Source organism: Petrotoga sp. 8T1HF07.NaAc.6.1, assembly GCF_016772115.1.
Classification (GTDB): domain Bacteria; phylum Thermotogota; class Thermotogae; order Petrotogales; family Petrotogaceae; genus Petrotoga; species Petrotoga mobilis.
Genome location: NZ_AUPG01000002.1, coordinates 173015 through 230685 on the forward strand (window position 1 = coordinate 173015; position 57671 = coordinate 230685).

Annotated in this window: 54 protein-coding genes, 3 tRNA genes and 1 pseudogene (2 of these 58 running past the window's edge); 35 read left to right on the forward strand and 23 right to left on the reverse strand. The window is 33.7% G+C overall.

What is annotated here, in order from left to right; genetic code table 11:
* The 7 genes from NAAC61_RS02340 to NAAC61_RS02370 all read left to right on the forward strand — a co-directional run.
* Positions 1-67, forward strand: the 3' portion of a protein-coding gene (locus NAAC61_RS02340) for a transcription termination/antitermination NusG family protein (RefSeq protein WP_012208209.1). It extends 998 nt beyond the left edge of the window; only the last 67 of its 1065 coding nucleotides appear in the window; its start codon lies off the left edge, out of view; the stop codon is at positions 65-67.
* Positions 68-118: 51 nt separating this feature from the next.
* Entirely contained in the window at positions 119-544 is a 426-nt protein-coding gene (gene rplK, locus NAAC61_RS02345) for a 50S ribosomal protein L11 (protein WP_012208208.1), read from the forward strand.
* Positions 545-561: 17 nt separating this feature from the next.
* Positions 562-1272: a 50S ribosomal protein L1 gene (rplA, locus tag NAAC61_RS02350; protein WP_012208207.1), complete on the forward strand. Its 711-nt coding sequence runs from the start codon at positions 562-564 to the stop codon at positions 1270-1272.
* 166 nt (positions 1273-1438) lie between these two features.
* Positions 1439-1975, forward strand: a complete 537-nt coding sequence (gene rplJ / locus NAAC61_RS02355) for a 50S ribosomal protein L10 (protein ID WP_012208206.1) — start codon at positions 1439-1441, stop codon at positions 1973-1975.
* Between the two features lie 18 nt (positions 1976-1993).
* Entirely contained in the window at positions 1994-2380 is a 387-nt protein-coding gene (gene rplL / locus NAAC61_RS02360) for a 50S ribosomal protein L7/L12 (protein WP_012208205.1), read from the forward strand.
* A gap of 149 nt (positions 2381-2529) precedes the next feature.
* Entirely contained in the window at positions 2530-6093 is a 3564-nt protein-coding gene (rpoB, locus tag NAAC61_RS02365) for a DNA-directed RNA polymerase subunit beta (protein WP_202695202.1), read from the forward strand.
* Between the two features lie 72 nt (positions 6094-6165).
* On the forward strand, positions 6166-11097 hold the full coding sequence (locus tag NAAC61_RS02370) for a DNA-directed RNA polymerase subunit beta' (protein WP_202695203.1): 4932 nt from the start codon (positions 6166-6168) through the stop codon (positions 11095-11097).
* A 66-nt stretch (positions 11098-11163) separates the two neighbouring features.
* Here NAAC61_RS02370 and fliD read toward each other — a convergent pair whose 3' ends face one another.
* Complete coding sequence (fliD, locus tag NAAC61_RS02375) at positions 11164-12672, reverse strand: flagellar filament capping protein FliD (RefSeq protein ID WP_202695204.1); 1509 nt, start codon at positions 12670-12672, stop codon at positions 11164-11166.
* Positions 12673-12924: 252 nt separating this feature from the next.
* Here fliD and trpS point away from each other — a divergent pair, with 252 nt between their 5' ends.
* The 11 genes from trpS (at position 12925) to NAAC61_RS02430 (ending at position 23229) form a co-directional block, all read left to right on the forward strand.
* Complete coding sequence (gene trpS / locus NAAC61_RS02380) at positions 12925-13902, forward strand: tryptophan--tRNA ligase (protein WP_103065996.1); 978 nt, start codon at positions 12925-12927, stop codon at positions 13900-13902.
* Between the two features lie 82 nt (positions 13903-13984).
* Complete coding sequence (locus NAAC61_RS02385) at positions 13985-14599, forward strand: hypothetical protein (protein WP_337919686.1); 615 nt, start codon at positions 13985-13987, stop codon at positions 14597-14599.
* Positions 14592-15128: an SMC-Scp complex subunit ScpB gene (locus NAAC61_RS02390; protein ID WP_103076273.1), complete on the forward strand. Its 537-nt coding sequence runs from the start codon at positions 14592-14594 to the stop codon at positions 15126-15128. Before NAAC61_RS02385 ends, NAAC61_RS02390 begins: the two co-directional genes overlap by 8 nt.
* Positions 15088-15828 (forward strand): pseudouridine synthase, encoded by a 741-nt coding sequence (locus NAAC61_RS02395; protein ID WP_237729710.1) that lies wholly within the window; start codon positions 15088-15090, stop codon positions 15826-15828. The genes NAAC61_RS02390 and NAAC61_RS02395 overlap by 41 nt, the downstream gene beginning before the upstream one ends.
* A 388-nt stretch (positions 15829-16216) precedes the next feature.
* Complete coding sequence (locus NAAC61_RS02400; protein WP_202695206.1) at positions 16217-17434, forward strand: hypothetical protein; 1218 nt, start codon at positions 16217-16219, stop codon at positions 17432-17434.
* 191 nt (positions 17435-17625) lie between these two features.
* Positions 17626-18264 (forward strand): sigma-70 family RNA polymerase sigma factor, encoded by a 639-nt coding sequence (locus tag NAAC61_RS02405; RefSeq protein WP_103898097.1) that lies wholly within the window; start codon positions 17626-17628, stop codon positions 18262-18264.
* Positions 18254-18865 carry a hypothetical protein gene (locus NAAC61_RS02410; protein ID WP_202695207.1) on the forward strand — a complete coding sequence of 204 codons (612 nt, stop codon included), beginning with the start codon at positions 18254-18256 and terminating at the stop codon, positions 18863-18865. Before NAAC61_RS02405 ends, NAAC61_RS02410 begins: the two co-directional genes overlap by 11 nt.
* A 56-nt stretch (positions 18866-18921) precedes the next feature.
* Positions 18922-21408 (forward strand): leucine--tRNA ligase, encoded by a 2487-nt coding sequence (gene leuS, locus NAAC61_RS02415; RefSeq protein ID WP_202695208.1) that lies wholly within the window; start codon positions 18922-18924, stop codon positions 21406-21408.
* A gap of 87 nt (positions 21409-21495) precedes the next feature.
* Positions 21496-22137 (forward strand): redox-sensing transcriptional repressor Rex, encoded by a 642-nt coding sequence (locus NAAC61_RS02420; RefSeq protein WP_103076267.1) that lies wholly within the window; start codon positions 21496-21498, stop codon positions 22135-22137.
* 71 nt (positions 22138-22208) lie between these two features.
* Positions 22209-22709: a hypothetical protein gene (locus NAAC61_RS02425; RefSeq protein ID WP_103076266.1), complete on the forward strand. Its 501-nt coding sequence runs from the start codon at positions 22209-22211 to the stop codon at positions 22707-22709.
* Positions 22702-23229, forward strand: a complete 528-nt coding sequence (locus tag NAAC61_RS02430) for a metal-dependent hydrolase (protein ID WP_202695209.1) — start codon at positions 22702-22704, stop codon at positions 23227-23229. Before NAAC61_RS02425 ends, NAAC61_RS02430 begins: the two co-directional genes overlap by 8 nt.
* A 12-nt stretch (positions 23230-23241) precedes the next feature.
* Here NAAC61_RS02430 and tsaB read toward each other — a convergent pair whose 3' ends face one another.
* Together tsaB and NAAC61_RS02440 are read right to left on the reverse strand one after the other, a co-directional pair.
* Positions 23242-23916 (reverse strand): tRNA (adenosine(37)-N6)-threonylcarbamoyltransferase complex dimerization subunit type 1 TsaB, encoded by a 675-nt coding sequence (gene tsaB, locus NAAC61_RS02435; protein WP_202695210.1) that lies wholly within the window; start codon positions 23914-23916, stop codon positions 23242-23244.
* A gap of 1 nt (position 23917) precedes the next feature.
* The gene (locus tag NAAC61_RS02440; RefSeq protein WP_202695211.1) at positions 23918-25291 is read right to left on the reverse strand and encodes a tetratricopeptide repeat protein; all 1374 of its coding nucleotides are present in this window, start codon (positions 25289-25291) and stop codon (positions 23918-23920) included.
* Positions 25292-25445: 154 nt separating this feature from the next.
* On the opposite strand from NAAC61_RS02440, the gene recJ reads away from it, so the two are divergent.
* From recJ to NAAC61_RS02495, 11 genes are all read left to right on the forward strand, one after another.
* Positions 25446-28553, forward strand: coding sequence for a single-stranded-DNA-specific exonuclease RecJ (gene recJ / locus NAAC61_RS02445; RefSeq protein WP_202695212.1), 3108 nt, complete (start codon positions 25446-25448; stop codon positions 28551-28553).
* Between the two features lies 1 nt (position 28554).
* Complete coding sequence (locus NAAC61_RS02450) at positions 28555-28827, forward strand: putative Se/S carrier-like protein (protein WP_012208186.1); 273 nt, start codon at positions 28555-28557, stop codon at positions 28825-28827.
* A complete protein-coding gene (locus tag NAAC61_RS02455) occupies positions 28806-29498 on the forward strand; it encodes a RuvX/YqgF family protein (RefSeq protein WP_202695213.1) in 693 nt (230 codons plus the stop codon). Before NAAC61_RS02450 ends, NAAC61_RS02455 begins: the two co-directional genes overlap by 22 nt.
* Positions 29489-29560 (forward strand) — tRNA-Arg (locus NAAC61_RS02460). Before NAAC61_RS02455 ends, NAAC61_RS02460 begins: the two co-directional genes overlap by 10 nt.
* A gap of 138 nt (positions 29561-29698) precedes the next feature.
* Complete coding sequence (locus NAAC61_RS02465) at positions 29699-30703, forward strand: rod shape-determining protein (RefSeq protein ID WP_103065983.1); 1005 nt, start codon at positions 29699-29701, stop codon at positions 30701-30703.
* A gap of 26 nt (positions 30704-30729) precedes the next feature.
* The gene (locus NAAC61_RS02470; RefSeq protein ID WP_103065982.1) at positions 30730-31452 is read left to right on the forward strand and encodes a flagellar hook-basal body protein; all 723 of its coding nucleotides are present in this window, start codon (positions 30730-30732) and stop codon (positions 31450-31452) included.
* Positions 31453-31496: 44 nt separating this feature from the next.
* Positions 31497-32282, forward strand: coding sequence for a flagellar basal-body rod protein FlgG (flgG, locus tag NAAC61_RS02475; RefSeq protein ID WP_202695214.1), 786 nt, complete (start codon positions 31497-31499; stop codon positions 32280-32282).
* A gap of 60 nt (positions 32283-32342) precedes the next feature.
* A complete protein-coding gene (gene flgA, locus NAAC61_RS02480) occupies positions 32343-33275 on the forward strand; it encodes a flagellar basal body P-ring formation chaperone FlgA (protein ID WP_202695215.1) in 933 nt (310 codons plus the stop codon).
* 2 nt (positions 33276-33277) lie between these two features.
* Entirely contained in the window at positions 33278-33916 is a 639-nt protein-coding gene (locus NAAC61_RS02485; RefSeq protein ID WP_202695216.1) for a flagellar basal body L-ring protein FlgH, read from the forward strand.
* Between the two features lie 12 nt (positions 33917-33928).
* Entirely contained in the window at positions 33929-34915 is a 987-nt protein-coding gene (locus NAAC61_RS02490) for a flagellar basal body P-ring protein FlgI (RefSeq protein ID WP_121514514.1), read from the forward strand.
* Entirely contained in the window at positions 34916-35197 is a 282-nt protein-coding gene (locus NAAC61_RS02495) for a hypothetical protein (protein ID WP_202695217.1), read from the forward strand.
* Here NAAC61_RS02495 and NAAC61_RS02500 read toward each other — a convergent pair.
* Complete coding sequence (locus tag NAAC61_RS02500) at positions 35172-35951, reverse strand: lipoate--protein ligase family protein (protein ID WP_202695218.1); 780 nt, start codon at positions 35949-35951, stop codon at positions 35172-35174. The genes NAAC61_RS02495 and NAAC61_RS02500 overlap by 26 nt on opposite strands.
* Positions 35948-36625 (reverse strand): 16S rRNA (guanine(527)-N(7))-methyltransferase RsmG, encoded by a 678-nt coding sequence (gene rsmG, locus NAAC61_RS02505; protein ID WP_202695219.1) that lies wholly within the window; start codon positions 36623-36625, stop codon positions 35948-35950. The genes NAAC61_RS02500 and rsmG overlap by 4 nt, the downstream gene beginning before the upstream one ends.
* Before the next feature lie 62 nt (positions 36626-36687).
* Here rsmG and NAAC61_RS02510 point away from each other — a divergent pair.
* Positions 36688-36775 (forward strand) — tRNA-Ser (locus NAAC61_RS02510).
* A gap of 47 nt (positions 36776-36822) precedes the next feature.
* Here the strand turns inward: NAAC61_RS02510 and lepB are convergent.
* The 8 genes and pseudogenes from lepB to ffh form a co-directional block, all read right to left on the reverse strand.
* On the reverse strand, positions 36823-37788 hold the full coding sequence (gene lepB / locus NAAC61_RS02515; protein WP_202695229.1) for a signal peptidase I: 966 nt from the start codon (positions 37786-37788) through the stop codon (positions 36823-36825).
* 5 nt (positions 37789-37793) lie between these two features.
* Positions 37794-38153 (reverse strand): 50S ribosomal protein L19, encoded by a 360-nt coding sequence (gene rplS, locus NAAC61_RS02520; protein WP_103065975.1) that lies wholly within the window; start codon positions 38151-38153, stop codon positions 37794-37796.
* A gap of 113 nt (positions 38154-38266) precedes the next feature.
* Entirely contained in the window at positions 38267-38833 is a 567-nt protein-coding gene (locus NAAC61_RS02525) for an RNA methyltransferase (RefSeq protein WP_202695220.1), read from the reverse strand.
* Positions 38826-39618, reverse strand: a pseudogene (gene trmD / locus NAAC61_RS02530) (tRNA (guanosine(37)-N1)-methyltransferase TrmD). Before trmD ends, NAAC61_RS02525 begins: the two are co-directional and overlap by 8 nt.
* Positions 39596-40153, reverse strand: a complete 558-nt coding sequence (gene rimM / locus NAAC61_RS02535; protein WP_158245387.1) for a ribosome maturation factor RimM — start codon at positions 40151-40153, stop codon at positions 39596-39598. The pseudogene trmD and the gene rimM overlap by 23 nt, the downstream one beginning before the upstream one ends.
* Positions 40154-40158: 5 nt before the next feature.
* Positions 40159-40389: a KH domain-containing protein gene (locus NAAC61_RS02540; protein ID WP_012208170.1), complete on the reverse strand. Its 231-nt coding sequence runs from the start codon at positions 40387-40389 to the stop codon at positions 40159-40161.
* Complete coding sequence (gene rpsP, locus NAAC61_RS02545; protein WP_012208169.1) at positions 40386-40721, reverse strand: 30S ribosomal protein S16; 336 nt, start codon at positions 40719-40721, stop codon at positions 40386-40388. Before rpsP ends, NAAC61_RS02540 begins: the two co-directional genes overlap by 4 nt.
* A gap of 38 nt (positions 40722-40759) precedes the next feature.
* Positions 40760-42079 carry a signal recognition particle protein gene (ffh, locus tag NAAC61_RS02550; RefSeq protein ID WP_121514509.1) on the reverse strand — a complete coding sequence of 440 codons (1320 nt, stop codon included), beginning with the start codon at positions 42077-42079 and terminating at the stop codon, positions 40760-40762.
* A gap of 282 nt (positions 42080-42361) precedes the next feature.
* Here ffh and NAAC61_RS02555 point away from each other — a divergent pair.
* Positions 42362-42437 (forward strand) — tRNA-Trp (locus NAAC61_RS02555).
* 36 nt (positions 42438-42473) lie between these two features.
* On the opposite strand, the gene NAAC61_RS02560 is transcribed toward NAAC61_RS02555, so the two are convergent.
* From NAAC61_RS02560 to NAAC61_RS02570, 3 genes are all read right to left on the reverse strand, one after another.
* Positions 42474-43421: a methylenetetrahydrofolate reductase gene (locus tag NAAC61_RS02560; RefSeq protein WP_103065968.1), complete on the reverse strand. Its 948-nt coding sequence runs from the start codon at positions 43419-43421 to the stop codon at positions 42474-42476.
* 183 nt (positions 43422-43604) lie between these two features.
* Complete coding sequence (ppdK, locus tag NAAC61_RS02565; RefSeq protein ID WP_202695221.1) at positions 43605-46265, reverse strand: pyruvate, phosphate dikinase; 2661 nt, start codon at positions 46263-46265, stop codon at positions 43605-43607.
* A gap of 148 nt (positions 46266-46413) precedes the next feature.
* A complete protein-coding gene (locus NAAC61_RS02570) occupies positions 46414-47583 on the reverse strand; it encodes a metallophosphoesterase (RefSeq protein ID WP_202695222.1) in 1170 nt (389 codons plus the stop codon).
* A gap of 187 nt (positions 47584-47770) precedes the next feature.
* On the opposite strand from NAAC61_RS02570, the gene NAAC61_RS02575 reads away from it, so the two are divergent.
* Positions 47771-48385 (forward strand): superoxide dismutase, encoded by a 615-nt coding sequence (locus NAAC61_RS02575; protein ID WP_012208164.1) that lies wholly within the window; start codon positions 47771-47773, stop codon positions 48383-48385.
* A gap of 52 nt (positions 48386-48437) precedes the next feature.
* On the opposite strand, the gene NAAC61_RS02580 is transcribed toward NAAC61_RS02575, so the two are convergent.
* Positions 48438-49220, reverse strand: coding sequence for an ECF transporter S component (locus NAAC61_RS02580; protein ID WP_012208163.1), 783 nt, complete (start codon positions 49218-49220; stop codon positions 48438-48440).
* 359 nt (positions 49221-49579) lie between these two features.
* Here NAAC61_RS02580 and NAAC61_RS02585 point away from each other — a divergent pair, with 359 nt between their 5' ends.
* The gene (locus NAAC61_RS02585) at positions 49580-50785 is read left to right on the forward strand and encodes a pyridoxal phosphate-dependent aminotransferase (protein WP_103065964.1); all 1206 of its coding nucleotides are present in this window, start codon (positions 49580-49582) and stop codon (positions 50783-50785) included.
* 38 nt (positions 50786-50823) lie between these two features.
* Here the strand turns inward: NAAC61_RS02585 and NAAC61_RS02590 are convergent, their stop codons facing one another.
* From NAAC61_RS02590 to NAAC61_RS02600, 3 genes are read right to left on the reverse strand one after another with little or no spacing between them, the layout of a single operon-like run.
* A complete protein-coding gene (locus NAAC61_RS02590; protein ID WP_012208161.1) occupies positions 50824-51261 on the reverse strand; it encodes a hypothetical protein in 438 nt (145 codons plus the stop codon).
* Positions 51258-52646 (reverse strand): DUF5693 family protein, encoded by a 1389-nt coding sequence (locus tag NAAC61_RS02595; RefSeq protein ID WP_121959067.1) that lies wholly within the window; start codon positions 52644-52646, stop codon positions 51258-51260. Before NAAC61_RS02595 ends, NAAC61_RS02590 begins: the two co-directional genes overlap by 4 nt.
* Positions 52647-52656: 10 nt before the next feature.
* The gene (locus tag NAAC61_RS02600) at positions 52657-53568 is read right to left on the reverse strand and encodes an RluA family pseudouridine synthase (RefSeq protein WP_121959066.1); all 912 of its coding nucleotides are present in this window, start codon (positions 53566-53568) and stop codon (positions 52657-52659) included.
* Between the two features lie 370 nt (positions 53569-53938).
* Between NAAC61_RS02600 and NAAC61_RS02605 the strand changes: the two genes are divergently transcribed.
* Positions 53939-55324, forward strand: coding sequence for a tryptophanase (locus NAAC61_RS02605; protein WP_012208158.1), 1386 nt, complete (start codon positions 53939-53941; stop codon positions 55322-55324).
* Between the two features lie 62 nt (positions 55325-55386).
* On the forward strand, positions 55387-55770 hold the full coding sequence (locus tag NAAC61_RS02610) for a RidA family protein (protein ID WP_121514494.1): 384 nt from the start codon (positions 55387-55389) through the stop codon (positions 55768-55770).
* 135 nt (positions 55771-55905) lie between these two features.
* Here NAAC61_RS02610 and NAAC61_RS02615 read toward each other — a convergent pair whose 3' ends face one another.
* The 3 genes in view from NAAC61_RS02615 to NAAC61_RS02625 are tightly spaced (at most 53 nt apart) and all read right to left on the reverse strand, a layout consistent with a single transcriptional unit that may run on beyond the window.
* Positions 55906-56730, reverse strand: coding sequence for a carbohydrate ABC transporter permease (locus NAAC61_RS02615; protein WP_012208156.1), 825 nt, complete (start codon positions 56728-56730; stop codon positions 55906-55908).
* Positions 56723-57607 (reverse strand): carbohydrate ABC transporter permease, encoded by an 885-nt coding sequence (locus NAAC61_RS02620; RefSeq protein WP_103065959.1) that lies wholly within the window; start codon positions 57605-57607, stop codon positions 56723-56725. Before NAAC61_RS02620 ends, NAAC61_RS02615 begins: the two co-directional genes overlap by 8 nt.
* A 53-nt stretch (positions 57608-57660) precedes the next feature.
* A protein-coding gene (locus NAAC61_RS02625) for an ABC transporter substrate-binding protein (RefSeq protein ID WP_199171462.1) crosses the window boundary here: on the reverse strand, positions 57661-57671 show its end. 1279 nt of this gene lie beyond the right edge of the window; the window shows 11 of its 1290 coding nt (coding positions 1280-1290); its start codon lies off the right edge, out of view — the gene reads right to left on this strand; its stop codon occupies positions 57661-57663.

Consider the following 57671-nt stretch of genomic DNA (forward strand, 5'->3'; position numbering starts at 1 on the left):
CACTATGTTTGGACGTGAAACTACAGTAACGTTATCTTTAGGAGAAATTGAAAAGATCATCGATTAAACAAAATGTGGGAGGGATTTTCCCATTTTACCACAAGGAGGTTAAGAATTTATGGCAAAAAAGCTTTTGAGGGTTGTAAAATTGCAATTGGAAGCCGGAAAAGCTACACCAGCTCCACCTGTAGGACCAGCACTGGGGCAATATGGTGTAAATTTGATGGAATTTTGTAAGAAGTTCAACGCTGCTACTGCAGATCAAGCAGGTACATTGTTACCAGTAGAAATATCTGTTTTTGAAGACCGATCTTTCACGTTTATAGTAAAAACTCCTCCCGCTTCTTTTTTGGTAAAAAAAGCCGCTGGTCTTAAATCTGGCGCTAAGGAGCCAAGCAAGGAGGTTGTCGGCAAGATTAAAAGGAAGCAGCTCCGAGAGATTGCTGAAACGAAGATGCAAGATCTTAACGCTAAGGATTTGGATGCTGCAATGAAGATTATTGCCGGCACCGCAAGAAGTATGGGTATAGAAATTGAAGACTAAGAAGGGAGGAGAGGATTATGCCAAAACATGGAAAAAAGTATAAAGAAGTTTTAAAACTTGTAGATAAACAAAAAAATTATGATATCGATGAAGCGTTAGATTTAGTAAAAAAGACTTCTTACACAAAATTTGATGGTACTGTGGAACTCCATGTGCTTTTAGGAATAGATCCAAAAAAAGGAGATCAAAACGTTAGAGGTACGGTTTCTCTGCCTAAAGGAACAGGTAAAAATGTGAGAGTTTTAGTTTTTGCAGAGGGAGAAAAAGCTGCTCAGGCTAAGCAAGCAGGCGCTGATTTTGTTGGCTCCGATGATTTAATTGAAAAAATAAACAACGAAGGCTGGACCGATTTTGATGTGGCAATTGCTACTCCCGATATCATGAGGAAAATAGGAAGACTTGGAAAAGTGCTAGGTCCACGAGGTCTTATGCCATCTCCAAAAGCAGGAACGGTAACCGACGACGTAGCGCAAGCGGTTAAAGAATTTAAAGCCGGTAAGGTTGAAGTTAGAAATGACAGAACAGGAAACATACACATTCCTATAGGTAAGGTTTCTTTCGATAAAGATGATTTAAAAGAAAACTTAATTTCCGCTTTTGACCAGTTAACGAAGATGAAGCCAGAAAATTCAAAGGGAAAATTTATTAGAAAAGCTGTTATAGCTTCTACAATGGGACCCGGTATTAATATCGATTTAAGCTCCTTATCTTTATCATCAGTTGCTTAAAAGAAAGTATTTAAAAGTAATAACAGATTGCGTGCCAATGAAAGTAGGTCTTTAATGGGTTAAAGAGGCGAAATCTCGCCTACCGAGGTACGCGGATAAAGGAATAATTTTTGTTTCTTTTAGCCGCTACCCATTGCGGCTTTTTTATTTAAGGAGGTGTTATTTTTTGTTAACTAAAGAACGCAAAAAGTCTTTAATAGACAGTTTTATTTATGCTTTGGAGTCTTCGCCTGTTATTTTGTTCGTTGATTTTTCTGGAATGTCTGTATTAGAGTCTAACGACTTCAGGTTAGAACTATATAAGAATTTTGGAAAGGATGTTGTTTTCACTGTCTATCGTACTTCTTTGTTAAAAACAGCTGTTAAATTAGCTAATAAAGAGTTGGAAGACTTTGAAAAATTTTTTGAAGGTAGTACTGGAGTTATATATGCTGAGGAGTCAGATCCAGTTGATGTTTTAAAAGCTGTAAAAAAATTTTCTGAATCTCATAATAACAAACCTTTTATAAAAGGTGGGGTTTTAGAAGGAAAGATTTTTGATGCAGCCAAAGCAGAAGAGTATGCTAAACTGCCTTCAAAACAAGAACTTTACGCTACTGTTGTAAGGTCTCTTAATAGTCCTATTTCAGGATTGGTAAATGCTTTATCAGGTAATTTAAGAAAAGTGGTGTACGTAATAAACGCAATTAAAGAAAAAAAATAAGTTTGGAGGTGTAGGAAAATGACAAAAGAGGAACTTATCAACGAAATTAAAAATATGACCGTAGGAGAATTGGCTGAACTAGTGAAAGCGCTCGAGGATGAATTTGGAGTTTCTGCAGCAGCTCCCGTAATGGCAGCTGTACCAGGTGTAGCAGGTGTTTCTCCGGCACAACAAGAAGAAGAAAAAACAGATTTTAAAGTGGTTTTGAAAGGTTTTGGAGACAAAAAAATCGGTGTAATAAAGGTTGTAAGAGAAATTACAAATTTAGGTTTAAAAGAAGCTAAAGATCTCGTTGAAAAAGCTGGAACCCCAGACGCAGTTATAAAAGAAGGTGTTCCAAAGGAAGAAGCCGAAGAAATTAAGAAAAAACTTGAAGAAGCGGGAGCCGAAGTAGAATTAAAATAAGTCGAATTCGAAATTAAGTTGAAGTCTTTTTTTAACCTCTTCTTCATGAAAAAAAGTTATAATTTAGTTCGCATTGGACATTTTGTCTAATGCGATTTTTCACTTATTTTTCATCAATTCTATTTTGACTAAATACCGAGGTGGTTCCTTTGAATACGGTCGTAAGAGAAGTAGGTAGGAGAGAAAGAAAGTTTTTTGGGAAAGTTCCAGAGAAAACTGAAATATACGAGGATTTAGTGAAAATTCAAAAAGATTCTTTTAGGGATTTTTTAGATAAAAAGATTATGGAAAGCATTAAAAGATATATGCCAATAAAGATACCCGTTAAAGCGAGTGGGAAGAAAAACAAAGAATTTTTGATTGATTTTGTGGATGTAAAGTTTGAAGACTCGTCTTTTAGTGAGAATGAATGTCGGGACAAGGGATTAACTTATGCTGGTAAAGCTTATTTAAAAGTTAGGATAACTGATTCAGCAACAGGTGAGATGATAGAAAAAGACGATATATTCTTGTGTAACATCCCTTATATGACTGAAAGAGGTATATTTATTGTCAATGGAGCAGAAAGGGTAATAGTTAACCAACTCGTCAGATCCCCTGGGGTGTATTTTATAAAAGAAGAAGAGACAGATACTTCTAAAGAAATGTTTATAGCTCACTTTTTACCCATTAAAGGGGCTTGGTTGGAGATACTTTACAACCCTAATCCAGGTAAAGAGGTTCTTCAGGTCAGAATAGACAGAAAAAGAAAATTCAATTTTTTCCTTTTTTTAAGGGCATTGGGATACGAGAATGATTTGGATATATTACGATTATTCCCCAAGGAAATTGATTTAGATGATGAAGTCGAACTGTCAAATTATAACAATTGTACTGTGTTGTCGGACTTATCGTTCCAGGAATTAGATGATATGGATCCCCCAAGAAAATCAACTTACGGTATGAAATTATACGAAGTCTTGGAACTGCTGAAAAAATATGAAATTAAGAGTGTAACAGTAGCTCATCTGGTCGCAGAAATAACGTTAGAAAAGATGAAAAAAAGATATGAAAAAGAAGAAAGATTGACTTCTCTAGAAGCTTACAAAGAAATTTTTTCGAAATTAAAACCTACTGAAATTCCAAGGGCGCAGAAGGCCAAAGAAGAAATAGAAGATATGTACTTCAATCCTGAAAAATTCGATTTTTCGCAGATTGGAAGACAGAAAATTCAGGTAAAATTGAGAAAAGCTTATATTGATTATTTACGAGAGGTTGAAAAAAAGGATATTTCTGAAGATATGGAAGACAAAATAAAATATCCTATTAAAACTTTTGCTGTTGACAAGTTAGACATCATCTTGTCCGCCAGATACTTGCTGCATGTTAAAGAAAATATTGAAGGACTTGACACAAGAGATCATTTGGGTAATAAAAGAGTGAGATCGGTTGGAGAACTCATGCAAATCGAATTTGAACGAGCTTTTTCTAAAATGATTCAGCATGCTCCTGAAAAACTTGCAGGTGTTCAATCAATTAATAAAATAAGTCCTCAATCCCTGATAAATTCCAGATCAATAATGACTGCCTTTCATCAATTCTTTGCATCTAGTCAATTATCGCAATTCTTAGATCAGGTGAATCCTTTAGCTGAGCTAACTCATAAGAGAAGGCTATCAGCAATAGGTCCTGGAGGTTTGAAAAGAGAACATGCTAAATTTGAAGTAAGGGATGTCCACCATTCTCATTATGGGAGGATGTGTCCTATCGAGACCCCTGAAGGTGCGAATATTGGGTTAATCACTTCTATGGCAATTTTAGCTAAAGTTGATGAGTTTGGATTTTTGAAAACTCCTTATTACAGAGTAAAGCATGCAAAAGTAGATTTAAACAATATAGTATATTTGAGTGCTGACGAAGAAGAACTGTATAGAATTGCCCCTGCTTCTGCGGAAATTGGTGAAGATGGTTCTTTAGTAGAAGAGTACATTGAAGCTAGATATTTAGGAAAAGTGAGTTTGTTCCATAAAGATGAGATTGAATATATATCAGTCACCCCAAAACAGATCGCCTCTGTATCAGCTGCTCTTATTCCATTTTTAGAGCACGATGATGCGAACAGAGCTTTAATGGGGTCAAACATGCAAAGGCAGGCCGTTCCTCTTCTTAGACCTCAAGCTCCTTTTGTTGGTACAGGAGTAGAATGGTTAGCAGCGAGAGACTCAGGCTATTTGATAATGGCAAAACATAAAGGTATTGTTGATTATGTGGATGGAAGAAAAATTGTAATCACTAGATTGGACGAAGAGAATAACATTCTAAAAGATTCCAATGACGAACCCTTAAAAGATGAATACACTTTATTAAAATATGTTAGATCGAACCAAGACATGTGTATAAACCAAGTTCCTATTGTTAACGTTGGAGATATCGTGGCAAAAGGGCAAGCCATAGCGGATGGCCCTTCCATGGATATGGGAGAGCTAGCTCTTGGAAGAAATATTTTCATTGGTTTTCTTCCGTGGGAAGGATACAACTTTGAAGACGCAATAGTAGTTAGTCAAGAATTACTAGAAAACGACGCCTTTACATCGATACACATAGAAGTTTTTGAAACGAAAGCTATGGATACTCAATTGGGACCAGAAGAAATAACTGCAGATATTCCAAATGTTAAAAAAGAACTTTTAAGGAATTTAGATGAAGAAGGTATAGTTAAAATTGGTTCATACGTATCTTCTGGGGATATCTTGGTGGGAAAAGTTACCCCAAGAGGAGAATCAGATACTACTCCAGAAGAAAAGCTCATTAAATCCGTGTTCGGTGATAAAGGTAGAGACATTAAAGATACATCTTTAACGGTTCCTCACGGAATAGAGGGAAGGGTTATAGACGTTCAGATCTTTGACCGGAAAGATATTCCTTCTTTGGAAATTGGTGTAAATAAATATGTTAAAGTTTTCATAGCAACGAAAAAGACACTACAAGTTGGAGATAAATTAGCGGGTAGGCATGGAAACAAAGGCGTTATTTCGACCATTTTGAACAAAGAAGATATGCCATTCCTACCGGATGGTACACCTTTGCAAATGTTGCTTTCACCTTTAGGAGTTCCCTCAAGGATGAATATAGGGCAAGTTTTGGAACTTCATTTAGGGTGGCTGTCGATGTTAACCAACGACTACTACGCCACACCTATTTTTGATGGTGCAACTGAATCTGAAATCATGGAAGAATTATCTAAAATAAGAAAAGAACACGAGTTATATTTAGGCGACGATCCTGATCAGCCCAACGGTAAAATTGTTCTTAGAGATGGTAGAACAGGCGAACCATTTGATTTTCCTGTAGCGGTAGGATCCATGTATATGTTGAAATTATCCCATATAGCAAAAGATAAAATTCATGCAAGGTCAACCGGTCCATACTCTTTAATTCACCAACAACCATTAGGTGGTAAAGCTCATTTTGGTGGACAAAGATTTGGAGAAATGGAGGTATGGGCTCTAGAAGCGCATGGAGCTGCTCATACCCTAAACGAAATGTTAACTTATAAATCTGATGATATTAAAGGTAGGAATGAAGTTTACAAAGCAATACTAAAAGGAGAAAATCTTCCCGAACCGGGAATTCCCGAAAGTTTTAAAGTTTTAACAAAAGAATTACAAGGACTAATGTTAGATATAAAACTTTACGATGAAGATGGAAATGAATTAGATGTCGATAGACTCTAATTAATAATTCAATTTAAGTTTCAACGTTGACGGAGAGTAAAATAAAAATGTACCCTCAAGGAGGGATTTCAATTGGCAAATGTTTCTTCCTTTCAAAGAAAGATTGCTAAAATAAAGATAGGCATAGCATCTCCTCAAAGTATATTGACAGCATCAAATGGTGAAGTTAAAAAACCTGAAACTTTAAATCACAGAACAGGAAAGCCTGAAAAAGATGGTTTATTCTGTGAAAAGATTTTTGGTCCTGTAAAAGATTATGAATGTGCCTGTGGCAAGTATAAGGGAAAAAAGTATGAAGGAACAGTATGTGAAAGATGTGGAGTGAAGGTTGAATCAAAAGAAGCTAGAAGAAGAAAGATAGGACATATAGAATTGGCAACACCTATTTCTCATATTTGGTATTTAAAGTCTTCTCCATCTATTCTTTCCATCATTCTAAACATAGGTGTGAAAGATTTAGAAAATATCATTTACTACGGTTCAAAAAGAGTTATTGAAAGAGCTTATTTAACGCTTCCTGGTCCTGAAAATGAAAATTTGGGATATTTACCTGGAGAAATATTATATCAAAGAGAGTATGAAATATACGATGAATTTTTAGATTTAAGGGTAGAGCCAGCTGTAAAAATAGTTTCAGTTAAAGGTATGCCCATAGCGGATATAAGTGGAAAGGTAGAAATAAAATCAGAACTAACACATACCGAAAGAGAATTGAATTGGATAATAATTAGAGATGATACCGGCGTCGAAAGAAAGTATCCAGTCTTTGAAGGTTCATCAATAATGGTGGAGAATGGACAAGAAGTTGAGAAAGGAACGCCTTTAGCAGATAGATTTTTGTTCGAAGAAGATTATCTTACTCAGCAGGAATATTCTTTATTCTTAGAATATTATCCTGGTTCCATAGAAGTCGAAAGAGATATTGAGCGGGATACACCAATTGTGGTTATCACAGACATAGATAAAAGATTTGCAAAGAGAATAGGGAAAAAAATAGGAGATATCTTACTGGAAGATGAAGCAAGAGCCTATGAAGAAGTAATGAAGATACTAAACTCAAAGATTAAAGAAGAAAGAGAAAGCGTAATTGACAAAGAATTGGTATCGGAAATTGAGTTTCCTGAAAAGAAATTTGAAAAAGGTACAAAGATTACCCAAGATGTATTAAACGAGCTTCAAGAATTTGGGGTAAAAGATTTAGTTGCAAAGGAAGAAGACGGGACAGAAAAGATATTTCAAATAAATAGATATGAAAAATTCGAAAATGGTTATGGTGCTGAAGCCATTCAAAAACTGTTGAAAAGGATTGATCTTGAAGTATTAAAAGCACGATTAGAATCCGAATTAGAAAAATTGGATAGAAAAAGTCAAAAGAGTGTAAAAATATTAAGAAGACTGAAACTAGTTAAGGATTTTATCAAATCTGGTAATCAACCTGAATGGCTAATTTCAAATATCATACCCGTTATACCACCCGATCTGAGACCTTTGATACAAATTGAGGGTGGAAGGTTTGCTGCAACAGATTTAAACGACTTATATAGAAAGGTAATAAATAGAAACAACCGTTTAAGAAAGTTGTTAGAAATGGAAGCACCGGAAATTATCGTAAGAAACGAAAAAAGGATACTTCAACAAGCTGTAGATTCACTTTTCTACAATGGTCGTGTTGGTAAACCAATGACCGATAGAAATAGAAGACCATTGAGATCACTCACAGATTTATTAAAAGGTAAAAAAGGTAGATTTAGAAGGAATCTTTTAGGTAAAAGGGTTGATTACTCTGGTAGAGCTGTAATCGCTGTTGGACCTGATCTTAAGATTCATGAATGTGGATTACCAAAAAAAATGGCCTTAGAACTATTTAAACCTTTCGTTCTTGCAGAGCTGTTAAGAGATTCAAACGTGGCAAGTAAAAGCGCCAGAAAATTCAAAAAAACTATAATAGAAAAGGAAATGCCTGAGGCTTGGGAAGTTTTGGAAGAGGTTATAAAAGGGCATCCTGTTCTCTTAAATAGGGCGCCTACCCTGCACAGGGTATCTATTCAAGCTTTCATTCCAAAACTAATAGAAGGAAACGCAATAAGGTTGCATCCGTTGGTTTGTCCGCCGTTTAATGCTGATTTTGACGGTGATCAAATGGCTATACATATTCCCCTTTCCAATATAGCCCAAGCAGAGTCAAAATTTCTAATGTTATCAAGATATAATATTATCTCGCCTGCGAACGGCAAACCATTGTCTATGCCAGGAAAAGATATAATTGCTGGTGCATATTATTTAACCATGCATGAAGATGAGAAGTTCGAAAATCTAAAGGTACCTACCAAAGTTTCTGAATTGGGAGAGAATGGATATGTAAGACACATATTCTCTGAAGATTTAGAAGCTACATACGCTTACGAATACTTAAAAATAGTGGATTCAGATATATATCTTCAAGATGGGGAATTGATATGGAAAAAGTCTAATTTACCCCTTCATGAACCAGTTGCATTTAGATATAAAGATGGTAGTATTCTTAAAACGACTATCGGAAAAATAATTTTTAACAAAGAAGTGCCTGAAGACCTAAGAAATTACGCACAAAAGATGGACAAAAAGAATCTAAAAGAGCTGATATTTAACACTTTTGAAAAACATGGAATAGATAGAACCGCGGATCTTTTAGATAGTATTAAAGATTTTGGTTTTCATTATTCAACATTATCCGGGTTAACTATTTCTATACGTGATGTATTAGTTTCCCCAAAGAGGGAAGAATTAATAGAAGAATCTAAGGAAGAAGTTCTCAAAATCGAATCACTCTATGAAGAAGGTTATTTGACGGATAATGAAAGATACAAAGAAATCATTAAGATTTGGGAAAACGCCACCGCCAAAGTTACAGTAGAAACAGCGAATACATATCGAAAACACACATTCAATCCAATTTGGATGATGATCGAATCTGGAGCTAGAGGTAATATAGATCAATTGAAACAATTAGCCGGTATGAGAGGATTAATGGCTGATCCATCGGGTAAAATAATCGAAGTTCCTATCACTTCAAACTTTAAGAATGGATTATCAGAATTAGAATTTTTCACCTCAACACATGGTTCGAGAAAAGGGTCAGCTGATACAGCTTTAAGAACATCGACAGCTGGATACTTAACCAGAAGGCTCGTAGATGTTGCACAAAGCATAACAATCACAGAAGATGATTGTGGAACAGACAAAGGTATTGAGGCAAGAGAACTTTGGGCTGACGATTCAAAAATTGAAAACCTATCAGACTTCTTATTTGGTAGAGTTTTAGCTAAAGATGTTTTGGATCCGGAAACAAAGGAAGTAATTTATAATCCCGAAGCAGATAAAAAATATGAAAAAGGAATAATCTTAAAAGAAAAAGATGCACAATTCTTGGCAAATTATGTAAAAGAGATTCCTGTATCGAAGGAAAAAACGATAAAAATTGAAGATATGCCAAAAGATTCATACTTAGAATCATTAGAAGACGTACAAGTAGAAGGTAAGGTATTAATCAAAAAAGGTGAAGAAATCACAGAAGAAGCCATAGAAGAAGCATTCTTACACGGGATACAAACTTTGAATGTTAAAGAATATAATGCAGTAGATTATGTTTACTCCGGAGAAGATCTTAAAGTTGAAATTGATGGAAAGACTGTGACTTTGCTTAAATATCAAGAAAGAATAGACTTAAAGGTTTCCAAAGTCCTCGAAAAACACGGAATAAAAACGGTTACTGTTAGACCATCTATTTTCATTAGATCACCTCTTACTTGTGAGTCTGAAAATGGTCTTTGTGCAAAATGTTATGGAATGGACCTTTCGAACTACAAATTAGTCAACATAGGGGAAGCTGTAGGGATAATTGCTGCACAATCTATAGGTGAACCAGGAACGCAATTAACCATGAGGACCTTCCATACGGGAGGTATAGCTACCACTTCGGATATAACCCAAGGTCTACCCAGAGCCGAAGAATTGTTTGAAGCAAGAAAAAAGACAAAAGGGCCTGAAGGGGAGTTCTCGAAGATAAAAGGTATAGTAAGAGCTATCGAGCGAGATACTGAAAACAAAAGAGGAAGAAGATTAAAGATAATAATAGAAAATTCAGATGGTGAATTGGAAAGTTATGAAGCTGACTATAGAACAAAAGCTGTTGTAGAAGAAGGAGATAAAGTATTACCGGGTCAAAGGTTAACAACGGGAAATATAAAACCTAGAAAAATACTCAAAGAATTAGGAGTAAGCGCTTTGGCAAATTATTTGCTGAGTGAAATAAAGAAAATATATGCTGAACAAGGTGTGGACATTCATGATAAACACTTTGAAATAATAATTAGACAGATGATCAACAAAGTAGAGATTATAGACGGTGGAGATACAGACTTCATGCCGGGAGATTTGGTAAGTTATGGTAAAGTGCAGAAAATTAACGAGGAAATATTGGAAGAAAACTCCTATATAACAGAAAACAGAGAATTAGTAGTTGGTAAAAAATTGGCAAAGAGGGTTATAATTCCTACCGAGGATGAAGAAGAGGAAGAAGATAAGATCTTTGAACAAGGAACAGAGATCACCCAAGAAATTTTAAATCAAATTATCGAAACAAACATTAAAGAGATTGAAGTCTACGAAGAATATAAAGAGATCACAACTGAAGATGGGAAAACTCATCTAGTAGGTACATCCAAAAAATATCTTATAAATCCTAAAGATACGATAAAATTCGAACGTAGGTTGTTAAGAATCACAAAGGCTTCTTTAGAAAGGGAAGGATGGCTTTCAGCTGCTTCATTCCAGCAAACTGTACAAATACTAACAGAGGCAGCTATAGAAGGTAAAGTAGATAGGTTGAAAGGATTAAAAGAAAACGTAATAGTAGGACAACCTATTCCAGCAGGAACAGGTTTGAAGTTGTACGCGGATCAAAATTACGAAGTTGTTCAACCTGAAAAAGAAGCTGAAGCTGCACAAGAAAAATCTGTTGGGTAAAAAAATAAAAATAGTCAAAATAAAATAACCGGTACTGTTTTAAAACAGTACCGGTTATTGATTTATCTATTGGTTAGAAAAAGCGTTTTGTATGTACAATCCTTGTGAGTTCAATTGTTGAATGGCTTGTTCCATAGCTGAGAACTGTGCATAATATTGTGCTTCTTTTCTTTGAAGCCTGTCTAATAGGTTGGTCATTTCATTTGCTAGTCGTCTCATCTCGTTACCTATGGTGCCGTTCGTTCCGGCAATTTGATCTATATAGCCATTGAACTTAGTTACTTCATACAAATAATTCTGAACAGATTGAGCGTAACCATATTCTTTATTAGTTGCATCGTTTGTTGCAAACAACTTCCAAACATCTTCGGCATTGGTATTCAAAGCCTCTCTAAGTTTATCTTCATCTACGTTCAATAGTCCTTTCATTGTATTCTCATAACCAGCCCCTAAATCTCCTGAGGTTATGCCAATATCAAAAAGCGCATTATATTGAGAACCAGACTGTTCTAAATCTACAGGTGAGTAAACCATATTTCTTAAATTATAAAATATTTTCTCTAAGTTATTATCCCCTTTTAGCATCCCTTTCATATAATCTTCTTCTGTCATCTCTTCAGTAGGCTTATCGGTAACTCGGTCTTCATGTAATAAATCGTAAACATAATTAATCGTTTCGTTGTACTTATCGACAAATTCTTTTATATTTTCAACACTCTTGTCTATATCTTGTTCAATAGAAACTTTCACATAACTACTAGAGGTTGACTTTAAATCGATTGTTGTACCGAAAACGTTCAAAGTGTTTTCTGTTAGGCCGTCATAAGTGGTGATAGTCATGATCCCATCAAAAGACAATTCAACCTGTCCCAAACTCCCTAAGGTCCTAACGGTATTATCATCGCCCGATTCGGGTGTTCCATTTAAATTAAGTTTTGTAATTAAATTTTCACCGTTAGAGCTCGAAGTGGCAGATAAGCTAATATCAACATTTCCATTTTCTTTGTTGAGTATAAAAAATTTACCGTTTGCATCATCAAATTTTGCTTCTACTCCCAAGGTTGAAGCGTTTATTTTGTCTATGAGGTTTTGAATTGTTTCACTGTCTGAAACGGTTATAGAGTCAGAATCACTTCCTTTTGTTATGGTAAAAGTTGAATCCCCTGTTGTACCTATAACTGTTCCTATCGTAGAACTTTTTTTAATCGTTGAGTCTATGTTCTCCCCTAAAAGAACGGTAGGTGAAGCCAATGAATTAACTTTCAGATAAAAAGTTGAATTATCAGCATCTGCAGGAGCAGTAGCGGTTAATACGCTCTCGTCAGAAGATATGGCGCTTTTTGGAATCAAAGTACTCTTCAATTTGAAAGTGATCAGATAATCATAAAAATCCTCCAGCTTGTTGTCAACTTGCATCCAAAGATTTTGTTTGTAGGTAAGGGTATTAAATTTTTCTTGAGCTCTATTTAAAGGTTGTTGTTCTACTTCCATTAATTTTTGGACCATTGCTTGTGTATCCATTCCTGAAACGGCACCAGTTAATTGAAAAGTACCAACATAAGGGTTACTATCCATGGTCTTCACTTCCTTTGTATTATTTCTCACCTATTCATTATCGACTTATCTTAAGAAAACTTTAACGATTAACCCAGTCATACTATTGATTCATTTTATTAATTCTTTATGGAAGTTTGTGTATCCTAAAGGAAATACCATAAAAATTATGAAAAGAATAACTTCTTTATATAATTTTAAAGCCCCTTAACAGCAAATCTATGCTATAATAATTAAGAACAGAAAAAAACATATAATAAACGGAGGTAAAAGATGACCGTTCTAAGTGGAATGAGAGCTACTGGTAAATTACACATAGGAAACTTTGTTACCTTAGAAAATTGGGTAGAGATTCAAAATAAATCAGACAAAAATTTTTTCTTCGTCGCTGATTGGCATGCCTTGACCTCTCATTATGATACACCCGAGATAATACAGCCTTCTACTTTTGACATAATAAGGCATTATGTGGCGGTAGGTTTGGATCCTAAAAAAAGTGTTTTATTTGTTCAATCCGCCATAAAAGAACACGCGGAACTTTATTTAATTTTTAGTATGATAGCATCTGTTTCACGATTAGAAAGAATACCAACCTATAAAGAACAAATAAGCAACATATCAACTAGAGATTTAACTAACTTAGGCTTTTTAGGATACCCTGTTTTACAAGCTGCTGATATTTTAATATATAAAGGAGATAGTGTGCCGGTTGGGGAAGATCAAATATACCATTTGGAATTCACTCGAGAAATCGCAAGAAAGTTTAATATGAAGTACAAAGAAATATTTCCTGAACCACAACCGATCATTTCCAAAGTGCCAAAACTACCAGGCACAGATGGAAGGAAAATGTCTAAAAGCTATGGTAACGTTATAAACATAGAAACTAATGAGAAAGAATTGAAAGAGAAAATTCTACCCATGATGACCGATCCGGCTAGGATAAGAAGAACAGATCCTGGAAATCCTGAAAAATGCCCAGTATGGGATTACCATAAGGCATTCACCAAATCCCAAGAAGAAAAAGATTGGGTATGGAATGGTTGCACCACAGCCGGGATCGGGTGTGTTGACTGTAAAAAGTTGTTGATCAAAAACATGAAAGAAAGACTTGAACCAGTTTGGGATAAATTATCTTCTACTTCTGAAGAAGATGCAATAGAAATAGCCCAAGATGGGAACGAAAAGGCAAGAAAGGTTGCCAAACAAACTATGCAAGAGGTTAGAGAGGCTTTACATTTAAGGTGGTAAGGAGGAACTCATAATTAACTTTAACTATGTTGATATAAAATTAGACATATTTTCTGGACCTTTTTTTAAACTCGTTGAATTAATTAAAGAAAAAAAGATTCCTGTTAGGAAAATCTCTGTGAGTTACATCTCAGATATATTCGTTGATTACGTCAACGATAACTTCAATGATTTAAACTCCATAGGAGAATTTTTAGAATTAGCGGCTTATTTGACATTTTTGAAATCCAAAGAGCTACTTCCTAATTCCAATAAAGATAAAGAATTTAGAAAACATAGAGAGGTCATATACGAAACCATTGAAAATTATGACGTTATCAAAAAAGCTCAAGAGGTTATAAAAAAGGATTTTGGTGAAGATAAGAAAAAGCCTGTTGGAATTAAGAATAAGCCGTCAATAGAAAAAGAGATCGTTGAAAATCAGCTGGTAAAGTTCTTCGATGATTACATCACCAAGCAAAAAAAGCTAGAGATTATCAGAGATAGTTATCGTATAGAAGATGCAATAGAAATGCTCGAAAAAAAAGATGAATTTAATATTCTAGATCTTTACGAATATGCCCAACATAAAAAGATGAATTTTTTAGTAATGTTTTTAGCTTCCCTAATTTTGGTAAACCGTGGTTTTTTCAAATATGAAAAAGGTCTCTTTATTAAACTTAGCTCACAAAATCTTGGAAGTGATTTGAATGGTTAAAGACAAAATAGATGTAGAAATTCGAATGATAGAGGCATTAATATTCTCAAAGCCCAACGGTATATCTTTCAAAGAGATCTCCAAACGTTTAAAGATAAAAGAAGAAGAATTGAGGCATTACATAGAAGAAATAGAATTACATTATATCGGTGACCAACACGGGGTCGAATTGATAAGAAACGGGAACAAATACAGATTTGAAATAAAGCCAGAAATAAAATCTATGATCTTTCCAAATCCTCGAAAATTTGAATTAACACAAACTCAATTCGAAGTATTAGCGATACTATTTATGAATGGAGATAGCAGGGTTGTCGAGATAGAAAAGATCAGAGGCAAAAATAGTTACTATCAACTAAAGAAATTAATGGAATACGATCTGGTGAAAAAAAGCAAAAAGAAAAACCATACGTACTACCATCTTACCGAAAAATTTTACGAATTCTTACCGGATAAAACGTTGAAAAAATTGGAGGAAATGAAAAAGAATGAAGTTACAAAAGGCTCTTCAAATAATATCTCTGAGTAGAAGACATTCCTCGGAGCACATATTAACTAAAGGCGTGAAAGTCAACGGTAAATTGGTTAAAGAACCGTGGCATGAATTAAAAGAAAATGATTTCATAGAATTTAACAATAAAAAATATTATCTTTCCGAACTACAAAAGAAAGCTGAAAGCAAAGTTTATTACCTTTTAAACAAACCCAAAGGAGTCTTGTGTACTTTCAAAGACCAGTACGGGAGAAAGACAATAAATGATTTGCTGAAAGGAAAGATTGAAAAAAGAGTTTTTTACGTAGGCAGGCTTGACTACGATTCAAGCGGCCTTTTGCTTCTGACAAACGATGGTGACTTAGCCAATTATTTGTTAAGACCTGAAAATAAGGTCACTAAAGTTTACGAAGTATTGGTGAAAGGTACGCCTTCAAAAAAGGAATTGCGGACTTTGGAAGAAGGTATCACACTTGAAACCGGATATAAAACGATGAAATCCAAGGTGAAAATTTTGAAAAAAGATAAAGATCAAGCACTTTTACAAATCAGTTTAAACGAAGGGAAAAAAAGGCAGATAAAACTCATGATAAAGGCTTTAGGTTATAAAGTTATAGAATTGAAAAGAATCAAATTTGGTCCATGGAGTATTGAAGAAGTCCCTGAGCCTGGAGATATAAAATACTTGGGTGGTAGAGAAGAGGTAAGAAATAGACTTTTATCGAACTTTTCATAGGCAACAAATAAATGGGGGGAATAGAACAATGAGGACGCTAACGCGTCCTCATTGGATGGGCCGAAATATCAATCATGATGTTTCGGGGGGATGGGTATTTTTATTATAGCTAATTATTATTAAGGCTCGTATTCGAAAAAATTAAATTATTTTGCATTTTCTTGTTATTTGGAATGAAAGGGATGTATTATCAATTCAATTTTAAAAGTTTTAAAAAGAATCTAATTTGAGAAAATATGGTATAATCTGATGTTTTAAATAAATTAGAGATTTTTAGGTTTTTAAAAAATATAAACACTTTGTGGATTGGGATCGGGGCGAAGATGGGTTAAAGCAAGTTTCATAGTTTCTAAAGGTAGTATAAACACACAATAAGGAGGAGATGACTATGAAAAAAGTATTTATCGTAATGCTGTTAGTTTCTTCGTTTTCTTTGATCATTTTTTCAGAAGGATTGAGATCTTTTGATAGTAATTTGAATCCTGTTTTGTTGGAATCAATAGGCAAAAGAAATTATTTTGAAATTGAGCTTTCTCCCGATATTATGATTTATCAAAATGTTTACAAAGTAGCAGATCTTTTACCCATGTTGACTGCTAAGAATTTCACGCTTGATGTCGACGAAATGTATAATTCTTTAGGAGGAGATGATTTATTTTTTATAACAAAAGATAACGTTGAAGGACACTTTGTAGTAAACATCTTTAATCTGGGACTTGGGATTGTACTCAATGGTGATTTAAAAAGTGATTTAAGCGTACCAAACAATTTGATAGAGTTTATTGTCAACAGTGACGAAACAAGTACATCCCTAGAAGAAGGGACGATGGTGTTTAACTTAGATTCATCTTTTAAAGCAGGGGCGTACGCTTCATATAATTTCGATGGTATGTCGGTAGGATTGGTTTACAACTTGTTCTTGCCCATAGTCTACACCGAGGAATCAAATATTGAATACGAATCTTCTGAGGATATAGAAGAAGGAACAACAACGGCCCAGTTGAACATGAACGTTGACTTGTATTCTCCTTTTGACAGTGATGAGCTTGAAAATATATCCATTAACTCCATAACAGATAAAATCTTTACTGACTCGGGACATTCAATAGATGCGGGTGTAACCTTTGGTGAGATTAAAAATCCTGTTGGGGGAATCGCAGTTAAAAACATACCTGTTAAACCGGCAAAGGTGTCTTACAAGAACTCTTACGAGCAAGAGATCGATATTAGCCTTTCAGGAGAAATTTCTTCCAGTTCAACACCTAAGGAAGTTCAAATAGATGAACAATATGTTTACCCAATGAGTGTTACTGGATTTTTTAGGATACCTGTAGTCTTTCTTGATATTATTCCATACGGGGAGTTCTATGTAGATAATCAAAAGATCGACTGGGGTGTACAAGCCAGAACTTCTCTTTTTAATTTTATACCCTTGACAGTTGGTATTGAAAATTATCATGATTATTGGAACACATTTTTAGGTTTTGGGATAGATAGCAGAATTATTGAAAGTAGAACAGAATTATCCCTTACGGCAAAGGATCTTGAAAAAATTTTCGATTTGAACGGGTTTACGTTCAAATCAAGTTTTGCAATAGGGTTTTAAAAACAATGGTGTATACAATCATTAAAAAAGGGCGCTTAGCGCCCTTTTTTTGAAAGTATTTTGCTGAATGTAGTATAATAGAAAAGAATCAATAGAGTTGAATTTTATAGTGTAATAAGCAAAGGGACTCAAACTATGAATCTTTCAGATTGTTTAAAGATAGTAAATATCTAGTAACTGTGAGGAGCAATATGAGTAGGCATATCTATAGGCTAAGGGGAATGAATCTGGATAAACTTATAGAACTTGCACAAATAGGGGACAACCAAGCCCTAGGCATAATTCTTGAAAAGTTTGAACCTATGGTGAAATCTATTGTTGGGAAATATTATGGAACATGGTTGGAATTCGAAGACTTTTTACAAATAGGTTTGGTGGGTTTAATTCAAGCGGTATATAATTTCAGAAAAGATGCAAACGCTAAATTTTCAAGTTTTGCCTTTATGAATATTTCTTCGGAGATTAAATCTTTTGTTACCTACTTAAACAGAAATAAGCATAAAGTTTTAACAGAAGCTGTAAGTATGGAAAACACAGAAGACGAATTTACAGAAAACGCCGATTATTATATAGAAAGCGTTGATACTGAAAAGAAGGATTTTCTCAAGGAATATTTTTTATCAAAAAGTCTTGAACAGCTCGAATGCAACGAAAGGGAAATTGTTGAATTATGGATAGATGGATACTCATATCAAGAAATAGGTGATAAAATGAATGTAAATACAAAAAAAGTAGATAATACCATCCAAAAGATAAAAAAAGTTCTCTCAAGAAATATAGACGAATACAATAATATAGTGGAGATGTTTGGAGGGAAGTATGAGATTTAAGATAACTATCTTTGTTGTAAGTTTAATAGCAATAGTTTTATCCATTGTCACGGAGATTAGGGTAATAGAACTTAGGAAAGATCTTCAAAGTCAATTCAATCGATTAAATTCAACGGTGAACGAAAAATTGGAGGCTCAAGAAAAGGAGATCTCAAACCTCAATAAATATTTTGAGCCAGATGGTGTGGTTGAAAAATTCATAGTTTCAAACAATTTTTTAGAAAAAAACCTAAACGACCTGGATAAAATTATCACTAATTTAGACGAACCATCAGGCGCTGGCTACATTCAGATATATATTATAGGTTCCTCCGATGTATGGGTGGCGTTTAGAAATCCAGAAGGTAGATACATCTTCCAAGGAAATTTAAAGCCAGGCTTGAATCCATACAAATTTTATTTTTTTAAAGAGCCTTCCATAGAAACTCAATATACCTACACACTTCCTTTTAACGCTTCATTTAAGAGTGGAGTCCCTGAAAATACCTTTTTTCTAATAAAAGAACCTGGTCAGTACAGACTTATTAAACATCCTGATGAAGAAATTTCGAGCATAATGAAAGATTTAAATCTCTATATTCCAACGGTTACAGGAAAATAGTCAATTGTGGTATAATTAACAAAAGAATACTTATAATAATGGAGGAATGACTATAGATGGAAAAAACTTACAACCCACAAGAGATAGAGAAAAAATGGCAAAGAAACTGGCAAGAAAAAGATGCTTTTAAAGTGTCGAATGATGAGTACCCAAAAAAATATTATGATTTGGTAATGTTTCCTTATCCGTCAGGGACCCTCCATGTTGGTCATGTAAAAAACTATGTTATTGGTGACGTTATAGCTCGATACAAGAGAATGAGAGGGTATAGCGTCTTGCATCCCTTTGGTTTTGATGCGTTTGGGCTTCCTGCAGAAAATGCTGCGATAGAAAAAGGGAACATTCATCCTGAAGATTGGACCATGCAAAACATCAATATCATCAGAAATCAAATTAAAAAGTTAGGTATTAGTTATAATTGGGACAGAGAAGTTATAACGTGTAAGGAAGATTACTACAAATGGACACAATGGATTTTTTTACAATTGTATAAAAATGGGTTAGCCTACAAGAAAAAAGCACCTGTTAATTGGTGTCCAAACTGCAAAACGGTTCTTGCAAATGAACAAGTTGTTAACGGAAAATGTGAAAGATGTGGGACCGTTGTGGAAATTAAACAGTTAGAGCAATGGTATTTCAAAATAACTGACTACGCTGAAAAGCTGCTAAATGATTTAGAAAAATTGAGTGGATGGCCTGAGAATGTCAAAACAATGCAGAAAAATTGGATAGGTAAAAGTGTGGGAGCAGAAGTAGAATTTAAGCTTGATAATGGCAAAGGAAGCTTGAGAGTTTTTACTACTAGACCTGACACCTTGTGGGGAGTTACCTTTATGGCATTGGCTCCCGAATCCCCTCTTGTAGAGGAATTAACAACTCCAGAATATAGTGAAAAAGTCAATCGATTTTTGCAAAAAATGAGCTTGCAAGATAGGTTTAAAAGAACCGCTGAAGGAGCTGAAAAGGAAGGAGTTTTCACTGGAAGTTACGCGATAAATCCTGTGAATGGAGAAAAGATCCCTGTTTACGTAGCGAATTATATCTTGTACGAATACGGTACTGGAGCAATTATGGCTGTTCCTGCACATGATCAAAGAGACTTTGAATTTGCGAAAAAATACGATCTTCCCATAAGAATTGTTATTACACCTGAAGATGACACGTTAACTGAAGAAATTCTAGAAAAAGCCTACGTTGGTGAAGGAATTTTGGTAAATTCTGGAGAATTTACAGGTTTAAACAACCAAACAGCAATTAAGAAAATCTCTCAGTGGTTAGAAGATAAAAATATCGGAAAAGTTGTCACCCAGTACAAATTGAGAGATTGGCTTATATCAAGGCAAAGGTATTGGGGAGCTCCGATTCCTATCGTATATTGTGAAAAATGTGGGGTTGTTCCTGTGCCTGAAAACGATTTGCCCGTAAAACTTCCTAGGGATGTTGAATTTGAACCAACCGGTAAAAGTCCTTTGATCGATCATCCCGATTTTAAAGAAACAACATGTCCAAAATGTGGTGGAAAAGCCAAAAGAGAAGTTGATACAATGGATACCTTTGTGGATAGCTCCTGGTATTATTTGAGATATGTGAATCCAAAGCTAGAAGACAAACCTTTCAATAAGGAAGATGTAGATAATTGGCTACCTGTAGATCAGTATATAGGCGGAGTCGAACATGCAATATTACATTTACTTTATTCAAGGTTCATAACCAAAGTTCTGAAAGATCTTGGCTATGTTAGTTTTGATGAACCATTCAAAAATCTTTTCACTCAAGGTATGATATACAGGAACGGTGCTAAGATGTCTAAATCAAAAGGTAACGTTGTGTCTCCTGAAGAAATGATCGAAAAATATGGCACTGATGCCCTAAGAACTTACATTCTTTTTATGGCTCCTCCCGAAAGGGATGCTGAATGGAATGATTCAGGTATAGAAGGAGCATACAGATTCTTAAATAGGGTTTGGAATACGTACATGAAAATACAGGATAAGATAAATCATCTTGAAAATAAGCCGAATTATCTTTTGAAAAATAAATCTGAAAAGGATTTAAGAAGAAAATTGCATCAAACTATTGAGAAAATAACGAGCGATATAGAAGGCAATTTTCAATTTAACACTGCAGTAAGTTCTCTTATGGAACTTTTGAATGAATTAACTTCTTATCTTAACAATACAGATGAAAAAGATTGGAACCTCAACTTACTAAAAGAATTTTCTGAAGATTTTGTATTGATGTTATCTCCTATTGCACCCCACATAAGCGAAGAATTATGGAAGAATTTAGGAAAAGATGATTTTATATTTAAAGCAAGTTGGCCAAAGATCGATAAAGATGCTTTAAAAGCAGAAGAAATTACTTTAGCGGTACAAATAAATGGGAAATTGAGAGCTCAGATAACGATTGATGTTAATTTCAACGAAGATGAAGTAAAAAGTTATGCCTTAGAAAATGATAAAGTTCAAAAATATATCTCTGGTAAAAAGATACAAAAGATTATTTATGTTCCAAGAAAAATTATAAACATAGTGGTCAAATAAGAAATAACAAATAGGAGGTGAAAAAAGTTTTTCACCACATTGTAAATAAACAATGGCTAACACGTTGGTGAGAACTTTTTCATAAATATGAAATCACCCAAAGTGCCTAAACCCACAATAAAAAGGCTAGCAATGTACCACAGACTTTTAAAAGAGTTACGAGAGGAAGGGACGCCAAAAACCTCTTCTCATGAGATTGCTGAGGCTCTTAATATAAAGGCTTCTCAGGTTAGAAAAGATTTATCTTATTTTGGAGAGTTTGGGAAAAGAGGCGTAGGATACGATGTTGAAAATCTGTGTTTAAAGATTCAAAAGATTTTAGGAACAGAAAGAATTTGGAATGTTGCAATTATAGGGGTGGGAAATCTTGGCAGAGCTATTTCTCATTATCCTGAATTAGAAAAATACAAGTTTAAAATAGTTGCAGCGTACGATGTAGATAAAAGAAAAATTAATTCTATTTTGTTACCCGGTGTTCCAATAAAACATATTAAAGAGTTAAAAAATAAAAACAATGATCTTGGTTTTGAAATAGCTATATTAACTGTTCCTTCAAGTGTGGCTCAAGAGGTTGCAAATATATTGATAGAAGCTGGTGTAAAAGGGATATTGAATTTTGCTCCAGTGACTTTGAACTCTGATGATCGTGTTGTTATTGAGAATGTGGATTTTGTTATTTCTCTTAAAACATTAACATATGAAATAGTTAGTAAATACGTACAAATTTGATACTTGAAAACTTATGTGTTCTCAACTGATTACAATCAAATGTAGGGAAACAATAAGGAGGCTAATGTGTTTTGCTTAACATAAATTATCCTGTTTCTTTGGAAACGTTGAAAAAGTTAAAAAATGGTGACAATGTTCTGTACACAGGAAAAATTATATTTGTTACCCCTGAGGCTTTAAAAAGGCTTGAAAAGTACTATCAATTGGAAGGGGTGCCTTTATATAAATTTGTCGGAGAATTTGTCACTTGCGGAACTTTTAATTTGGCGCACGGTGAAATAAAAAACATCAATATCACAGAAATATCAGATTATTTTGATTTTTTGTTTGAAGGAGGAGCCAATTCTTTAATAGCAGATAAGTTACCCACCAAAACATTAAATCAACTGAAGAAATACAACAGGCCCATTTTAAAAACACTTTCTAAAACGATTAGTTTTTTTGATCCAAAAGTCCTTTTTTATAAAGATATTAAAAATGGCGGGATTATAGAAGTTTGGACAAAAAGGCTTCCTATAGAAGTGTTAGCATTTGATGAAAAGGAGCAGATAAGAGATATAAACAATGCCTAATTTTAAAACTCACATATTAAGCGGTATTCTTGGATTTCCTGTATTTTTTTTAGTGTTCAATTTTGTTTATAGCCATTTGTTTTACGAGGTTTATTATGTTTCCACTGAGATCGTGATTTCCTATTTTCTCTTTGTTGTCGGGAGTGATTTCCCCGACATCGACCACCAAAGCTCTTTCATAAACAGGTTATTGAGGTTGTTTTTAATTTTTGGAAGTGTATACTATCTCTTTGAATATGATTTCTTGTATAAAAAGTATCTACCTTTTTCTTATAACCTTTCGAATTTTATTTTGATAGTTATAGGTACTTTAGTTGGATTACTTTTAGGAATAATTTTTAACAAACTATCCAAACATAGGGGATTGTGGCATTCATTTTTAACGGGTGCTATACTCTCTTTCCTCATTTACTTACTTAATTTAAAATATAGAACCCCTATAAACATACTTTACAGTTTGAGTTACTTTGTAGGTTTCTCGTTGCATATTATTTTAGATAAGAATTTTAAAACAAAATAGGCAAGTAGATATTTATCCTTGCTCTATTTTGTTTTTTTTCCTTTCTAAATTTTCAACGGCTAAAGGTTTTTGAAGATAAAGAGGTTCCAAGTTTTTTACTTTTACTCTCTTTCCTTTGATAACTTCTTCAATTAGAGACTTTTCATCAATGTTCGAATAAAATACTTCATTTTCCAGTTTGTATTTGTTTTTAAAATATTCTGCTTCTTCATTTATTAAAATACAATTGTTCAAAGAATCTCTTAAAAACTCTTCAAAGACCATTTGAGGGCCAAAGATTCTTTTCCCATTTTCGTATATAGATGCATATGCGGCATTTTCTCGGGCTCTTTTCAAGACAGCCAACTTTTTTTCCTTAAGATTGGGATTGTTATTCACGGCGGAACGGTACAAGACATCAGAAGAGAAAAAGGTATAAACTTCTTTTTCTGGGTTATCTATTAAAAGCCCTTGTAAAGTAGAAATAGCTACTCTGATCCCGGTGAACGATCCGGGCCCTATATCTATGCCAAATTCATCTATGTTTTTTATATTTGTTTTTGATTCTTCTGCTACTTCTTTGATCGCGTTAGCGAGGTAATTACCGGATTTATTCTCAGTCAAAGTCCTTGTATAAATATTATTCTTTTCATCTTTTAATACAACGAATATATTTTTTAGAGTAGTTGAAATTACTAAAAAATTCAAGTTATTCACCTTCTTTTGTTTTGTCTTTTAATTTTAAGGCGGTCTTATAAGCGTTGATTGATGCGTTATACTTTCCTGCAACTTCATATGATTTTGCCAAAATTAGAAACGCCTTATAATCTTCTGGATTTTTTAAAATAAGTTTTTCTGCTAAGTGAGCAGCAAACCTACCTAATTTCAGTGTACATAAAAAGTTGATTTTTGAATACGAGGGGTACAATTCAAAATACAAGAAAATTATAAAAAGAGCACCTAAAATAGAAAGCAGAAAATAGACAAAGATTCTTCTTGCTGATGCTTCTTGTGAGTCTGTTGGTTGTTCTACCAAAGTTGCTGTAACACTTTCTGACACAGCGGGTAAGTTTTCTATTCTGGTAATATGCATTTGCAGTTTCAAAATCTCGGCATTTATTTGTTCACTGAAAGAGAATGATAAGTTTTCAAAGTTTTCATCAACGACCGGTACTTTTTCTTGTATATTTTCTAATTTAGAATTTAAAGCTTTTAATAACGGTAAAAATATGTTGTAAAGTAAATTTTTTTCTATAGTAAGTGACTTTAAATCCTCTCCAACTTTGTATACTTCAGATATAAAAGAAGAGAGTTCCTGTTTCTCGACAAAGAAAACCTGATCGTTCAATAAAGTTAACCTCTGTTTTAAATCAAAATAATTTTTAAGTTGAGAATATGCTACTACAGATTCATTTATTGAATTGTGTTTGTTTAAAAATGTGAGTAATTTATATGCTCCTAGGTACTTATCTTCATCGACTAGATATTTGGATTCAGAAATAAACTTTTCAAACAAGATATAATTATTAGCTGGTACGAAAACTTCAATAAACTTTTCAACATCTTCATCGAAATAAATTGGGGAAGAAAGAGAATTACTTATAGTTGTTTTGATAAATGTTTCATAGGAATTTACTTGCAAATGACCTTTCAATCCTTCTAATTTATACAAATATTTATAATAAGATTCTTCAAAATTCCCTGTGTTAAATATGTTATTCAAAATAGGGACAATTTCAGGAAAGATGAACAGAATTTTATTGGTATCTTCCTCTGCAATGGAAAAATTAGTGCCTAATACTCCCAAGTTAATACAAAAATTTTTTAGATCTTCAGAAATAATAAAGTTAGCAAAATTATAATTTCTATATTTATTAAACAAAGAGATTTTAGCTGATATTAACGAACCTGTATCAGTAATTTTAGCATCACTGGGATTTTCTATAATGTACTCTAAAAAATATTCCCATGACAATTCCAGAGTTGCAGGGCTTTTTGAAAGATTTTCTATTTCTTCAAGGGTTAAAGCCCATGAAAAAATAGATAGAGTAGAAAGAAAGATTATCAATAATATATTTTTCACACAAATTGCACCTCTTCTAATTGTATTGATCCAGTCTTCAATATTATACAACAATTTAGCTTTTTTGAATCTTTACAAATCTTTCTTTAATATTTTAGTACTAATAATGTATAATATTTATAAAGAAAAAAATAAGAGAAGGGAGAAATTTAATATGGAAAGTAAATGGAAGGTTTTTTGGGACCCAAAGCGTCCTTGTTATCAAGAAAAAGAAAAAGTTGCAAAAACCTTATCTAAAGCTTTGGGAATTTCCGATTTTTTGGCGAAACTTTTAGTGTCTCGGAATATTGAAACACCAGAAGAAGGAGATAGGTTTTTAAATCATTTGGATTTGGAGAGTTTTGATCCTTATTTGATGAAAGATATGTCAAAAGCCGTAGAAATTCTCAAACAAATCAAAGAAAAACAGGAAAAAGTGGCGATCTTCGGCGATTACGATGTTGATGGTGTGACTGCGACTTCGGTTTTGTATCTTGGTTTAAAAAAATTGGGTTATGATGTAACTTCTTACATTCCATCTAGAATAGAAGAAGGTTATAGTCTAAACGTTAAGGCTATAGCAGAGTTAAAAGGCAAAAATTATAATAATATTATTACTGTTGATTGTGGTACAACATCCATACAAGAAATTGACTATGCAAAAAGTCTTGGAATGAAAGTTATAGTTACCGATCATCATTTACCTCAAGAAAATCTTCCAAATGCAGATGCGATATTGAACCCAAAAAGAGAAGACGATGAATATCCTTTCAAAGATCTAGCAGGGGTTGGTGTAACTTTTAAATTGCTACAAGCTCTCTACAAAAGTTACGATAATTCTTTAGATCCTTTTGAATATATAGACCTTGTGGCAATGGGTACTATTGCTGATATAGTCTCGATAACCTCAGAAAATAGATACTTGGTTAAGATAGGATTGAACAAATTAAAAACTAATCCAATGAAAGGTTTAAAATATTTACTCGATGAATTGAAGATAGTTGATTCTGAGATAAATTCACGTGCCATCACTTTTAAGATTGCTCCGAAGATAAACGCTGCGGGAAGGATGTCAGACGCACACGCGGCGTTTAAATTGTTGACCGAGAAAGATGAAGAAAAATTAAAAAAAGCGGTTTCAGAATTACTCCGGCTAAATTCAAAAAGGCAAAGTACCGAAAAGGAAATCTATTTATACTCTTTAAGTTTGTTAGATTTGTACCCTCAGCACAAAAAGGATCCGGTATTGGTGTTAAGTGGAGAAGACTGGCATATGGGAGTTCTTGGGATAGTGGCTTCCAAACTGTCAAATCAATTCAATAAACCCGTTTTGATGATATCAAAAAATCAAGAAATGGGTAAAGGTTCCGGAAGAAGTCCGCAGGGCATAGATTTAATGGAGCTCCTCCTCAAAGTCAATGAAAGAGGGATTTTTGAAGAGTTCGGCGGTCATAAGTTTGCTGCAGGTTTTTCCATTCTTTCTAAAAATATAGAAGCTTTGAGAAAGGAGATTAACGAGGTTTACAAAGAGTTATATGGAGATAAAAAATTAACTTCTCAAATTGATGTGGATATGGAGATAGAAGGAATATGGGAAACGATGTTTGAAGATATAAACAAGTTAGAACCTTTTGGTTATGGGAATCAAGAACCAGTTTTTTTGATAAGAAACGCTAAATTAGAAAACATCAGATTCTTTCGTAATGGTGCTCAAAGTTTTTCAGGAACGCTCAATAAAGATTCCTTAATCATAGATGTTTTAGGTTACGATTTGGGTTACAAATTAAGCGAGCTAACAGAGAATAGTAAAAAAGACCTATTTACAGATCTTGTGGGTACCTTTAGAATAGAGAACTCTTATAATTTAAAAAATAGTTATGTTAAATTTTACTTGCAAGATTTGATGGTTAATAAGGAAATACAACAAGATGAAACTGCAAAATGGAACTTTGCATCTAATATTCTTCATGATGAGTTGAACAAGATCATGAATGTAGAAATATTAAACGATAATTTAACTAGAAATAAGGTAGCGATGTTTCTTCCAAGTAAGATAAAAAACGATTCTTTACTGAAAAAGGTTCAGTTATCATTAGAAGAACATCAAAAGCTGATAATTGTTTCTGCAACAAACAGTTTGTTGGAACATATATATAAGATAATAAACACTTATTTTCCTGAGAATTTATTATATTTTGACAATCAATACACCCTTACGCCAGAACTTATATCTAATTATAGTGTGATATTCGTTACAGTACCCAAATTTATTAAAAATCGTGAATTACTTGATTCTATGCAAACTGAAATTATTATTGACGAACCATACTATTCATTATTTCATCCGGTAGTTAGAAAAGTGCCTGAATATCAGCAATTTAGAAAATATGCTCTTCAAAAGTCTAAAATTAGTATTTTTAGTTCTATTTACAGCGAAGAGCTAAAAGAATTTTTAAAAAGAGCAGGATTTAAAATCCTTATATCTTTCTCGAATAATAATAGTTTTGAAGTGGTTAGAGAAAGAAACAATATTCTGGGACTTTTGAAGGATTACACAAATGAAAGAAATGGAAAAATATTGGTTTTGAACGATTATGAGAGGCAAAAATCTTTAGTGAGACTGTTAGACGAAAAATTACAAGTTGATGAGAACGATATAAGGCTTTTCAACCATTCAATGAGTTTTAGGGAAAAACTTATTTCTAGAGAAAAATTTAAAAATGAAAAAGCTAATTTTTATATAACTTCTTTTTCTAACAACGGTATAGCGTTTGAGGTTAAACAATTTTCTCCAATTTTGATTATTGTGGATGTTCCAAAGACGGACATAGAGCTTTTAGACCTGGTTTCTACATGGATGAAAAAAACTCAAAGAACAACTATCATATTGGCTTACAATAATCGGTTCAAAGTTAAATTACTTTACGAGTATTCAAGAAAATATCCATCTTTCAAAGTATTAAAACTAGTCTATGATTTTATAGCCGACGGTCATTACAAAGTAGAGGAGATACAAAATTCTCTTTTGAAGGGTGATAAATCGTTATCAGAGACCGTTTTAAACGTGATGGAAGATGCAGGGTTGATAAAGGTGAATGAAGAAGAAGTAGAAATATTGAATAATTTTAATCTAAAGGATTTACGTGAAAGTTCCAATTTTAAGGAAAATATATTAGATAATTGGATATTGAAAAATTCCATAAATTTCTATGAAAATTTAGACACAAGAGAATTAATTGAGTTCTTGAAAGGTAATCCTAAAGAAGGAGCAAGAAGTTTATAAAATGAGTAAAAATTTGAGAACAACGTTAGATCTTGATTTGGTTTTGCTAAATGAAAATTATCAAATAATAGAAATAAAAGAGATGTTAACGAAGAACGGCGTTTTTTGTAAGATCTTTCCTCCCCCAAAAACTGTGTTACAAGCGTGTGCGCCAGTCTTATGCCTTTCCTCTAAAGATAAAGAAAAAGCCATTTTTATATTAGATAAAAATGGAGTTAAATATGATTTAGTCAAATTGGAGAAAGATATCGTATGGGAGTTATTAAGAACTTAAAAGTTTATGGAATCGATTATGGGACGAGTAATTGTGGGATAGCTTTTTTAAAACAAGATATAAATATTCCCTTACCAAAAGAGACGATAAAGTCTGAAAAACTATTAGAATATTTGGTTTCGTTGGATTTAAGCCATGATGATTTAATCGTGTTTGGATTACCAATTTCCATGTCTGGGAGATATTCAAAACAGAGTTTTTTGAGTATAGATGAAGCCATAAGGGTAAAAGAAAGAATAGGATGCAAAATTTACTTTGTAGATGAAAGATTGACCACTTCCTCTTTGTATAGCGAGGTTAGAGGAGAAGTTAGTTATAAAAAAGTAAAAAGGACCAAAGACCAGAATAGTAGTGTACTCATTCTATCCAATTTTATTCAGAGCCCTGAAAATGCCATTGCCTTAGTAGAAAAAGAAGTTTATAATCTAAAAAAAGATTTTTCATGTTACAAAGATATTTTGATCTGGGATGTTCCTATTAATAATGAGTTGGAAAATTTTTCTATCTTTGCCAAAGACCCTTGGATATTTTGGTACTACTACAAAAAAGGGTACGAAAGTACCACTTTGATATCAGACCTAAAAGATTATTATGATTTAATCATAACATCTAAAGAAAACAGAGAGAAAATTCAATTGAATATTAATTGTAAGGAATTAATGTGCCTGTAGCCTAACGGATAAAGCGTTGGACTCCGGATCCAAAGATGCGGGTTCGACTCCCGCCAGGCACATTTTGCAGATTTATGCAAAACGGTTTTTATAATAAGCTTTGATTTTGAATTAGGGGGTTTTTAATGGGCGAAAACCCTTAATGTAAAATGACGAAAGAGTTTCTAAAATCCCTTTAAAGAAAAAACAGGAGGTTAATTATGGCAAAATCTGATTTAGGAATAGATTTAGGAACCGCAACCTTTGTAGTATATCAACGTGGTCAAGGGATTATCCTTGAAGAACCTTCAGTGGTAGCAGTTGATAAAATTAAAAAAAAGTTGTTAGCAATTGGAAAAGAAGCAAAAGATATGGTTGGGAAAACTCCCAGTCAAATACAAATTATTAGGCCTGTACAAGATGGGGTTATTACGGATCCCAGCATCATAGAGGAAGTGTTGAGATATTTCGTCAAAAAAGCCAAATCTAAAGGCTTTAATATGTACAAACCACGATTAATCATAGGGATACCTGCTTTAACTACAGACGTTGAAAGAAGGGCGGTTAAAGAGGCGGGGAGTAGGATTGGAGCTTCTAAAGTATTTCTTATAAGCGAACCTTTAGCCGCCGCTATAGGCAGTGGAATAGATATAACAGAACCTAACGGACACATGGTCATTGATATAGGAGGGGGTACAACCGACTTAGCAATTTTGAGTTTAGGAGGTTGTGTCATAAGTGAAACGATAAAAGTTGCAGGTGAAGCCATGGATCAAGAAATAATTAAATATACTAAAAGAAGATATAAATTCTTGATCGGTGAAACTACCGCTGAAAGGTTAAAAATCGACATAGGCAAGGCTTTTTCTCAAGAAGAAAATCTTGAAATGGAAGTTAAAGGTCAGAATATCAAAACAGGACTTCCTTCTAATTTAAAACTAACTTCGGACGATATTTTCTATGCAATCAAACCAATATTGAATGAAATAATTAATAAAATAAAAAATATTTTAGAAAAAACTCCTCCAGAATTAGCTGCGGATATAATGCAAAATGGACTTATAGTAGTAGGAGGAGTAGCAAGACTAAGAGGATTGGATAAATTAATATCAGAGCAAACTGGCGTAAGAACGTACATTCCGGAAGATCCTCATCTTGTTTGTGCAAAAGGTACAGGAATTTTGTTAGAAGACATAGAATTATTAAACAAAGTACAAGTAAATTAGAAACATCCACCACAGGGGGAAATAAAATGAGAGGAATATACAATGCAACGGCTGGTATGCTCAACTCTTTTGCTGAATTGAACTCTATTTCCAACAATTTGGCTAATCTTAACACAGTAGGTTACAAAAAGGATTTTAACCTATTTAAAAGTGTATACGAAAAAGAGATTAGATCATATCAAAATGCACAGGGAAAAGGCGAACCGATAGGAAACATTTATAGTTCGGTTGTTTTGGACGATGTAATTCCAAATCTCGAACAAGGATCTTTACTTGAAACAAACGGAAAGTTAGATTTTGCAATAGAAGGCGATGGATTTTTTAAAATAGAGAGAAACGGTAACTACTTTTACACACGAAATGGCGAATTTTCTCTAAGTCCTGAAAATTACCTTGTCACAAAAAGTGGTGATTACGTATTAGATGAAGAAAATAACCCCATAGTTGTAAATCCGGATAATTTTTTTGTGGATGAAGAGGGTAATATATCAGGGACAAACACAAGATTAAACGTCCTAAATGTAGAGAATTTGAATAAATATGGTGAAAATTATTTCACAGGAGAAGAGATAGGACAAGCAGATAACTTCTATATGAGACAAGGGTTTCTAGAGGGTTCAAACGTTGATGCTTTAAATGAGATGATTAAGATGATCGAAGCAAATAGGAAGTTTGATATACTACAAAAAGCAGTATCAACAGGGGATTCACTCAACGCAAAGCTCATTGAAATAACTTCAAACTTTTAGCTAATTTAGATAATTATAAAGATTTTTAAATGGAGGGGTAAATTATGTTAGTGTCTTTGTATAATGCTGCAACTGGTATGAATGCGGAACAAAGAAAGTTAGATATCATTTCAAACAATTTAGCGAATGTTGATACAACGGGTTATAAAAAGCAAAGAGCTGAATTTCAAGATTTGCTATATTCGACTGTAAAAGAAGCCGGTACCCCAACCGCTCAAGGATCAATTTTACCAACAGGTCTTTATGTTGGTCATGGCACACGGTTGGCTGCAACAACACGGATCTTCACGTTGGGAAACATAGAGCCAACAGACAATTCTACCGATATAGCAATCATGGGAGATGGATTTTTTCAAGTTCAGATGCAAGATGGAAGTATAGCCTATACTAGAGATGGTTCTTTTAAATTGGATGCCAACGGTAGACTTACTACCAGTGATGGATTGATGGTTATTCCTAATATAGTGATCCCTCAAAATGCTGTGGGAATAAACGTTTCTCCGGATGGAATAGTGAGTGTTTCTTTGGGAGATGGAACGATTCAAAATGTAGGAAATATCACTACTGTGAGATTTTTAAATCCTGGAGGGTTAAAACCCTTAGGAAATAACTTATATTCTGAAACGCCAGCTTCTGGTAATCCGACGGAAGGGATACCTGGTCAGGATGGATTTGGAGCTTTACAGCAAGGTTATTTAGAAAAATCCAACGTCGATGTTGTTAAAGAGATGGTGGACATGATCGTTGCACAAAGAGCTTACGACATTAATTCTAAAACTATCACAACGGCTGATGAAATGTTGAGAACCGTTTCAAATGTTAAGAGATAAACACTAATCTCCCTTGAACTTTTTTAATGGTATTAGTTAAATTACAGGGAGTTGATGACTTTGACACGATTAATCAAAATTATATTTTTTTCTGTGATGTTGTTTGCATCATCAATTGTTTTTTCGAGCATAGTTTTTACAATTCCGGCAGTTATATTCAGTGAAGATTGGATTTTTTCTCTCAAAGATATATTCCCAGAAATGAAGTCAGATAGGACTATCTCTTATATAGTTAATGATAAGATAATTTATTCTGAAAAAGAGCTTTCTAAAATTTTGTACGGTTTAATGAGTAGTTATTACAGTGATTTTGATCTTGTTTTTGAAGAAAGTACGGTTACGGTTGTATACAAAAACGAAAGTCCAGATATAGATGTTCATTACATTGATTTAGAAAGTTTTTTACAGCAAAAGATAAAAGAGTACGACAATTCTTTGACTGTGAATAGTATTGATCTAAAGGTTCTTCCTGAAAAGGTTTTATCAGCAGAAGTGATAAAGATCTTTCAAAGCTACGATAAGTTGTATTTAAGCTTGAACATTAAAGACGATAAAAACAATCAAAAGGTACTTACAGTTATTGCCAATGTATCAAAATATGAAGAAGTGCTTGTATATTCCAAAGATTTAACCAGAGGAACAATGTTGAATGAAGAATTAACAGAACCAGCTACTAAAAACGTTCTAACCATCAACAATAAACCTGTAGATGTAGAATTGTTAAGATCTGGAAGTTATGAATTAACAAAAGATGTAAAAAAAGGTGAAATAGTAGATTCAACTTATTTGAAGCGTATACCTGATGTTAAAGCTGGAGACATTGTAACGGTTTTGGTAGAATTTGAGGGCATAAAGGTTTCTACTTTGGCAAGGGCTATGACAAATGCGAATTTTGGAGATACTTTGAGCGTTAGGAATGTTGAAAGCGGAAACATAATAACTGGTAAACTAAAGGAAGGTCCTATACTTCTTGTTAGTTTAGGAGGTTTGTAAGAATGACTAATAAAAAGTTTTCAAAAGTTTTTTATTTTTTTCTTGATTTTTTTTATTTTTTAACTAGTTTTGGTTTCTCTGAGTCATTGTGGAATAAAAATGATGAAGAAGGTAATTCTATTTACAACTATAACCAGGATTTTGGAGTAGGAGATGTTGTAACCATCGTTGTTTCAGAAAATCCTTCCCTCTCTTTATCGGAAAATATGCCTGATTATAAGAAAGCCTCCGTTGATACGGTTAACTCAGTAGTAAGTAATATAGGAGGGGTGGATTTATCCAATTTTTTGCCTATTGGGGCTGGAGATCCAACGCAGGTTAGTGTACAAAACGATCAAAAAAGTGCCACTTCTTCTGCAGAGGTTCAACTGTTTGTATCCGCAGTAATCCAAGAAGAGGACCAAAATGGACTTTTAAAAATTAGAGGAGAAAAGGAAATTAAAGTGGGTAACAACAGGAATACTATGATTGTTGAAGGATACGTTTCTCCAAAAAACATAGCAAGAGATGGAACTATTTATTCTTCCAGTTTAGCTAATGCAAAGATTTGGTACGATGGTGATATAGTTTTCCAACAGGATCCTAACGAACCGTCATGGTTAACCTCGATACTTTCAGGAATAGCAAATATATTCTTTTAGAAGGGAGTCAAAATGAGGAAAAATTTATTTGTCACCTTTTTATTAATTTTAATTATAAACGTATATGTCTTTGCCGGTGTTAGAATAAAAGATATATCTGATTTCAGAGGTGCAAGGGACAATCAATTATTTGGAATAGGTTTAGTTACAGGGTTAAATGGTAGTGGTGATTCAGGGGACGTACCCTCTGAAATGATAAACAATATGCTAGCCAACTTTAACATCAATCTTACCTCTTATGTAGAAACAGAAAATACAGCACTTGTTATGGTCTTTGCTGATATACCTTCTTTTTACAAGGAAGGTATGAGATTAGACGTCACCGTAGCTGCTATAGGAGATTCTGACTCGATTGAAAATGGAGTTTTAATGCAAACACCCCTCTATGGTGCTGATAATAAAGTTTATGCCGTTGCACAAGGGAATGTCTTAACAGGAGGAGCAAATATTCGTTCATCATCTAACCTGCAAGAAAGATACAAAGTTGTCGGGTACATTCCTGAAGGGGCAATTATAGAAAAAGAAATTCCTGCACAGATTGTAAATGAAAACACTGTGACTATCAACTTGAAACAACCGGATATAACAACATCGGCGAGGGTTGCCAACGCAATAAACTCAACTTTTTCATTAAAAATTGCAAAAGCTCTTGATCCATCGTCAATTAGGATAGAAGTGCCTAAATATTTTGAAGATGATATTATATCTTTTTTAGCTTTAATTGAAGAAATAGAGATAACTCCCGATGTAAAAGCCAAGATAGTAATTAACGAAAAAACGGGAACGATAGTTTTGGGAGGAGATGTTGAAATAGCAGATTTCACTGTTAGTTATGGTAACTTCAGTGTAAGTGTTGAAAACGGAAAAATAAGTGGGAAACCTGCAACGATTTCAAATTTGATTACAGCTCTGAAAACAGCTGGAGCAACTCCTCAAGATATAATTGCGATTATTCAAAGCGCCCAAGCTTACCTATATGCTGATTTGGTGGTGATGTAGATGGCGAACATAATTGGTCCCGCATTTAATGTAACTGGTATAAATTATAATGAAGTGAGTGTAAGAGACGCAACAGAAGCTTTTGTATCAGACATCTTTGCAAAGATATTGAACTCTGCCCAAGGTGATGAATTGTTTAAAGAGGATAAATTAATTCCCGAATCAAACGCAGAAAAATGGATTAAAGAATGGATAAATGTTGAGTATGCTAATCTATTGACTCAAAAAAGCTTAAAACCCTTGGTAAATCAAATTGTTAAATCTTTTCCTCCAGAACGGTGAAATTATTTTTTATTTCTTGTGCAAGAATTATTTCGTCGTGTTCTAAAAAGCCTTCTGATATTTCTTCTTTGAAGACCGATTTAAAACCTATTTCAAAAGCTTTGACTATATCCATCTTTGAAATAGGTTTTTTTAAAATTGTTTCTAAATCGATGGTAGAACTAGTTAAATGATGTTTTATCCAATCAGTATGAGAATATTTAAAAGAATTAATATAGGTTTCATAGTCATGTTTAATTGGAATTGAACCATGTTGTAGAATGAAATTCGCTGTTCTGTATTGTGCGCTTCCAATTAGTTTCTTTCCATTAACTTTCACTTCATAAAATGAGGGTGCATCATAGCAAAGATCTTTAGTTACACCTTCTTTTTTTGAACTTTCAAGATCTGCTTCTATTCCTAATTCGTTTAATGATCTTATTAGCGCTTGGGAGATTTTCATGTAGCTGGCAAGTAGATTATTTGGTAAGTTTTCGTTTTTAACGAAAGTTGAAAAGGAATAGGTTATTTCATCCTTATGTAAAACCGCTCTCCCACCTGAGGGTCTTCTTACAACAGAGATATTTTTACTTTTTATAAACTCCCAGTTTAGGTTATCTGTTTTTTGATGTTTCCCAAGGGATAAGGTAGGGTATTTCCATTGGTAGATCCTTAATGTAGAAATTTTTCTTATTGCACTGAGTTTGGCTATTGATATGTCTAATGCCATATTCATAGAACCTTCATAAGGCTTATCAACAATAATTTTGATCATTTCGTTTCTCCTAAAGGGAATTTTTTTGGAATACCTACTTGCCTTGGATAGTTTTGAGAGGTAGTTCCAATTTTTTTAAAAAGTATAAAATACCTTTTCTTCTTGTCTTCTCCGATTTCGTATTCAATTTCTTTAAACTCTGCAATATTTAACTTGTTCAACACATTTTGTGTATATTTCATTTCATTTGTGTAGTATGATGGGCCTTTGAATAGAGATATATAGCTATTTACTTTCACGAGTGGTGCCAAATATTCTAATGCGATATCACTTCTGGCTAACGCTTTACACGTTGCAAAGTCAAAATATTCTCTGTGAGTTTTTGCAAAATCTTCTGCTCTTTCACAGAACAAATAAACGTTAGTTAATTTTAACTCTTTTATAAAAGTTTTCAAAGCTTCTACCTTTTTTGATACGCTATCTACTAGATAAAACTCTTTTTCTGGGAAGTATATAGCCCATACTAAACCAGGTATACCTCCTCCGGTTCCTATATCTACAATTTTTTTTGAATTTAAAAAGCTGTCTTCTGCCTCAATAGGAATTATACTGTCTAAAATTAGGTTTTCAAAGGCATCCTTTTCGTTTTCATAGGCAGTCAAATTTACTGGATAGTTAATCAGCATATCAATGTATTTATTAATTTTTTGGACCTTTTCATCCGATTCTTTCATTGACAAAGAGCTCCTTATATGTTATAATTCCTGTGGGTTGGACATTTTATTCATATTGTTTTGGAGACGTAGCCTAATTGGCTAAGGCGTCGGTCTTGAAAACCGATGGGGTTACACCCCGTGTGGGTTCGAGTCCCACCGTCTCCGCCATTCTTAAACTTAAAAAACCGCCTTTTGGCGGTTTTTAATATACTTATCTATATCTTACCGAACCTGTCAAACGGGTAAATTCTTAAAAAAGTTGTTCCAATAACATTCTCAACAGGAACAAATCCAAAAAAGCGGCTATCTTGACTTTCCAATGTATTATCACCCATGAAGAAATAGTATCCTTCTGGAATTTTTATATTTACAAGGCCTTCTTCATCTTTGAATATTAAGGAAGGTAAATCCAATTTTGAAAGTTCATTTTCATAAAAATCGGTAAATAAGAGTGTATCTCTCATTTCTCTGTACCATTCAATAGTGGGTTTAGCTGGTATCAACCTACCCGTGAAGTTATCCTTATACATAAAAAATAAATCAGATGTAGCAATTTCATAACGGTATTGATCGGGATAGGCTATATAATCAAAAAATTTAGGATCCTCAAATATTGCATCTCTTAAATAATAAATATTTTCAAATTCAGGTAGTATTTCTCCGTTTATTTCTAGTTTTGAAACCTTGTTTTTTATCTGGGTTGGGATATAATCTACACTTTCATAATAATCAATAATAAAATCTAACCATTCGGGAGTACTTTGAATTTCTCCGTTTTTAATATCTTCCCAAAACGTTTCTTCAACCGGTACCAGTCTTAAGGTATCCCCCGGTTTCCCTACCAATCTCTTAACGTATTTTACATGGTCCTCAAATTGTGCTGGAGCAAAAAAATCCATAAACCTATCAAAAGTACGTAACTGTTGTTGGGCCCTAATGTCCACAAAAGGTGTCCAAAAGACCACTATCGAGCCTCTATTTGGTTCGGCAAATTCATAAGTAACTTTTTCTACAAACAACCTGTCGTATACTTGAATTGTTGGAACCATAGAAGGTGTTGGAACCATCATTGTTTCAAATACGTACAGTCTGATAATTGTTCCAAATATCAATGCATATATTATGGCGTAAATCCAATCTAAGGTCTCATCTTTAATTTTCTTCTTAGTAGCCTCTTTCAAAAGGCTCAATCCTTCCTCTCTTTGATCCTTATCTTCCCTTTAACATCCCTCAGGTAATAAAGTTTAGCCCTTCTAACTTTACCTTTTTTCAGTACTTCTATGCTGCTTATTGATGGGGAATGAAATGGAAAGATTCTTTCAACACCTACTCTATCTGCTCCCATTTTCCTAACAGTGAAAGAACGTCCTAGGCCAGCGCCTCTTATTTTTATTACTAGTCCTTCAAAGGGTTGGATTCTTTCTCTTTTCTTTTCACCTTCCCCTTCAACAACTTTCACGTTGACTCTTACAGTATCTCCCGGCCTAATTTCAGGGATATCTTCTTTTTTATAATTTGTTTCTACTGCATTTATGATTTTGTCCATTTTTAAAACCTCCCAAATATTATTTTTGATATAGTGTCTTTTAGAAACTCTAAAACTTATTTTAGGGCCCCTTCGCCCCGCTCCATAATCTCTCCCACAGAAGAGTATAGAAATCAAACAATTTCACCTATTAATCTATCAAGCGTTATTGCAACTGCTGCTCTGACAGAAAGATGATTGAACTCTCCATTAGCTCTAATAGGTTCTAAATCGTAATCAGAAATTTCTCTAATTTCTTCTGGCATTCCCCAACCGGTTCCAAAAAGAATTAAAAATGGATGATCGGAATCTTTTATCTGGTTCTTTAGTTCCTCGAAAGAAACTACATTATTTCTTGCTTTAGCAGAAGTGAAAACTATCTTTGGTCGTTCTCCTTCATTTTTTTCTATTTCTTCGATAACGTCCTCCAGGTAATTTTTTATTTTAAATATTTCAAGCGCTTCTTTTCTGTTGGGATTAAATTCTCCTCCATATCCGTTGAGCCAGTAATCTAAAACTTTTTCTACAATCTTTCGTTGAGCAGGCAAGTTAGTAACTAAGAAATAGTTTTTAACATTATAAGTTCTACAGGTTCTTGAAATATCGTGAACATCAAAATTTGTAACGGCTGTTGAAACAATACTTCCGTCTTTTTTTAGAATAGGATAGTGAATTAAGGCCACATATAGTTTATCAAACATCTTTGGACTCCTTAAAATTATCAGGGTTTTTGTTAAACATTTCTTGAATAATCTCTACTAAAATCTTTTTTTCTTCTTCATCTAATTCTTTCTTTATAAATAGATCTGGCCTCTTCAATATCGTTTTTAACAAACTGTCTTTTTTTTCTAAAGATTCTAATACGTTCATGATCCCCACTTAACAGAATTTCCGGCACTTGCATCCCTCTAAAATTCTGAGGTTTGGTGTAGTGTGAATAATCTAAAAGCCCATTGTAAAAGGAATCGTTTTCCACGCTTGTTTTTGAACCTATTACTCCGGGCAAAAATCTTAAAAGAGTTTCAATAATAACCATGGTAGGGATTTCACCGCCGGTTAAAACATAATCTCCTATTGAAACTTCTTTGTCAACGATCTTTCTAACCCTTTCATCTATTCCTTCGTATCTTCCACAGAAAAAAACTAATTCCTCTTTTTTTGCTAACTCAAAAGCTAAATCGTTATTAAATACTTCGCCTTGGGGAGAAGGTAAAACTACATAAGGTTTGTGGTTCTTAGATAGTATGTATTCATCGTAAAAACGATAAAAAGGTTCTGCCAGCATAACCATTCCATTTTCTCCACCGTAACCAGGTTTATCAGTTACTTTGTGTTTATCGGTTGTGTAATCTCTTAAATTGAGTATATCTATTTCAACTAATTTTTTTTCTATAGCTTTTTTGATTACTCCATAGTTTCTGATTATATCAAACATACCAGGGAAAATAGTCAAAACACTAATTTTAATCCGCTTGATTTGTTCCATTTTCGTACCACTCTATCTTTTTTACTATAATACTTTTATCCTCTTTTTTTAACTCAACAATGTAATGATCTGTCATTGGTATGAGAACTTCTTTATCATCTTCAAGGTTTTTTATAGAAATAACGTCGTTTGCACCTGTTTGAATTATTTCTTCTACTTTTCCAACGTATTCCCCATCTTCATAGTACACCTCAGAATCTAAAATCTCATACCAGTAATATTCCTCACTATTAAGAGAAGGAAGATCTTTCTTATCGATAAAAACTTCATACCCTATCATTTTTTTAGCTTCGTCCATGTCCTTTATTCCACGTAAGTTCAATACAAAAAATTTATTTAATGGTTTAACTTGTAGTACCTTACTAAAGAAGAAATTTCTGGTTGAGGTGTTGTATAAAAGAACTTCTTCTAAGTTCGTTATCACATCTTTTACGTTGGTAAAAGGTACTATTTTTACTTCTCCGTGCACTCCATGGCTATTAACAATTTTTGCCACAGAGATTTTGTTGTCCAAAAGATTGGATAAACTGTTCAATTCACTCACCTAATTACTTTTAAGATAAATTTCTTATCAGGATCTTTTTTTGCTGCGTTTAAAAGAATGTTTATGGATTTAATAGTTCTACCGTCTTTTCCAATTATTTGTCCAACATCTTCAGAATTTGCATATATTTCAAATATTACGTTTTGTTCCTCGTTGGACTCTACTATCTTTATTTCATCTGGATGTTTAACGATATTGTTCAAAATGTCTAAAAGCAGATTTTTCATTCTTTAACTTCTTCTCCTTCTGGTTCAACAATTTCATTAGATTCTTTGACACCCTTTTCTTTTCTAGCTTGAAATTTTATTTCATCATATCTTTTCATAACACCCATTTTTCTAAGAATTCTTCTTGCTGTGTCTGTGGGTTGAGCACCTTTTAAAAGCCAATCTAAAGCCTTGTCTTCATCGACTTTGTACTGGTTTGAGTTATTTAGAGGATCATAGTATCCTATTGATTCTATATATTTTCCGCTCCTTTTGTTTCTTGAGTCTACGATAACTATTCTGTAAAACGGTTGATGTCTCCTTCCCATCCTGTTCAATCTGATTTTTACCATTAATACACCTCCATATATTTTTAATTATTATTGGTATTTCAAAACGGTAGATTGTTCATTAGTTTTCTGCCCTTTAGTTTCTTCATTTGCTTCATAGTTTTTTTCAGTTGATCGTATGATTTCAATAGTCTGTTAATATCTTGCAGAGTTGTCCCACTTCCCTTGGCTATCCGCTGTTTTCTTGAATAAGTAAGTATTCCTGGGTTTTTACGTTCCTTAGGGGTCATTGAATTTATTATTGCCTCGAATTTTTTTAATTCTTGCTCACCTTTTGTTACATCTACTTGCTCCTTTGGGACACCGGGAACCATTTCTAAAAGACTACTTAGAGGCCCTAATTTTCTTATTTGTCGAATTTGCTCGAGAAAGTCTTTTAAATCAAACTTTCCATCCATAAACCTTTCGGCATCTTCTTCTGCTTTCTTTTTATCTATATCTTGTTCTACTTTTTCTATGAAAGAAAGTACGTCTCCCATTCCCAAAATTCTTCCAACATATCTATCTGGGTAAAACTCTTCCAAATCATCTATCTTCTCACCAACACCAACTAATTTGACGGGTTTTCCAGTTATGTACCTAATAGAGATGATGACCCCGCCTCGAGAATCACCGTCGAGTTTTGAAACAACAAAACCAGAAAGATCCAATTTATCGTTAAATTCTTTTGCTGAATTAACTGCATCTTGACCAACCATTGAATCGACAACCATCAAAATTTCATCAGGATTGATTAATTTTTTTATATTTTCTAGCTCTTCCATCATCTTTTCATCGATGTGTAAACGCCCTGCGGTATCTACAATAACAATATCATGCAAAAGCTTTTCTGCATATTTTTTACTTTCTTCTACAATTTTCAAAGCGTTTACTCTGTCACCAGTAAAAACGGGAATGCCAATATCCTCACCCAACTGTACAAGTTGATCGATAGCCGCTGGTCTGTAAGTATCGGCAGCAACTAACAAAGGGTTTTTTCCTTTTTTCTTATAAAAATTTGCTAACTTAGCGGCGGTTGTTGTTTTACCGCTTCCTTGCAAACCCGTAAGCATTATAAAACCTGGATTACGAGAAATGGTAATTTTATTGTTTTCTTTACCACCCATCAATTCTATTAAATCGTCTCTAACTATTCTGATAAATTCTTGATCAGGGGTTAAACTTTCGAGAACCTTAGATCCAATTGCTTCTTCTTTGACTCTGTCAATCAGTTCTTTTACCACTTTATAGTGAACGTCTGCTTCCAAGAGAGAAAGTTTCACTTCTCTAACAGCATCTTTTATATTTTTTTCGGATAATTTTCCTTTACCCGATAGGTTCTTGAAGACTCCTGTCAGCTTTTTTTGTAAGTTTTCAAACATTATTTGCTCACCCCATGACTTAAAATAATCCTTCCTTAGTATACTATAAAAAGAAAGAAATTTGGTAAAAAGTATGAAAAAAGTAGAAGACGAGGTATAATTTAAAGTTACTATTACATTAAATTTTTTATAATATAAATAGAAGAACACTTATTTTAAAATACGCGTTGTATTTCTCTATTCATAAGCTTATCACATTATTGTTAACAAATCAATTCACTCTAATTTAAAGAAAAAAATGCTTGATAGATCTCTACTTTTATGTTATAATATTGTAGCAATACGCCTGTAGCTCAACTGGCAGAGCGGCGGTCTCCAAAACCGCAGGTTGGGGGTTCGATTCCCTCCGGGCGTGCCATTTTTATTTCTCCTTTGCTCCCCACCCATCGAAATTCTAAAAAATTCCCTTAAATGCACTTAAAACGTCTTTTACTATCTTTCCTTTCCCCATCGTAAAAAGATGTACTCCTGGAACTCCCAGTTCTAAAAGTTGCTCAATTAGTTTTATTGCGTGCCTTACTCCTATAATATATTCATCTTGAGATGATTTTGCGTCTTCAAACTCTTCCACAATGGATTTAGGTATATTAACATGAAAAGTTTTAGGGATGTTGTATAGTGTTTTTTTGCTTCCCAACGGTTTGATGCCTGCAATTATTGGCACTTCTATGCCGAGATCTCGAACTTTATTAACGAAGTTTTTGTAATACTCGATGTCAAAAAACATCTGAGTTATTATGAATGTTGCCCCCATATCGACCTTTAATTTCAAATAGTCCAAATCTTTTTCAAAGTTTGGGGATTCAAAATGTTTTTCTGGGTATCCTGCAACGCCCACGCAGAAATTTGTAGAATTATGTTCTTTTGTTGGGAACGTGTATATTCCTCTGTTCATATTTGCTATTTGCTCAACTAATTGACTTGCATGTTCGTATTCATCGGTTTCTTTCCATGTATACCTTTTCTTATCTCCTCTTACGACGAATATGTTTTCTATCCTTAGATAGTTTAGGTCTATTAGAATGTCTTCTAGTTGATATTTGTTAAAGCCTGTACATATTAAGTGAGGAACAACTTCGATATTATATCTATGTTTTATTGAAGCACTTACCCCGACGGTCCCAGGCCTCTTCTTTTGGATGATTTTCATGATCTTCCCATTTTCTTCAACATATTCTATTTCGTTGGCATGCTTAGTGACATTGATAAATTTAGGATAAAATTCGATTAAATTATCCACAACATTAAATATTGAATCAATACTTTCTCCAACATTAGGTGGGATAATTTCAAAGGAAAGAACAGGTTTGTTTGATTGTTTAATCAAATCTACTATCTTCATTATGGATCACCCCGGAAAAGATATAATAAAACATTTTTTCAATTTTAACATACTAGCAAAAAATAGTCAACAGTTAATGGGCTAAATAACAAAAAGGGTGGAGAGGTCTCCACCCTGTAACTATAATAAGATCAATATCTTATTTTTAAAACTCTGATTGTTTCTGAATTTCTTACCTGTTGATTAATAATTAACTGTTTTGCCTCTTTTATAATTTACCGCTGCTTGTGCAGCTGCTAATCTAGCGACTGGTACTCTGTATGGAGAACAGCTTACATAATCCAACCCTACCAAGTGTGCAAACTCAATAGAATCGGGGTCTCCACCGTGTTCACCACAAATTCCTACCTTCAATTTTGGGTTTGTTGATCTTCCACCGTCCAAAGCAAGTTTTATTAATCTTCCAACGCCTTCTCTATCGATTTGTTGGAATGGGTCTTTTTCGTAGATACCTTTTTCAATGTAATCTCCAATGAATTTTCCATAATCATCTCTTGAAAAACCTAAGCCAAGTTGTGTAAGATCGTTGGTTCCAAAGCTGAAGAAATCAGCCTCAGCACCAATTTGATCAGCAACAACACAGGCCCTGGGGACTTCGATCATTGTTCCGATTTTGTATTCTAAGTCTACGTTGTTTTCTTTTATTAATTCGTCAGCTATCCTTTTGACAGATTCTTTAAGGATGGTGAGCTCTTTTACGTTTCCAACCAATGGGATCATTATTTCTGGTTGTACCTTTTTACCTTCTTTTATCATATCTATAGCGGCTAAAATTATTGCTTTTGTTTGCATTTCTGCTATTTCTGGGTAAGTGATAGCTAATCTCACACCTCTGTGACCCATCATTGGGTTAAATTCTTCTAGATCTTTAACTGTACTTCTTAATTCTTCTTCACTGATTCCAATCATTTTTGCTACTTCTTTTATTTGTTCATCATTCTCTGGAACAAATTCATGAAGAGGTGGATCCAAAAGCCTTATTGTAACAGAAAATCCTTCCATCTCTTCAAATAATCCTTTGAAGTCTGATCTTTGAAATGGTAACAGTTGTTCTAAAGCTGCTTTTCTTTGTTCTTCTGTTTTTGAGACGATCATAGTTCTCATCTTGTTTATTCTTTCTGGTCCAAAGAACATGTGTTCTGTCCTACAAAGTCCAATTCCTTGAGCTCCAAACTCCCTTGCAACTTTTGCATCTCTTGGGATATCTGCGTTTGCTCTGACCCCTAAAACTGAAACCTCATCTGCGTACTCAAGCAATACTGAAATATCCCCTGCTAACCCTTCTGGTCTAACTGTTTTGATTTTTCCAGCGTAAACTTTTCCTTCGTTTCCATCGATGGAAATCCAATCGCCTTCCTTTAATTCAACTCCATTAGATTTTATAACTTTATTTTTTAAATCGATGACTATATCTTCTGCTCCAACAACAGCTGTCTTACCCATTCCTCTGGCAACTACGGCAGCATGAGAAGTCATGCCTCCACGTGATGTTAATATTCCTTCTGCAACGTTCATACCACCAACATCTTCGGGGGATGTTTCGGGTCTAGCGAGAATTACTTTTTCACCATCTTTTGCCAGCTTTTCAGCATCGTCTGCGCTAAAAACAATCTTTCCAGTTGCAGCACCAGGAGATGCGGGTAATCCTTTCCCAATGTATTGGGCATTTTTTAATTCTTCAGAATCGAAAATAGGATGTAGTAATTTTTCTATATCTGCGGGCTTAACTCTCATCACTGCTTCTTGTTTGCTTATGAGACCTTCTTTTACCATATCTACCGCAATTTTAACAGCCGCAGCAGCAGTTCTTTTTCCGCTTCTTGTTTGAAGCATATATAATTGCCCTTTTTCAACTGTAAATTCTATGTCTTGCATATCTCTAAAATGTTTCTCCAATTTATCCATAACCTCAAGTAACTGGTTATATGTTTTAGGATTGATACTCTTTAACTCATCCAAACTTTTTGGAGTTCTTATACCAGCAACGACATCTTCGCCTTGTGCATTGGTTAGAAATTCACCGTAATATTTCTTTTCACCAGTGTTTGGATCTCTTGTGAAAGCCACACCTGTACCACTGTCTTCTCCCATGTTACCAAAAACCATAGCAACTACGTTCACAGCGGTTCCTAAAAGCCCTTGTTTGTCCATTTCATTAATTTGTCTATACTTTATAGCCCTTGGATTGTTCCAACTTCCGAAAACTGCTTCAATAGCAATCCAAAGCTGTTTCATAGGATCTTGTGGGAACTCTTTTCCCTCTTCTTTGTACAGTTTTTTGTATAATTCAACAACTTTTTTAAGATCGTTCGCATCTAATTCCAAATCTTGTTTTACGCCTTTTTCTTTTTTGACTTCATTAAGGGCTTCTTCAAATTTTTCATGGGCGATACCCAGTGCAACATCACCAAACATTTGGATAAATCTTCTATAAGAATCCCAAGCAAATCTTTCGTTGTTAGTTAGCTTGGCTAATCCCTCTACTGATTCATCGTTAAGACCTAAATTCAATATAGTATCCATCATTCCAGGCATAGAAACAGCAGCACCTGATCTGACTGAAACCAAGAGAGGATTTGCGTTGTCACCGAATTTTTTACCCGTAACGTTTTCAAGCTCACTCATGGCTTCTTCAACAACCGATTGGAGATCTTCTGGGAATTTTCTGCCATTATCCCAATAATATTTACATACTTCCGTTGAAATAGTGAAACCTGGAGGTACTGGCAAACCTAAAGATGCCATCTCTGCTAAGTTAGCACCTTTTCCACCAAGAATGTCTTTCATTTTCGAGTTACCTTCTACTCGGTTTTTATTCCACACGTATACGTACTTTTTTCCCATCTGTTTCCCTCCTAGCTATTTTTATGAAAAAATTATAATTACAAAAAAAAACCAATGTGATTAAATCATCACACTTTATTTAATTATATTCTAATTACTTTTTTTCTATTTCTCATTTGGGTAAAATTTAACATACAATTTTAATAATTTAAAATGCTTCTTCCCTAACTAATTTAAAATTCATAGATTTATTCGAGTCGTCTATCAATAGATAGGAAATTAATTTTTTTTTGACGAACTCATTTCTATTTATTCCAAAATTTCTATTTACCATGAATTTCCATGTTCCAGTATTAATATAAACTTCTTTTAAGCCTCCGTTTTTTATGATATTAAAGGACGCTCTATGGTTATGGCCCATAACTATTCCCTGTATTTCTCCCTTAGCAAAAGAGATATCCTGATCATAAAACCCAATAAGATATTCTTTCGGTATATAGAATTTATCATTTAAAAGTTCTTCTGCTTTCATTAAAAGAGAATTCGAATTTCTCATACTTCTAAAGAACATTCCTGCCCTAACTATAGCTTCACCTAATTTCATGCCCCCTAAGTTATTCACGAATATATTGGATAGAATATTTACACCCGGAAAATTGATTTTCATCCATTTCTTTACCTGAGGAGTTTTAATTAGTTGTGTGAAGGTTTCGATCCATTTGTTTTTTAAATTGTAATTAAGATCATATTTTTCTTTTACGATATCCAACCACTTGAAAACATCCAACTGAGGATAAATATTTTGATAATCTGAAAAAAGCTCAGCAGGTAGAATTTTCCCGGCGACTTTTCCAAAATTATAATTCATGTATTTGTTCATGTACTCTGCAAATGGCGGAATAAGGTTTCCATCTTTATCTTTGCTCAATCTGTTGACTATATCGAACTGATTACCATGTATAACAAATAATCTTAAGTTTGGATCATAATAATAGGGTAAAATTTCACAATTCTCGAATGCTTCTTTGATCTTTTCGTTTATTTTTTGATTCAAAAGAATGTAATAATCGTGGTTACCTGCGATATAATAAATGTTATGTTTTTTTGAAAATTTTCGGAGCTCTTCGATCATCTTTTCATGGCTAGCAAATATTGTATCTATTAAAGAGGGATCAAATTTTTCTGCATATTCAGAAGCTGTATCCATCATGAGACCATCATTGATTAAGTTAGATAACTCGAAAAAATCTCCAACGATATATAACTCATTGTTTTCATCATCAAGATCACGTAGTAACTTGATTAGTCTGTCATCGTATATAAAGTCATCAGATTCATTACCTAAACCGATGTGCAAATCACTCAGAAAAACCTTCATTTGGTTTCCTCCAGCAGATTTTTTCGAAATTCCGAAGGTAATTATAACACAAACATTTTCCTCTTTTTATAAGATTTATTAAAAATATATGAACCTCAAATTCGACTTGCATAATAACAAAATGTGTGGTATAATTTAATTACGACAAAAATTATCGGAAATTAAATCAAATTATGGAGGTGTAATTATGGCTTTTGAATTACCAAAATTGAGTTATCCCTACGATGCTCTAGAACCTTACATAGATGCTACAACAATGGAGATTCACCACACTAAGCATCATGGAGGTTACGTTAAAAATTTAAATGCTGCCTTAGAAAAATATCCTGAATGGGCAAGCAAAAGTATAGAAGACATTCTCAAGGATTTAGACAATATACCAGAAGATATTAGAACAACAGTAAGGAATAACGGAGGCGGGCATTACAATCATTCCATATTTTGGACAATAATGGGGCCCAACGGTGGTGGCGAACCTTCTGGAAAGTTAGCTGAAAGTATTGATAAGACTTTCGGAAGTTTCGACAAATTTAAAGAGGAATTTTCAAATGCTGCAGTAACAAGATTTGGGAGCGGATGGGCTTGGTTAGTATTAGATAACTACGGGCATCTTTCGATTCTATCCACACCGAATCAAGATAATCCTATTACATACAGTTTAAAACCTGTGTTAGGCTTAGATGTTTGGGAACACGCCTATTATTTAAAATATCAAAACAAGAGACCCGAATATATACAAGCTTGGTGGAACATAGTTAATTGGGAAGCAGTTACTAAAAGGTATGAAATGTTGCTAAAATAAATAATAGTAAAACAAAAAGATCTCGGTTGCTTATGCAACGAGATTACTTATTTTACTTTTGGGAATTTTCAAAAAGCTTTGTATTTTGTAACCCAAATAACACTATGTATGCAACGATAATTCCTACGGTGAATTGTAAAACATTCCAAGGTACCTCAAAAATAGGCATCACCCAATTACCAACTATGATTCTACCTGTAAAAAAGTATCCTATAACCATCCATAGACCGGCTATCATACTTCCCATCAAATTACCTAATCTGAAGATTTTTGAATCCTTCCCCCTAAGAAACAACGAAATTAGTATTATGGCTATTGGTATTGCTAAAAGAATAATGTTGATTAATACCCTAGCGTTTAATAAAAAATTTTCTAACTCTTCTATATTTTCATATCCCAATTCATTCATTAAATTGTTAGTGAAAGGAGAAGTAGCTAAATTCGCTATCAAGTTTTTTAAGAATAAGGAAAGAGTTAAGGAAAAAGCCAACCATATACCTATACTTGAGAGAAAAATTGTAAGTTCTTTTTTGCCCGAATATTTGTTTCTATAACTATCGGAAATCCAACCGACTAAAGCCCCCATAACGGACTTTATAATTAAAGTAGGTATAGCCCAATAAGCATAACCTCCAACCAAATCCGCCAAAGCCGAACCTAATCCTCCGGCTAAAGCTCCAACCCTCCTGCCAAACAAAATTGCTGAAATGAATATCATGCTGTCTCCCAAATGTACGTAGCCCCTTGTGAACGGGACAGGAACTTTTATCGCAAAGGTTAAAACAAAAACTAAGGCAATCATTATACCAGAAATTGCAACATCTTTCGTTTTCAATATAAATTCCTCCCTCTAAGTAGAAATCCAATAATAAACTAAAAGCTGTATTTTTCACTTAATTATACAACATCCACTCTTTGAATACAACAGTTCAAATATATCTTTCGTTAATGAGAAAATATTTTCTATGAATTTTTTTTCATTGCTTGAATAATTGCCTGTAAAAAGCTATATTCACTTATAATCAGCTCTGGCGTCCTTTGACTTTTTAGTTTATTTAAATTATAATAAGAACTGTTAGAAAATAAATTTATACTTTATCCCTACGGAATGGGGAAAGAAACTGGGTGGGGAGCGGGGCAAAGGGGAGCAAGTCTCAGAAGAGATAATAAAAATGAGAATGAGGAGGGCAAGATATGAAAATATCTCAAAGAGTTTTAAATACACAATTTTCTCCTATTAGAAAATTAGTTCCATATGCAGAAAGGGCAAAGGAAGAAGGTAAAAAAGTTTACCTTTTAAACATAGGGCAACCTGATATTGAAACACCTAAAGCATTCTTCGAAGGGATAAAAAAGTACTCATCCAAAGTAATTTATTACAGTCATTCTGCAGGGCTATTAGAGTTACGTGGGGCTTTTTCCGATTATTATAAGTTGTGGGATATAGACTTTGACTCCCAAGAGTTGATCGTCACTACAGGTGGAAGCGAGGCAGCAATTTTCGCTTTGGCATCTGTTGCAGATCCAGGAGATGAAGTAATGGTTATAGAGCCTTTTTATGCTAATTATAAAGGTTTTGCAGAGATGCTAAATGTAAAACTTTGCCCAGTGAAATCGGATCCGGAAACCGGCTACGCTGTTCCAAGTATAGAAGAATTCGAAAAGGCTTACAACGAAAACGTTAAGGCAATAATCTTTTCAAATCCTTCAAACCCGACAGGAGCTGTGTACAGTTACGAAGAAGTAAAAAGAATCGTTGACTTTGCAAAAGAAAAAGACATATTTGTAATATCAGATGAGGTATATAAAGAATTCACTTTTGATGGAACTAAGCATGTATCCGTCATGGATTTTGAAGACAAAGACAGATTCATCTTGATAGACAGTGTGTCAAAAAGATACAGTGCTTGTGGCGCAAGAATTGGAGTTTTTGCTACAAAAAACAAAAAACTTTTAGAGCAAGTTATGAAATTTGCTCAATCTCGATTATCTCCACCTTTGTTGGCTCAATTTGGTGTTTTAGGGTTACTAAAGGATTTGGGGAAAGATTATTATCAAGGTGTTGCATTAGAGTACCAAAAAAGAAGGGACGCTGCATACGAAGAGATAAAAAAGATCGAAGGAGCCGTTTGTAAGAAACCCCATGGTTCATTTTATCTCTCCGTTAAACTACCGATCGATGATTCTGAGGAGTTCATTAAGTGGATGCTTACAGACTTCGATGTGAATGGAGAAACTGTAATGGTTTCACCGTTGTCAGGCTTTTATGCTACACCAGGTGCTGGCAAGCAAGAAATAAGGATCGCTTATGTATTAAACAGCGAAGAGTTAAGAAAGGCTTGTAATATCCTAAAAGAAGCTGTGACCGTTTACAATGAGAGAAAAATAAAAGTTAAATGATATCAATAGGCGCCGTTTCAATATACGGCGCCTTTGAATTAATTTTCTGAATTTTTGTCAGTTTGTTCTTTGGCAGTTTTGGGCGATGAAGGTTTAACGTACTTTTTGTTTTCCGGCTTTTGCCTTGTGAAATATATTGCCAAAGATAATCCAATAAGGTTGGCAATAAAAATAACGCTTAAAATCATTGAAGAGTATACAACAATAGACAAAGCAGAAAGCACACTAAGTAGTATGATCGAAAATGTCATACCGTATTTTTTGTTAAATAGAAACAGAAAATAAAAAAATATTAAACCTCCTACCAATCCGACAAATAAACCTATAAAAAGAAAGTTTAAAAAATCCGAAAAATTAAAATACTCGAAAAGTCTTTGATTGACACTTTCAAGATAAAACAAGTAGACAGAAAGTCCCGCTACCACGATACTTCCAATAATTGCTATGCTTCTTAAAAAAACTTTCAAGTTATTCATTCTATCCCCTCCTCGGCGGTTGAATTTTCTTGGCTAATATTTTCTTCTTGCGGTGCATGAGCTGAATATGTAAACTTTCTATACAAGTTTTCTATTAATATTATAACTAACAAAAGTAAAAGAGAAACTAAAAAACCGTTGAGCGTTCGTAAGACACTCAAGTTCAACGGTGTGTGTATATGTAAAAAAGTGTCAAGTATCGATACCGGTAGTAAAGCCTTAAAAAAGTCCCATATAAAACTTCTCCCTGAAAGAGGAGTTGTATAATAAAACAAGTACGAAATAAGTTCTTTTGTTCGCGGCCTTGCTATAAGCGCTCTTTCTAACGCATCCCTAACTCTTCTTTCAAAATTTGTAACAAAAGCCCAGTTTGAACTTCTTACTATGTATATAATTCCAGCAAATGCGACAAAAATAAGTAATAAAATATCCGACTTGTTAAATTTAAACTCTTTAACCTTCTTAAAAGATTCCGCGATATTAAATTTGCTAAATCTAAAACCGGTAAAATCCATAAACGCTTTCAACAGTACTAACAAAGGCAAAACTAAAAGTAGAATTTTGATCCCTCTAACGTTGTTAAGCTTGAAGATAAATAAAGAGTTGTAAGCGCTCATATACACTAAAACTCCAAATAATAAAGCATAGCCAATTATTTTTAGGAGGTTATTTTTAGAAATTCTAAAAAAGATGATGACTGAAAACAAAGTTGCGGCCAAAGTGAAAGACCAATTGTATAAAAAGAAAAAAGCCAAAATATATAAGATAGCAAAAAGGGGTATATATACTAATAAATTCATTGTGATGAGTCCGAAACCTATCCATGGCACGATAACTGAGGGAGAAAAGTACTTAACTGAATCGATTGTAACTGGGGTTCCTAAATCTTTTTGAACTAATCTTATTAGCTCTGGGGTCCTTGGATGATCGGGGAACAAAAAGTATCTTATCTTTCTCTCTTTCAATGCCCTATGAAATCTTTGAACTATCATCTGATCATCAAATTTATCTATTTCTCCAGGTTTGATGTAATGTACATATCTCATATTATTAAGGATGTCCTTATTCATTTTATCTTTTATTTCTGTAAAATACTTATCAAAATCAGAAAACTCGACAACTAGTAGGCAATCGTATTGGTTTGTTAATTCTCTTAGAAAAGATTGATCTTCTTCGAAGCCTTGAGATTCAAAGTCTTTTAATATGGCATATTGGTTATAAACCAAGTAATTATAGCCGCTTTTTTGTTCAGAATTCAATTGATCTTCTGTAGGCAGTATAGAATAATTTTTAGAATTTTGATAATCAATATAAAAGGCGTAAAAGAAGAAAATCAAAGAGCTAAATAAAGTAATAAAAATTATCGGCTTTCTTATTTTGTTCATTTTAGATCCCTCAATTCCTCTTTGGGCTTTTCTCCAGTTTGTCCAATACAGTTTGAAGATCTTCACTCAGCGGTGCATAAAAATCGTAATGCTTATTATTATAATCAAAAGAAATCTTACTCGCATGAAGAAAAATTCTTTTTAAACCATAATTCTTTCTTAAGATTGTGTTTTTCTTTTTATCCCCGTGATTATCATCCCCAGCGATGGGAAAACCTAAATCAGCGAATTGAACTCTTATTTGATGTTTTCTGCCTGTGTATAATTCAATCTCTACCAAAGAATATAGCTCACCAAATAAATCGAATTTTTTCTTAAGGTTAAATTTTAACTGTGCTGTTTTACCATAAACTGTAGAAACTAATTCTCCACTTTTTTTATTTAAATTCCCTACCAATAAGGTTAAGTAGTATTTCCTTGTTTCTCTACTTTTGATTAACTGTGTTAACTCACGAGCTGTTTGCTTGTTTTTTGCCACAACCATTACCCCAGATGTTAATTTATCTAAACGATGTACCAAGTGAGGCTCAAATTCACCTCGTGAGTAATGCATCACTCCTTCGATTATCGTTGCCATTTCTTCTTTAGAACCCGGATGTACAGACACTTTGGCAGGTTTGTTTATCACTAGAAGGTCTTTATCTTCATAGATAATGTCAAAAGAGACTGGTCTTGCCTTTAAAGAAGGTTGAGTAGGTCTGGATAATTCTTCTAATTTATTTTCATCCAGAATAATTTTAACGTTGTCTCCTATTTCTAAGATATAATTGTTCTTTTTGACCCTCTTTTCATTGACTTTAACAAAACCTTTTCTTATCAAACCATAAATAGCTCCCAATTTTATTTCGGGATAATTTTTTCTTATAAACGTGTCTAACCTAGAATAATAATTTTTTTCGTTCACTGTTGTTTCTTTTTCCAACCTTAAATGAGCCTCCCTTAGATTAACCTCCTTGCCGAAAAAAAGAAAAACTTTTTTGACGCAATATTCATTCGTTTATTTATTATATCACCTTTTTGTTTTTCTTGTGAAAAAACCTTGGAATATTTTATATCCCTAGAAAAAAATAAAATGTTCTTTCTGGTTTTGGGATTTTTTTTGAAAAATTTAATCTTTTTTCTTATCTTTTGTATTACCTTAAAAATTTTAATATAACTTGACTTTGTTGAATTGAGTCGGCATAATAAAAATGGTGTCACAATGAATCAACTTCTAAAAAGGGGTGAAAAATTCTGTTGTTTTTTAGAAAATTAATAAAAAGAGCTTCAAATACTGAATAGGAGGAGAAAAAATGGAGATAAAAGCAAACCCAGAACCTTTTAAAATTAAGATGGTGGAACCTATCAAAAAAATTTCAAGAAAAGAAAGGGAAGAAGCTTTAAAGAGGGGTGGTTATAATTTATTTGCCTTGAAATCAGAAGAAGTCTACATTGATTTGTTGACTGACAGCGGTACTGGCGCAATGAGCGATAATCAATGGTCAGGATTGATGTTGGGAGATGAATCTTACGCAGGAAGTAAAAGTTTCTACCATTTATGGGAAACAAGTAGAGAAATCTTTGGACATAACTATTTTGTTCCAACTCATCAAGGAAGAGGAGCAGAACAGGTTTTATTCCCCCTTTTAATTAAAAAACCTGGTCAATACGTTTTGAGTAACATGCATTTTGATACAACTAAGGCACACGTCGAATTAGCTAAAGGTAAACCTGTCGACTTAGTTATAGAAGAGGCTCTTGATACAGATACCTATCATCCCTTTAAAGGAAATTTTGACTTGGAAAAATTGGAATCCTTTATATTAGATAAAGGAAGTAATAGTATTGCTTTTATCATAATAACTATAACTTGTAACAGTTCGGGTGGACAACCTGTTTCTATGCAAAATATAAGGCAAGTTAGTGAAATAGCCAATAAATATGGGATTCGTGTATTTCTAGATGCAGCTCGTTACGCTGAAAATGCTTATTTTATAAAGCAAAGAGAAAAAGAATATTTTGAAAAATCCATAGAAGAAATAGTGAAAGAGATGTTCAGTTATGCCGATGGGTTCACCATGAGTGCAAAAAAAGACGCCATAGTAAATATAGGTGGATTAATTGGGATTAAAGAAGATGAAGCCCTGTTTAATCAAGTAAAAGCAGCTCTTGTCCCTTTAGAAGGATTTCCTACATATGGTGGTTTAGCCGGTCGAGATATGGAAGTGATGGCAAGAGGTTTAAAAGAAGGAATTCAATTTGATTATTTGGATTATAGAATAAAACAAGTAAAATACTTGGGAGATAGGTTAAAAGAGGGTGGAGTACCAATTCAATATCCAACTGGAGGACATGCTGTTTTTGTGGATGCTAAAAAAATGCTTCCTCATATACCTTATTACCAATTTCCAGCTCAAGCATTGGCAAACGCACTTTATTTAGAGTCTGGAGTTCGTGGTGTAGAAGTTGGATCATTAATGATGGGGCGTGATCCTCAGACGGGTGAACAACTTGAATCTCCTTTTGAATTTTTAAGATTGGCTATTCCAAGAAGAGTCTACACTTACACTCACCTTGATTACGTTGCTGAAGGATTATTAGCTGTAAAAAATATATCTAACTCACTCAAAGGATTAGAATTCACATATGAACCAGAAATCCTTAGACATTTCACTGGCAGGTTAAAACCAGTAGAATAAAGTGGCATGATTGAAGAGATTCTAAAGAGAGCAATTTTACAACATCAGGAGGTTGATAAAAAATGAGTAAAAAAATAGCGATCAAGACAAAAAATGCTCCTTCTGCAATTGGCCCCTATTCTCAGGCTATTAAAATCGGAAATCTGGTTATAACAAGTGGTCAAATTCCTTTTACGGCTGAAGGCGAACTAGTAAGTGGTGATATTAAAGATCAAACCAGGCAGTCTTTAACAAACATTAAAAAAGTCCTGGAAGAAGCGGGTTTAAGTATGGATAAAATAGTTAAATGCACCCTTTTTATCCAGGACATGAATGAAATGGCAGCAATAAACGAAGTTTATCAGGAATTCTTTACTGAACCTTATCCCGCCCGTAGTGCTGTGGAAGTCGCTCGACTGCCCAAAGATGTCAAAATTGAGATTGAGGCAATTGCCTCCGCTGAATAGCAAATATCGCAGCAACCAAAAGTATCTTTAAAAAGCTCCCCTATCCAGTAGGCAAATTCCTTACTTTGATGGTTAAAAGATGAGTTTTTAGTGAACTGAACATAAGAAAGGGGATCTGAGGGGGGATAAAAACACCTATTTTCCACTTCCTGCAGTTAACCCTCTAACCAAATTGTTTTGAACGAGTAGTCCGAAGATTATCATGGGTATAACAGTGATCAACGCAGCAGCGCTCATTACCCCCCAATCAACATTCTTTTCACTTACAAACATATTCACAAGTACTGGCAGTGTTCGGGTCTCCTGACCAGTTAAAATTAAGGCGAATAAAAATTCATTCCATGATACGAGTGCACATAATATCGAAGTTGCCGAAATTCCTGGTAATACTAAAGGAAGAACTATTTTTCTCAACGATTCAAATCTTGTACACCCATCTATCATAGCAGCTTCCTCTAGTGATTCAGGAATTTCAGAAAAAAAGCCTTGCATCATCCACACCGCAAAAGGTACGCTGAAAAAAGAACTAGCAATGATAATAGGGATGTATGTTCCTGATAGATTTAGAATGCGAGAAATTAAGAAAAAAGGTAACACCATAACAATCGGTGGAGTCATACGTGCTAACAGTATAATAAATGACAATAGACTTGCATGTTTCCATTTAAAACGAGCCAATCCATAAGCTGCTGGTATACCAAGAATTAGAGCTAAAATAGTGGAGGAGGCGGTAACTATAATACTATTGAAGAAGGCTCTTACGAATTCCGTGTTGCTAAAAAAAATCTTATAATTTCTTAAAGTGAAATTTTCTGGGATCCATTTTGGTGGAATTGTGAACTGATCAATAGGTGTTTTAAAGGATGAAAAAAGAATCCACATAAGGGGATAAAGCGTCCAAATTAACGCTATAACTACTATTGTCAATGACAATACTTTTATAATTTTACTTTTACTCATTATTATCCCACCCTAATATTTTCATATAGATTAAAGTAAAAACAATCGCTAAGAAAAATGAGATCAGATTAATCGCTGACGAATATCCCATTTGGTATGATTGAAATGCAGTTCTATAACCATAAAAAGAAAGTGTTTCTGTAGCAGAACCTGGTCCACCACCCGTCATGATAAAAATGGTGTCAAATACTCTTAAAGACGTTAACGTCCTAATTACAATAGCAACCATGATTGAGGGTCGTAGTAAAGGTAGAGTTATATAAAAAAATCTTTGAATAGCTGAAGCTCCATCCACATATGCGGCTTCATATGGTTCTTGTGGCAAAGCTTTTAAACCAGCCAATAAAACTAAAGTAACAAAAGGGGTATATTCCCAAACATCCGCTAATATGACCATGAACATGGCAGAGTTTGGATTTGCTAACAATGGATTTTCTGCTATTGAACCAAATCCTATGTTCATTAAAAGTTGTGGTAAAGGACCGTAATCAGGATTTAAAATAAATTTCCACACGAATCCGACTACAACTGGAGCAATCATGAAAGGAATTAAAATTATCGATTGAACAACTTTCCAACCTTTAAATTCTGTATTTAGCGAAAGAGCTATTATAAAACCAAATATTAGTTCCAAAAGAACTGAAACTATAACAAAGTAGAAAGTTCTTCCCATGGTTTCCCAGGTAAAAGAGTCTCTAAAAGCTCTTGTATAATTTTGTAATCCTACAAAACTTATTCCTAAATCAGGTCTTAAAAGGTTCCAATTAAAGAAAGAAATGACTACAGTATATACAATAGGAATCAAAAAAATCGATATTATGAAAATAAGTGTGGGTAAAACATATCCAACATTATTTAATTTGTTCTTAGGCTGCAATCAACAAAACCTCCTTTGGAGTAAAGCCCCGTTAAAACGGGGCTTTATTGGATTCAATAATAAT

Bases quoted from the DNA above. Each gene is read 5' to 3' on its own strand.
- rplK (WP_012208208.1), top strand. From the start codon at position 119: ATGGCAAAAAAGCTTTTGAGGGTTGTAAAATTGCAATTGGAAGCCGGA.
- rplA (WP_012208207.1), top strand. From the start codon at position 562: ATGCCAAAACATGGAAAAAAGTATAAAGAAGTTTTAAAACTTGTAGAT.
- rplL (WP_012208205.1), top strand. From the start codon at position 1,994: ATGACAAAAGAGGAACTTATCAACGAAATTAAAAATATGACCGTAGGA.
- fliD (WP_202695204.1), bottom strand. From the start codon at position 12,672: ATGGATAGTAACCCTTATGTTGGTACTTTTCAATTAACTGGTGCCGTT.
- trpS (WP_103065996.1), top strand. From the start codon at position 12,925: ATGACCGTTCTAAGTGGAATGAGAGCTACTGGTAAATTACACATAGGA.
- NAAC61_RS02390 (WP_103076273.1), top strand. From the start codon at position 14,592: ATGGTTAAAGACAAAATAGATGTAGAAATTCGAATGATAGAGGCATTA.
- NAAC61_RS02395 (WP_237729710.1), top strand. From the start codon at position 15,088: ATGAAGTTACAAAAGGCTCTTCAAATAATATCTCTGAGTAGAAGACAT.
- NAAC61_RS02400 (WP_202695206.1), top strand. From the start codon at position 16,217: ATGAAAAAAGTATTTATCGTAATGCTGTTAGTTTCTTCGTTTTCTTTG.
- NAAC61_RS02405 (WP_103898097.1), top strand. From the start codon at position 17,626: ATGAGTAGGCATATCTATAGGCTAAGGGGAATGAATCTGGATAAACTT.
- NAAC61_RS02410 (WP_202695207.1), top strand. From the start codon at position 18,254: ATGAGATTTAAGATAACTATCTTTGTTGTAAGTTTAATAGCAATAGTT.
- leuS (WP_202695208.1), top strand. From the start codon at position 18,922: ATGGAAAAAACTTACAACCCACAAGAGATAGAGAAAAAATGGCAAAGA.
- NAAC61_RS02420 (WP_103076267.1), top strand. From the start codon at position 21,496: ATGAAATCACCCAAAGTGCCTAAACCCACAATAAAAAGGCTAGCAATG.
- NAAC61_RS02430 (WP_202695209.1), top strand. From the start codon at position 22,702: ATGCCTAATTTTAAAACTCACATATTAAGCGGTATTCTTGGATTTCCT.
- recJ (WP_202695212.1), top strand. From the start codon at position 25,446: ATGGAAAGTAAATGGAAGGTTTTTTGGGACCCAAAGCGTCCTTGTTAT.
- NAAC61_RS02450 (WP_012208186.1), top strand. From the start codon at position 28,555: ATGAGTAAAAATTTGAGAACAACGTTAGATCTTGATTTGGTTTTGCTA.
- NAAC61_RS02455 (WP_202695213.1), top strand. From the start codon at position 28,806: ATGGGAGTTATTAAGAACTTAAAAGTTTATGGAATCGATTATGGGACG.
- NAAC61_RS02465 (WP_103065983.1), top strand. From the start codon at position 29,699: ATGGCAAAATCTGATTTAGGAATAGATTTAGGAACCGCAACCTTTGTA.
- NAAC61_RS02470 (WP_103065982.1), top strand. From the start codon at position 30,730: ATGAGAGGAATATACAATGCAACGGCTGGTATGCTCAACTCTTTTGCT.
- flgG (WP_202695214.1), top strand. From the start codon at position 31,497: ATGTTAGTGTCTTTGTATAATGCTGCAACTGGTATGAATGCGGAACAA.
- NAAC61_RS02485 (WP_202695216.1), top strand. From the start codon at position 33,278: ATGACTAATAAAAAGTTTTCAAAAGTTTTTTATTTTTTTCTTGATTTT.
- NAAC61_RS02490 (WP_121514514.1), top strand. From the start codon at position 33,929: ATGAGGAAAAATTTATTTGTCACCTTTTTATTAATTTTAATTATAAAC.
- NAAC61_RS02495 (WP_202695217.1), top strand. From the start codon at position 34,916: ATGGCGAACATAATTGGTCCCGCATTTAATGTAACTGGTATAAATTAT.
- NAAC61_RS02500 (WP_202695218.1), bottom strand. From the start codon at position 35,951: ATGATCAAAATTATTGTTGATAAGCCTTATGAAGGTTCTATGAATATG.
- rsmG (WP_202695219.1), bottom strand. From the start codon at position 36,625: ATGAAAGAATCGGATGAAAAGGTCCAAAAAATTAATAAATACATTGAT.
- rplS (WP_103065975.1), bottom strand. From the start codon at position 38,153: ATGGACAAAATCATAAATGCAGTAGAAACAAATTATAAAAAAGAAGAT.
- NAAC61_RS02525 (WP_202695220.1), bottom strand. From the start codon at position 38,833: ATGTTTGATAAACTATATGTGGCCTTAATTCACTATCCTATTCTAAAA.
- NAAC61_RS02540 (WP_012208170.1), bottom strand. From the start codon at position 40,389: ATGAAAAATCTGCTTTTAGACATTTTGAACAATATCGTTAAACATCCA.
- rpsP (WP_012208169.1), bottom strand. From the start codon at position 40,721: ATGGTAAAAATCAGATTGAACAGGATGGGAAGGAGACATCAACCGTTT.
- ffh (WP_121514509.1), bottom strand. From the start codon at position 42,079: ATGTTTGAAAACTTACAAAAAAAGCTGACAGGAGTCTTCAAGAACCTA.
- NAAC61_RS02560 (WP_103065968.1), bottom strand. From the start codon at position 43,421: ATGAAGATAGTAGATTTGATTAAACAATCAAACAAACCTGTTCTTTCC.
- ppdK (WP_202695221.1), bottom strand. From the start codon at position 46,265: ATGGGAAAAAAGTACGTATACGTGTGGAATAAAAACCGAGTAGAAGGT.
- NAAC61_RS02570 (WP_202695222.1), bottom strand. From the start codon at position 47,583: ATGAAGGTTTTTCTGAGTGATTTGCACATCGGTTTAGGTAATGAATCT.
- NAAC61_RS02575 (WP_012208164.1), top strand. From the start codon at position 47,771: ATGGCTTTTGAATTACCAAAATTGAGTTATCCCTACGATGCTCTAGAA.
- NAAC61_RS02585 (WP_103065964.1), top strand. From the start codon at position 49,580: ATGAAAATATCTCAAAGAGTTTTAAATACACAATTTTCTCCTATTAGA.
- NAAC61_RS02590 (WP_012208161.1), bottom strand. From the start codon at position 51,261: ATGAATAACTTGAAAGTTTTTTTAAGAAGCATAGCAATTATTGGAAGT.
- NAAC61_RS02595 (WP_121959067.1), bottom strand. From the start codon at position 52,646: ATGAACAAAATAAGAAAGCCGATAATTTTTATTACTTTATTTAGCTCT.
- NAAC61_RS02605 (WP_012208158.1), top strand. From the start codon at position 53,939: ATGGAGATAAAAGCAAACCCAGAACCTTTTAAAATTAAGATGGTGGAA.
- NAAC61_RS02610 (WP_121514494.1), top strand. From the start codon at position 55,387: ATGAGTAAAAAAATAGCGATCAAGACAAAAAATGCTCCTTCTGCAATT.
- NAAC61_RS02615 (WP_012208156.1), bottom strand. From the start codon at position 56,730: ATGAGTAAAAGTAAAATTATAAAAGTATTGTCATTGACAATAGTAGTT.